Annotated in this window: 57 protein-coding genes (1 of these 57 running past the window's edge); 14 read left to right on the top strand and 43 right to left on the bottom strand. The window is 43.1% G+C overall.

Going from position 1 to position 57,671, the window contains the following annotated elements:
* Together gor and BMX84_RS06835 are read right to left on the bottom strand one after the other, a co-directional pair.
* Positions 1 to 435, bottom strand: the beginning of a protein-coding gene (gene gor, locus BMX84_RS06840; RefSeq protein WP_091488336.1) for a glutathione-disulfide reductase. It extends 927 nt beyond the left edge of the window; 435 of the gene's 1,362 nt are visible here — the first part of the coding sequence; the start codon lies at positions 433 to 435; its stop codon lies off the left edge, out of view.
* Complete coding sequence (locus tag BMX84_RS06835) at positions 432 to 1,304, bottom strand: glycosyltransferase family 8 protein (RefSeq protein ID WP_177165495.1); 873 nt, start codon at positions 1,302 to 1,304, stop codon at positions 432 to 434. Before BMX84_RS06835 ends, gor begins: the two co-directional genes overlap by 4 nt.
* Before the next feature lie 148 nt (positions 1,305 to 1,452).
* Between BMX84_RS06835 and BMX84_RS06830 the strand changes: the two genes are divergently transcribed.
* From BMX84_RS06830 to BMX84_RS06820, 3 genes are all read left to right on the top strand, one after another.
* The gene (locus tag BMX84_RS06830) at positions 1,453 to 2,040 is read left to right on the top strand and encodes a chromate transporter (protein WP_091488332.1); all 588 of its coding nucleotides are present in this window, start codon (positions 1,453 to 1,455) and stop codon (positions 2,038 to 2,040) included.
* Positions 2,037 to 2,600 (top strand): chromate transporter, encoded by a 564-nt coding sequence (locus BMX84_RS06825; protein WP_091488331.1) that lies wholly within the window; start codon positions 2,037 to 2,039, stop codon positions 2,598 to 2,600. The genes BMX84_RS06830 and BMX84_RS06825 overlap by 4 nt, the downstream gene beginning before the upstream one ends.
* Before the next feature lie 355 nt (positions 2,601 to 2,955).
* Positions 2,956 to 3,669, top strand: coding sequence for an MgtC/SapB family protein (locus tag BMX84_RS06820; protein WP_091488329.1), 714 nt, complete (start codon positions 2,956 to 2,958; stop codon positions 3,667 to 3,669).
* 35 nt (positions 3,670 to 3,704) lie between these two features.
* Here the strand turns inward: BMX84_RS06820 and BMX84_RS06815 are convergent, their stop codons facing one another.
* The 25 genes from BMX84_RS06815 to secA all read right to left on the bottom strand — a co-directional run bounded on the left by BMX84_RS06815 (position 3,705) and on the right by secA (position 31,810).
* Positions 3,705 to 4,031: an immunoglobulin-like domain-containing protein gene (locus tag BMX84_RS06815; protein WP_143058687.1), complete on the bottom strand. Its 327-nt coding sequence runs from the start codon at positions 4,029 to 4,031 to the stop codon at positions 3,705 to 3,707.
* Positions 4,032 to 4,636: 605 nt separating this feature from the next.
* Positions 4,637 to 5,575, bottom strand: coding sequence for a DNA-binding protein WhiA (gene whiA, locus BMX84_RS06810; RefSeq protein ID WP_091488326.1), 939 nt, complete (start codon positions 5,573 to 5,575; stop codon positions 4,637 to 4,639).
* Positions 5,576 to 5,623: 48 nt separating this feature from the next.
* Entirely contained in the window at positions 5,624 to 6,640 is a 1,017-nt protein-coding gene (locus tag BMX84_RS06805; RefSeq protein ID WP_091488324.1) for a gluconeogenesis factor YvcK family protein, read from the bottom strand.
* On the bottom strand, positions 6,637 to 7,524 hold the full coding sequence (gene rapZ, locus BMX84_RS06800; RefSeq protein ID WP_091488323.1) for an RNase adapter RapZ: 888 nt from the start codon (positions 7,522 to 7,524) through the stop codon (positions 6,637 to 6,639). The genes BMX84_RS06805 and rapZ overlap by 4 nt, the downstream gene beginning before the upstream one ends.
* Positions 7,525 to 7,808: 284 nt before the next feature.
* Positions 7,809 to 8,003, bottom strand: a complete 195-nt coding sequence (locus BMX84_RS06795) for a YgaP family membrane protein (protein WP_091488321.1) — start codon at positions 8,001 to 8,003, stop codon at positions 7,809 to 7,811.
* Positions 8,004 to 8,038: 35 nt separating this feature from the next.
* Positions 8,039 to 9,763 carry a phospho-sugar mutase gene (locus BMX84_RS06790; protein WP_091488320.1) on the bottom strand — a complete coding sequence of 575 codons (1,725 nt, stop codon included), beginning with the start codon at positions 9,761 to 9,763 and terminating at the stop codon, positions 8,039 to 8,041.
* Positions 9,764 to 10,056: 293 nt separating this feature from the next.
* Positions 10,057 to 11,010 (bottom strand): thioredoxin-disulfide reductase, encoded by a 954-nt coding sequence (gene trxB / locus BMX84_RS06785; protein ID WP_091488318.1) that lies wholly within the window; start codon positions 11,008 to 11,010, stop codon positions 10,057 to 10,059.
* 231 nt (positions 11,011 to 11,241) lie between these two features.
* Positions 11,242 to 12,186 carry a UTP--glucose-1-phosphate uridylyltransferase GalU gene (gene galU / locus BMX84_RS06780; protein WP_091488316.1) on the bottom strand — a complete coding sequence of 315 codons (945 nt, stop codon included), beginning with the start codon at positions 12,184 to 12,186 and terminating at the stop codon, positions 11,242 to 11,244.
* 41 nt (positions 12,187 to 12,227) lie between these two features.
* Positions 12,228 to 13,229: an NAD(P)H-dependent glycerol-3-phosphate dehydrogenase gene (locus BMX84_RS06775; RefSeq protein WP_091488315.1), complete on the bottom strand. Its 1,002-nt coding sequence runs from the start codon at positions 13,227 to 13,229 to the stop codon at positions 12,228 to 12,230.
* Positions 13,230 to 13,269: 40 nt separating this feature from the next.
* The gene (lgt, locus tag BMX84_RS06770) at positions 13,270 to 14,145 is read right to left on the bottom strand and encodes a prolipoprotein diacylglyceryl transferase (protein WP_091488313.1); all 876 of its coding nucleotides are present in this window, start codon (positions 14,143 to 14,145) and stop codon (positions 13,270 to 13,272) included.
* A 14-nt stretch (positions 14,146 to 14,159) separates the two neighbouring features.
* Positions 14,160 to 15,098 (bottom strand): HPr(Ser) kinase/phosphatase, encoded by a 939-nt coding sequence (gene hprK / locus BMX84_RS06765; protein ID WP_091488311.1) that lies wholly within the window; start codon positions 15,096 to 15,098, stop codon positions 14,160 to 14,162.
* Positions 15,099 to 15,229: 131 nt separating this feature from the next.
* The gene (locus BMX84_RS06760) at positions 15,230 to 15,559 is read right to left on the bottom strand and encodes a phage holin family protein (RefSeq protein ID WP_091488310.1); all 330 of its coding nucleotides are present in this window, start codon (positions 15,557 to 15,559) and stop codon (positions 15,230 to 15,232) included.
* 3 nt (positions 15,560 to 15,562) lie between these two features.
* The gene (locus BMX84_RS06755) at positions 15,563 to 15,862 is read right to left on the bottom strand and encodes a PspC domain-containing protein (RefSeq protein WP_091488308.1); all 300 of its coding nucleotides are present in this window, start codon (positions 15,860 to 15,862) and stop codon (positions 15,563 to 15,565) included.
* A 23-nt stretch (positions 15,863 to 15,885) separates the two neighbouring features.
* Positions 15,886 to 17,598 carry a daptomycin-sensing surface protein LiaX gene (gene liaX / locus BMX84_RS06750; RefSeq protein ID WP_091488307.1) on the bottom strand — a complete coding sequence of 571 codons (1,713 nt, stop codon included), beginning with the start codon at positions 17,596 to 17,598 and terminating at the stop codon, positions 15,886 to 15,888.
* 158 nt (positions 17,599 to 17,756) lie between these two features.
* A complete protein-coding gene (gene uvrA, locus BMX84_RS06745) occupies positions 17,757 to 20,591 on the bottom strand; it encodes an excinuclease ABC subunit UvrA (protein WP_091488305.1) in 2,835 nt (944 codons plus the stop codon).
* Between the two features lie 162 nt (positions 20,592 to 20,753).
* Positions 20,754 to 21,419 (bottom strand): HD domain-containing protein, encoded by a 666-nt coding sequence (locus tag BMX84_RS06740; RefSeq protein ID WP_091488303.1) that lies wholly within the window; start codon positions 21,417 to 21,419, stop codon positions 20,754 to 20,756.
* A 59-nt stretch (positions 21,420 to 21,478) separates the two neighbouring features.
* Positions 21,479 to 22,174, bottom strand: a complete 696-nt coding sequence (locus tag BMX84_RS06735) for a cation diffusion facilitator family transporter (protein ID WP_246119133.1) — start codon at positions 22,172 to 22,174, stop codon at positions 21,479 to 21,481.
* Positions 22,114 to 22,626: a heavy-metal-associated domain-containing protein gene (locus tag BMX84_RS12720; protein WP_246119132.1), complete on the bottom strand. Its 513-nt coding sequence runs from the start codon at positions 22,624 to 22,626 to the stop codon at positions 22,114 to 22,116. The genes BMX84_RS06735 and BMX84_RS12720 overlap by 61 nt, the downstream gene beginning before the upstream one ends.
* 1 nt (position 22,627) lies before the next feature.
* Positions 22,628 to 22,921, bottom strand: a complete 294-nt coding sequence (locus tag BMX84_RS06725; protein ID WP_091488302.1) for an ArsR/SmtB family transcription factor — start codon at positions 22,919 to 22,921, stop codon at positions 22,628 to 22,630.
* 145 nt (positions 22,922 to 23,066) lie between these two features.
* Complete coding sequence (locus BMX84_RS06720; RefSeq protein WP_143058686.1) at positions 23,067 to 24,263, bottom strand: PDZ domain-containing protein; 1,197 nt, start codon at positions 24,261 to 24,263, stop codon at positions 23,067 to 23,069.
* Between the two features lie 125 nt (positions 24,264 to 24,388).
* Positions 24,389 to 25,540 carry a C40 family peptidase gene (locus tag BMX84_RS06715; protein ID WP_091488299.1) on the bottom strand — a complete coding sequence of 384 codons (1,152 nt, stop codon included), beginning with the start codon at positions 25,538 to 25,540 and terminating at the stop codon, positions 24,389 to 24,391.
* Positions 25,541 to 25,608: 68 nt separating this feature from the next.
* The gene (gene ftsX, locus BMX84_RS06710; protein WP_091488297.1) at positions 25,609 to 26,499 is read right to left on the bottom strand and encodes a permease-like cell division protein FtsX; all 891 of its coding nucleotides are present in this window, start codon (positions 26,497 to 26,499) and stop codon (positions 25,609 to 25,611) included.
* Positions 26,489 to 27,175, bottom strand: coding sequence for a cell division ATP-binding protein FtsE (gene ftsE / locus BMX84_RS06705; protein WP_091488296.1), 687 nt, complete (start codon positions 27,173 to 27,175; stop codon positions 26,489 to 26,491). The genes ftsX and ftsE overlap by 11 nt, the downstream gene beginning before the upstream one ends.
* 1,000 nt (positions 27,176 to 28,175) lie before the next feature.
* Positions 28,176 to 29,280, bottom strand: a protein-coding gene (gene prfB / locus BMX84_RS06700) for a peptide chain release factor 2 (protein WP_177165494.1) whose coding sequence is annotated in 2 segments (ribosomal slippage) — positions 28,176 to 29,216 and positions 29,218 to 29,280 — 1,104 coding nt in all. Because the reading frame shifts where the segments join, the coding sequence is not laid out codon by codon here.
* Between the two features lie 67 nt (positions 29,281 to 29,347).
* Positions 29,348 to 31,810, bottom strand: a complete 2,463-nt coding sequence (gene secA, locus BMX84_RS06695) for a preprotein translocase subunit SecA (protein WP_091488293.1) — start codon at positions 31,808 to 31,810, stop codon at positions 29,348 to 29,350.
* A 224-nt stretch (positions 31,811 to 32,034) separates the two neighbouring features.
* On the opposite strand from secA, the gene BMX84_RS06690 reads away from it, so the two are divergent.
* The gene (locus BMX84_RS06690; RefSeq protein ID WP_091488292.1) at positions 32,035 to 32,670 is read left to right on the top strand and encodes a histidine phosphatase family protein; all 636 of its coding nucleotides are present in this window, start codon (positions 32,035 to 32,037) and stop codon (positions 32,668 to 32,670) included.
* 302 nt (positions 32,671 to 32,972) lie between these two features.
* Here BMX84_RS06690 and hpf read toward each other — a convergent pair whose 3' ends face one another.
* From hpf to BMX84_RS06670, 4 genes are all read right to left on the bottom strand, one after another.
* Positions 32,973 to 33,539: a ribosome hibernation-promoting factor, HPF/YfiA family gene (hpf, locus tag BMX84_RS06685; protein WP_091488290.1), complete on the bottom strand. Its 567-nt coding sequence runs from the start codon at positions 33,537 to 33,539 to the stop codon at positions 32,973 to 32,975.
* A 150-nt stretch (positions 33,540 to 33,689) separates the two neighbouring features.
* Positions 33,690 to 34,178: a ComF family protein gene (locus BMX84_RS06680; protein ID WP_091488288.1), complete on the bottom strand. Its 489-nt coding sequence runs from the start codon at positions 34,176 to 34,178 to the stop codon at positions 33,690 to 33,692.
* A 200-nt stretch (positions 34,179 to 34,378) separates the two neighbouring features.
* On the bottom strand, positions 34,379 to 35,728 hold the full coding sequence (locus BMX84_RS06675) for an ATP-dependent helicase ComFA (protein ID WP_143058684.1): 1,350 nt from the start codon (positions 35,726 to 35,728) through the stop codon (positions 34,379 to 34,381).
* Between the two features lie 127 nt (positions 35,729 to 35,855).
* Complete coding sequence (locus BMX84_RS06670; RefSeq protein ID WP_091488286.1) at positions 35,856 to 36,713, bottom strand: DegV family protein; 858 nt, start codon at positions 36,711 to 36,713, stop codon at positions 35,856 to 35,858.
* A gap of 104 nt (positions 36,714 to 36,817) precedes the next feature.
* On the opposite strand from BMX84_RS06670, the gene BMX84_RS06665 reads away from it, so the two are divergent.
* On the top strand, positions 36,818 to 37,453 hold the full coding sequence (locus BMX84_RS06665) for a YigZ family protein (protein WP_091488285.1): 636 nt from the start codon (positions 36,818 to 36,820) through the stop codon (positions 37,451 to 37,453).
* Between the two features lie 166 nt (positions 37,454 to 37,619).
* Positions 37,620 to 38,648, top strand: coding sequence for an LCP family protein (locus BMX84_RS06660; RefSeq protein WP_091488283.1), 1,029 nt, complete (start codon positions 37,620 to 37,622; stop codon positions 38,646 to 38,648).
* 75 nt (positions 38,649 to 38,723) lie between these two features.
* On the opposite strand, the gene BMX84_RS06655 is transcribed toward BMX84_RS06660, so the two are convergent.
* Entirely contained in the window at positions 38,724 to 39,803 is a 1,080-nt protein-coding gene (locus tag BMX84_RS06655) for a glycosyltransferase family 4 protein (RefSeq protein WP_091488343.1), read from the bottom strand.
* Positions 39,804 to 39,948: 145 nt separating this feature from the next.
* Between BMX84_RS06655 and BMX84_RS06650 the strand changes: the two genes are divergently transcribed.
* Positions 39,949 to 40,986 carry an LCP family protein gene (locus BMX84_RS06650; protein ID WP_091488281.1) on the top strand — a complete coding sequence of 346 codons (1,038 nt, stop codon included), beginning with the start codon at positions 39,949 to 39,951 and terminating at the stop codon, positions 40,984 to 40,986.
* A 79-nt stretch (positions 40,987 to 41,065) separates the two neighbouring features.
* Here BMX84_RS06650 and BMX84_RS06645 read toward each other — a convergent pair whose 3' ends face one another.
* The 10 genes from BMX84_RS06645 to coaA form a co-directional block, all read right to left on the bottom strand.
* Complete coding sequence (locus BMX84_RS06645) at positions 41,066 to 41,779, bottom strand: GntR family transcriptional regulator (RefSeq protein WP_091488280.1); 714 nt, start codon at positions 41,777 to 41,779, stop codon at positions 41,066 to 41,068.
* A 35-nt stretch (positions 41,780 to 41,814) separates the two neighbouring features.
* Complete coding sequence (locus BMX84_RS06640) at positions 41,815 to 42,513, bottom strand: glucosamine-6-phosphate deaminase (RefSeq protein WP_091488341.1); 699 nt, start codon at positions 42,511 to 42,513, stop codon at positions 41,815 to 41,817.
* A gap of 10 nt (positions 42,514 to 42,523) precedes the next feature.
* Positions 42,524 to 43,660, bottom strand: a complete 1,137-nt coding sequence (gene nagA, locus BMX84_RS06635) for an N-acetylglucosamine-6-phosphate deacetylase (protein ID WP_091488278.1) — start codon at positions 43,658 to 43,660, stop codon at positions 42,524 to 42,526.
* Between the two features lie 92 nt (positions 43,661 to 43,752).
* Positions 43,753 to 44,580 (bottom strand): ammonia-dependent NAD(+) synthetase, encoded by an 828-nt coding sequence (gene nadE / locus BMX84_RS06630; protein ID WP_091488340.1) that lies wholly within the window; start codon positions 44,578 to 44,580, stop codon positions 43,753 to 43,755.
* A 46-nt stretch (positions 44,581 to 44,626) separates the two neighbouring features.
* Positions 44,627 to 46,108: a nicotinate phosphoribosyltransferase gene (locus tag BMX84_RS06625; RefSeq protein WP_091488277.1), complete on the bottom strand. Its 1,482-nt coding sequence runs from the start codon at positions 46,106 to 46,108 to the stop codon at positions 44,627 to 44,629.
* Positions 46,109 to 46,242: 134 nt separating this feature from the next.
* Positions 46,243 to 47,340 (bottom strand): glycosyltransferase family 4 protein, encoded by a 1,098-nt coding sequence (locus BMX84_RS06620; protein ID WP_091488275.1) that lies wholly within the window; start codon positions 47,338 to 47,340, stop codon positions 46,243 to 46,245.
* Positions 47,337 to 48,074, bottom strand: coding sequence for a WecB/TagA/CpsF family glycosyltransferase (locus BMX84_RS06615; protein ID WP_091488274.1), 738 nt, complete (start codon positions 48,072 to 48,074; stop codon positions 47,337 to 47,339). Before BMX84_RS06615 ends, BMX84_RS06620 begins: the two co-directional genes overlap by 4 nt.
* 83 nt (positions 48,075 to 48,157) lie before the next feature.
* Positions 48,158 to 49,141 carry a sensor domain-containing diguanylate cyclase gene (locus BMX84_RS06610; protein WP_177165492.1) on the bottom strand — a complete coding sequence of 328 codons (984 nt, stop codon included), beginning with the start codon at positions 49,139 to 49,141 and terminating at the stop codon, positions 48,158 to 48,160.
* Positions 49,142 to 49,289: 148 nt separating this feature from the next.
* Entirely contained in the window at positions 49,290 to 49,577 is a 288-nt protein-coding gene (locus BMX84_RS06605) for a DUF3221 domain-containing protein (protein ID WP_091488271.1), read from the bottom strand.
* A gap of 20 nt (positions 49,578 to 49,597) precedes the next feature.
* On the bottom strand, positions 49,598 to 50,521 hold the full coding sequence (gene coaA, locus BMX84_RS06600; RefSeq protein WP_091488269.1) for a type I pantothenate kinase: 924 nt from the start codon (positions 50,519 to 50,521) through the stop codon (positions 49,598 to 49,600).
* Positions 50,522 to 50,747: 226 nt separating this feature from the next.
* Between coaA and mvk the strand changes: the two genes are divergently transcribed.
* The 5 genes from mvk to BMX84_RS06575 are packed head-to-tail and all read left to right on the top strand — an operon-like array spanning position 50,748 to position 55,402.
* Complete coding sequence (gene mvk, locus BMX84_RS06595) at positions 50,748 to 51,701, top strand: mevalonate kinase (protein ID WP_091488267.1); 954 nt, start codon at positions 50,748 to 50,750, stop codon at positions 51,699 to 51,701.
* A complete protein-coding gene (mvaD, locus tag BMX84_RS06590; RefSeq protein ID WP_091488266.1) occupies positions 51,694 to 52,674 on the top strand; it encodes a diphosphomevalonate decarboxylase in 981 nt (326 codons plus the stop codon). Before mvk ends, mvaD begins: the two co-directional genes overlap by 8 nt.
* Positions 52,675 to 52,695: 21 nt before the next feature.
* A complete protein-coding gene (locus BMX84_RS06585) occupies positions 52,696 to 53,772 on the top strand; it encodes a phosphomevalonate kinase (RefSeq protein WP_091488264.1) in 1,077 nt (358 codons plus the stop codon).
* Between the two features lie 20 nt (positions 53,773 to 53,792).
* A complete protein-coding gene (gene fni, locus BMX84_RS06580) occupies positions 53,793 to 54,854 on the top strand; it encodes a type 2 isopentenyl-diphosphate Delta-isomerase (RefSeq protein WP_091488262.1) in 1,062 nt (353 codons plus the stop codon).
* Between the two features lie 44 nt (positions 54,855 to 54,898).
* A complete protein-coding gene (locus BMX84_RS06575) occupies positions 54,899 to 55,402 on the top strand; it encodes a hypothetical protein (RefSeq protein WP_091488260.1) in 504 nt (167 codons plus the stop codon).
* Between the two features lie 800 nt (positions 55,403 to 56,202).
* Here BMX84_RS06575 and BMX84_RS06565 read toward each other — a convergent pair.
* Complete coding sequence (locus BMX84_RS06565) at positions 56,203 to 56,397, bottom strand: VanZ family protein (protein ID WP_281282308.1); 195 nt, start codon at positions 56,395 to 56,397, stop codon at positions 56,203 to 56,205.
* A gap of 69 nt (positions 56,398 to 56,466) precedes the next feature.
* Here BMX84_RS06565 and BMX84_RS06560 point away from each other — a divergent pair, with 69 nt between their 5' ends.
* Together BMX84_RS06560 and BMX84_RS06555 are read left to right on the top strand one after the other, a co-directional pair.
* On the top strand, positions 56,467 to 57,171 hold the full coding sequence (locus BMX84_RS06560) for a helix-turn-helix domain-containing protein (protein ID WP_091488257.1): 705 nt from the start codon (positions 56,467 to 56,469) through the stop codon (positions 57,169 to 57,171).
* A gap of 53 nt (positions 57,172 to 57,224) precedes the next feature.
* Positions 57,225 to 57,671: IS3 family transposase (locus BMX84_RS06555; RefSeq protein ID WP_143058682.1), on the top strand; the 447-nt coding region annotated here is incomplete at its 3' end.

Genomic DNA, 57,671 nt, shown 5'->3' with positions numbered 1-57,671 from the left:
TTTGCCGCCTGTAGCGATCAGGATATGTTCTGCCGTAATTTTCTGGCCATTGACTTCCACCGCAGAGTCATCTATAAAGGAGGCCTTTCCTTTGATATGTTTAACATTGTTGGAATCCAGTCCCTTTTTATAGGCGGTATGTAGAAAGGAGATATATTTATCTCTGTTCTCCATCATCTGCTTATAATGAAAGACCGGTTCCTGTTTGAATTCGATTCCATAGTCCTCTCCGTATAAATGTAAAGACTCCATCATTTCAGCAACATACCACATGACTTTCTTCGGTACACAGCCTAAATTGACGCAGGTCCCTCCGAGCTGATCTTCCTCGATCAAAGCCACCCGTGCACCATGCATCCCTGCACGATTAGCGGAGGCTATTCCCCCGCTTCCTCCGCCAATAACCAGATAATCAAAATCATATTTCTTATTCATATTCTACTCCCCTTATTCATTAATGGCTGCTGTTCAACCAAATTATATGTTCTTTTTTCAGCATCGAAGTAATAGTCTCCGAGTGTGTATTTATATTTATCACGTTCATTCCATGGTTTGTGTTTACCTGAATAATGAATAAATACGACGTCGTTTTCAATCATCTTAAGATTATACTTGTTAGGAAAGATGACTTTAAGCTTCTCGTATACCTTCGGATTCATATTGTAAATACGCCAGTCTTCTTCCTTAATATCGTTCACGTAAAGCATATTAAAAATATCCTGGTCTGGAAGAATGAGAATGGATTTATTCTCTCTTATCGCTTCCACCAGCCGATCCGGGTCTCCCACACGTCTCAACTTTTCCAGATCCATCAAAACCACACCAGAGTTGAAATAATTTTCCGATTCAAAATTTCTCAGGCGCAGATTGTTGAATGGCTGGACCCATTTAGTTTTGTATTTATAATTTGTTGCGATAAAAGAATGACCGCTAAATGATTTGTTGTAAAACGGTCGAATGTCACCGACATTGACAATGTCCGGATCTAAATACAGGATTCGGCCGACATCCTCAGGCAGGATATACGGTGCAAACATCCATAAATACATTTCTAATGCATAGTACCGGGTGATAGCCAGCTTATCAGATGATTTGAAGAAGTCTTTACTGTAAATAGCGATCAGCTCATGATCTCCTTCGCGGTCCACAAACTCCTGCAATTCTTTCAATTTCCGCTCATTTATTCCAGCATGCAACAGGTACATGCGAAATGATTCATCCGGATGATTTTCAACAAGTGATTGAATCAGCACTTTTAAAGGATAAATATAATTTTCATCTAAGGAAAACAATAAATTAATCATACTAACGCCTCCAAGCATGTACATTGTTAATGACATTATACCGATTATTTGATCAAAACACACACAAATGGCATTTTTTTATTCTTTCTCTTTGAAACAACTTTGAATTCTACTATAATTAAAGTTAGATTGCAAAGGAGAGAAAACGATGGAGAAGATGGATAATAAGACATTGTATATAAAACTTTTTAAATCGACATTCTTTTTAAGTATGTTTACGTTTGGTGGAGGATATGTCATTGTTCCGCTTATGGAAAAAAAATTCGTCAATGAGTTAGGCTGGATCAATGAAGATGAAATGCTGGATCTTATTGCATTGGGACAATCTTCCCCAGGACCTATTGCGGTCAACACCTCGATTCTTATCGGTTATCGAATGGCTGGCGTCCCGGGTGCCATGGTCACTGTTTTAGGAACTATTCTGCCTCCATTATTTATTATGACAGCTTTAGCATACATCTACATAGCTGTGAGAGATAATGCCATCGTCAATAACGTATTACTCGGTATGCAGGCCGGTGTGGCAGCCATTATCGTGAATGTCGTTTACAATATGGGGAAACGTATCGTCGTACAGAAGAAAATCATTCCCATCCTCGTTATGATAGCTGCTTTGGTAGCAGGCATCGTCTATCAAGTCAATATCCTTTGGCTACTTCTGTTTTCAGGGATCATCGGCGCATTGACTACGATCTGGAAACTGACACATGAAGACAATGAGGTGGAGAGAAAATGATTTATTGGGAATTATTCCTCAGTTTTTTTCAAATAGGCATGTTTAGTTTCGGTGGTGGATATGCTGCCTTACCTCTGATCGAACAGGAACTTATTTCTGTTCAAGGGTGGATAACCAATCAGCAGTTTATTGATATTCTGACTCTCTCAGAAATGACGCCTGGGCCTATCGCCATCAATGCCGCTACCTTTTCCGGAAACCAGATAACGGGTGTGTTCGGTGGAGTCGTGGCAACGATCGGTGTCACACTTCCCTCCGTCATCATCGTTCAGTTGCTGGCTTATTTCTATTTCAAATATAAAAACATCACAATGGTTCAGGGAATCATTCAAGGCTTGAGACCTGCCGTCGTTGCCTTGATCGCTTCTGCCGGACTGACCATCTTTCTCACTGCCATGTTCGGACACAGTGACTGGCCGCTCGATCTGGGCGAACTCAATTATGTTTCCATCGTTTTCTTTGCCATAGCTATCTTTTTAATGAGAAAATTTAAAGCCAGTCCCATTCATGTTATGATTATTACAGGTACTCTTGGCGGCATCGTCTATTCACTAATATAAAACAAAAAAGAGTGGTGCAACGTTTATTTGAACGTTGCACCACTCTTTTTTACTAACTAAGTTCTTTATTACAACCTTTATCTTAACTTTTAGTCCTATTATTTTCTTGTGATGTTCGATATAACCTCATCATGCATCCTTCTCCTAAAACAAACAACTTGGAGTCTGCCTCCTCTTTTGATCCCGTACGTATAAATCAATACGTATATTAACGCAATGGCTGCTTGATCGCATAAGGTTACATAAACACACACAGAAAAAGATGAGATTTACTCTTGTACTAATCTAACAAATCTGACTTGAAATTTATGCATTAATTTATCATAATAGTATAAAGATCACAGAGGAGGATACTATGGCTATAGATCAACGCGAAATGCTTATACGTTTATTACTGGCGGCACTGGTGGGAGGAATTATCGGATTCGAAAGAGAATTAAAAGGTCGGGATGCCGGTATACGTACGCATATGCTGGTGAGTTTAGGCGCGGCCATCATCACCATGATTCAACTGGAAACCAGCAGCTGGCTGCTGGATTTTTCTAAAGACAATCCAGACTTAGCCAATATCTTGACCTCTGATATTACACGGCTCACTGCTCAAATCGTCAACGGTATTGGTTTCCTGGGCGCTGGAACCATCATCGTTAGTAAACGCACTGTCACTGGGTTAACAACGGCTGCTTCCATATGGGCTGTTGCAAGTTTAGGCATCGCAGTCGGAATGGGATATTACTTTATGGCCCTCTCAGGCGCGTTTATCATGCTGGTCGTTCTGCGTCTTTTAAAAACAATATTCAAAATAGACCGGACCAAGCAGTTGGGGATAACGTATAAATACCGTGAAGAAACATTGAAGTATCTGGAAAACAGTTTCACAGAAAATAATATTTCCGTTGTTTCAACTGACCATACCATTACGTATATGGAAGACGGAACGACCTTCTGCGAAGATCTATATACCTTACACTTGCCGAACAATTTTGATACTATGGACTATATTTCAAGAGTAGGATCGAATCCCAATGTCCTGAAAATAAACACGATAAAAACAAATTTTGATAATTAAATAAAAGACGAATCATTGCTCAAATGATTCGTCTTTTATTTCTGCACTTCGAATTCAGCAGCAAGCACTTCTCCTTCGATTTCTCTAACTATGCGGTAGTTACCCGTTTTCAGAGGTTCATAATACTCCATAGACAGTTCTTCCTGAGCCTTTTTACCAGGATCCAGAGAATATACGATCATAATAAATGCCATCTCTTCGTTCGGTTCGACAACATACCATTCACCAGCCTTCTCTTTTTCCAGACTGAAGGCTGCCCCATAGGAGATCTCATCTTCAGAATCATTGATGGTATTTAAGATAAAGGTCTCACCTTCAGGATCATACACATCTTTCTCGAGTTCGATCTTCACATTTTCCATAGTATTCACCTCTTCATAAGGAGAAGGTTCCGCTTCATTTTCGGTGCATGCCCCTAATAAAAACATACATATAATGAATGTAAGATTCAGGATATACTTTCTTTTCAGTATCAAAACGTTCACCCCCTCTACTATATATGTATACTATACTAAAAATTAGAAGGAAAAAATATATTCACGGCCTGACATCTCAAGGATAACTAAAAAAACCAATTCTCATAAAACGAGAACTGATTTTTTTAGTAAGTGATGATTAGCTAGACATCCGTGGATCCTGGCGCCCCTGTTTAACTACCGACATCTTAAGTTCACACGCGCTTCTTATTATAGAAAAGATTAAACACTCTATCGGCTCAGTGATCCTGTAGAAAGAAAACTAATCGTCGACGAGTTGCGAAGTTCCTGCCATAGAAAATTGCAGTCCATTTAAATCATAGTCGGACAGAGCTTCTTATATATACGAGGGGGTTATATTTGCAATGGAATCCAAAAGTGCAAATCTAATATCGTTAGATATTCAGTAAATTGTACACTTCGAGCATTTATAAATACGGAAGTCCCCCGTTTTTTATTTTATATGCGCCAAGCTATGCACCACTAATTTATTAAGCGGGATTTTTCTGCCTTATTTCTTCGGCGATTTGGTTTATCTTTCTCAAACGATGGTTGACACCTGATTTAGAAACCCCGCCATTAGGAAGCAGCTCACCCAGCTCCTTCAGGCTGATATCCGGATTATCCACCCTCACCACGGCAATTTCTTTAAGTTTTTCAGGCAAAGTATCCAATCCCCTTGCTCTTTCGATCAGGCGGATATTTTCGATTTGCTTGGATGCTGCATCGATCGTTTTATTCAGATTTGCATTTTCGCAATTCACTAAACGGTTAACTGAATTCCGCATGTCTCTTACAATACGTACATCTTCAAATCTGAACATACTTCCGGTAGCACCTATTAAAGCCAGAAAATCGGCGATCTTTTCAGATTCTTTCAGATAGACGATATAACCATTTCTTCGTTCATGTACACGTGCATTCAGCTCAAATACCTGCATCATTTCACAGATATCATTATTATGTTCTTCATAGCTTGAATGGATCTCCAGATGATAACGGCTCGTGTCTGGGCTATTCACTGATCCACCGGCCAGAAAAGCGCCTCTTAGATAAGATTTGATTTTCTGTTTATTGGTCTTGATTTCTTCCTGAACATGACCGTGATACAACATGCCATCCATTATCCCCAATTCTTTAAGGATGACTTTACAGCCGCTTTTCAGCCTGACGATATACACATTATTTTTTTTCAGTTTCATCTTTTTTCTGACAAGCAGTTCTGACTCCACATCAAAATTATCTTTGATCAAGGAATAGATCCTTCTAGCGATAGCGGCATTTTCAGTTTGTACATTTAATAAAAAATCATGATCCTGGATGCTTAACGTACCGTTCATTCTTATCAAGGCAGCCAGTTCAGCCTTGGCATGTTCCGGATGCACTTCAAGCAGTGTTAATTCTTTTTTTACATCAAACGCAAATGACATTGCTTTCACTTCCTTTTAACTGCAAGACTGATGATTCAGTACTCACTTCTATAGGTATTCTTTCATTTTTCTCTGGCTGTTGAATGCCGTTCTAAATATTTCTTCAGCAACCTTTTCACCATTGTGATAGACGCTTCTACCTGTCAGCAGTAAAAAGTCATCGGATATGATCATCGGAACTTCTTCTTTCAGACTCTTGAAATCATGTTCGACTTGAAGAAGATAGTCTTCATTTTTTTCCTGTTCGATGTATTCGGCAGGTACATCTCCAATATTCGTCAGGGCAATATCTATGAATTTTGTTCCGAGATGCTTGTGCAGTACTTTGATATGGTCCGCATCATTCAGGCCTTCGGTTTCACCTAACTGTGTCATGATATTGGAAATGTAAACGACTTTCCCTTCTGTTTCGACCAAGGCTTTACCGATATCAGGAATCATGATATTTGGCAAAATACTGGTGAAGAGACTCCCTGGTCCGAGCACCACCATATCAGCATTCATGATCGCTGATATGACTTTTCTGCTCGCCTGCACAGGACGTTCCTCTTCAACACAGGTTACAGATACTCTATCGATCATTTTTCCTTTTTTGGGGATCTGAGATTCTCCGCTTTGAGTCGTGCCATCCATATACCTTGCATGCAAGTTCAATGGCTCTTCAGCTGCTGGATATACATGTCCTTTGACATGCATCATTTTGGCAAGCAGCTGGATGGCCTCATAGATATTTCCCCGCATATCTGCCATGGCTGATATGATCAGGTTACCGATAGTATGGCCCGACAAACTCTGATCATCCGTACGGAAGCGGTATTGGAATATCTCCCGCTGCAGTTCCGGGACTTCAGAGAGGGCCGTGAGCACATTCCTTAAATCGCCAGGCGGGACCGCATTGAAGCTTCTGCGTAAAACGCCGCTGCTTCCACCGTCATCTGCAACCGTCACGATGGCAGTGATGTCGGCATCCTTTTCTTTTAGACTTTTCAAAATGACAGGCAAACCTGTGCCGCCACCGATCACTACTATTTTGGGTTTTCTCTTTTTAAACGTCTCCAGTCTCATGATCGCACAACAGACTCCTTTACTTTATCTTTGTCGCGATGAGACACGTTGACATGATACCCATCTGCTTTGATTTGTTTTGCAATGCGCTCAACTAATGCAACGGACCGGTGTTTTCCGCCGGTACAACCTATAGCAATAGTAACATTGCTCTTTCCTTCTTTTTTGTAACCCGGTAAGGTGAAATCGATCAAGTCAGTGAACTTCTTATAGAACATTTCAGTTTCTGTCTGCTGCATCACATAGTCATAGACGGGTTTATCCAGTCCTGTCTGCGGTCTGAGTTCTTCGATATAATGTGGATTCGGCAGAAAACGGACATCCATGACGATATCTGCATCGATAGGGAGACCATATTTGAAACCGAACGAAACGATTTCTACTCGGAACATCTGTCTTTCTTTTTCTTTAAATTCCTTGATCAGCTGTTCTCTTAATTCCCGTGGAGTCAGAGATGTGGTATCTATGACCAGCTGTGCACGCATTTTTATGTCATTTAATAATTGCCGTTCTTTTTTTATACCTTCTATTGTCCGCTCGTTTTTGGCCAACGGATGAGCTCGTCGTGTTTCTTTATATCGTGTGACCAGCTCTTCGTTTGTCGCTTCCAGGAACACAATACGCGTAGTGATATGAGGAGTATTATCCATGGTCACTAGGACCTGATTAACTTCTTCAAAAAAGTCTTTCATTCTTAGATCCATAACAAGAGCAATTTTGCTGAATTGCCCCGATTCCCGGACCAGTTTCCAGAATGTCGGCAGAAGGTTCGGAGGCATATTATCGATACAATAGTATCCCATGTCTTCAAAACTCTGCATGGCGACCGTTTTCCCGGCTCCGCTCATACCGGTTATTATGACAAGTTCAAGTTTTTCATTCAATGTTCTCACTCCTGTTCACTCTTTCAGTCTTGTGTTTCATCTTTCCTGTCTCATTCTATTTATTATAACATCCCTGGTGTGTCATTACTACCACATTAACAAAAAGTCACATCTTGGTCATAGTGCTGCGGACAGATTTTCACTGGAATGTATCTGGTAAAATAGGAATGAAAAGAAAAAACCGTCAAATCGAGGAAATGTGATCCTTGATTCGACGGTGTTTTTCTAATTACTAAGTCCAGTATCCTTACTAAGGACACCTATTGTTCGCGTTTCGTTTTTGCTTAGTCTCTTTCGCATGTGTCCATTCCCATCAATGCGTAAGCACCGCACCTTTGAGTCAGGCCAGTCACAATCAGTGGAATGGAAGCTATTCCGATCAGCTTGTACAAAGTTGATCGCAGAAATAAAAGCGGGAAAAGAATAATCCCCAAAGTGATGCGAATGATTCTATCTGTACGTCCGACATTCTTTTTCATATTTGCTGCCTCCTGCTTGTGAACTTCGAGTAAAATTAAAAATCGATTCGTGAACGGATATCTGCTTCGAATGCTTCTATTTTTTCTTTGACTGCCACACCCGAGTCATCGCATGCTGAGATATAGAACTTGATTTTCGGTTCTGTACCTGACGGACGCACGGCGATCCAGCTTGAATCAGCCAGTGTATACTTCAGTACATTAGCTGGCGGCAGTTCGATACCTTCTTCAGAAGACCCTTTTTGTCGTGTCTGCGTCTTGAAATCTTCTACCATGATGACCTGGATATCCCCAAACTTTTCAGGTGTCTGTGAACGGAGGCTACTCATGATTTCATTGATTTTCTCTGTGCCTTCCATGCCATCCATTTTGACTGAGATCGTTTTTTCCTCGTAGTGACCATGTTCATGATAGAGCTCATGAATGGCATCAAACAAGCTGTATCCTTGTTCTTTAAAGTAGGCTGTCATTTCAGCAACCATTACTAATGCTTGAATCGCATCTTTATCTCTTACAAAAGGCTGAATGAGGTAGCCATAGCTTTCCTCAAATCCATACATGAATATTTTAGAATGATCTGTTTCAAATTCTTTTATTTTCTCAGCAATGAATTTGAATCCTGTCAGGACATCGATCGTTTCTACACCATATTTGTCCCCGATCACACTCGGCAGATTGCTTGATACGATAGATTTTAACATCACACTATTTTTAGGCAAAGACTCCTTTAATGAATGAGCTTTAAAGATATACTCGACCATCAGCGCAGCGATCTGATTACCTGAGAGCACTTCATAATGCCCTTTAGCCGTTCTCACTGCCAGTCCCAGACGGTCAGCGTCCGGGTCAGTAGCGATCAGAACATCCGCATCGATTTCTTTGCCTTTATCAATAGCCAGCTTGAAGGCTGCAGGATCTTCAGGGTTTGGTGACTTCACTGTTGAAAAATCAGGATCCGGTTCGGACTGTTTATCTACAAATGATACATTTTTGAAGCCGATTTGCTTCAATGCTTTTTCCCCAAGCATCTGTCCTGTGCCGTGAAGCGGAGTGAATACTATTTTTAAAGATCTTCCTTGTCTGTCGATCAGGTCCTGATCGATCGTTACTGTTCGAAGAGCTTCTAAATATTTTCTGTCAATATCATTACCGACGAATGTTAAAAGACCTTCTTTTTCTGCTTTTTCTCTATCCAAAGCATCGATCGAAAGGATATCCGTTACACTTCTGACATAAGTAGTTAAATCATCTGCTTCTTTTGGCGGCAATTGCCCCCCGTCTTCGCCATAAACTTTGTATCCATTGTACTCCGGCGGATTATGGCTGGCAGTGATCATGATCCCTGCGGCTGCCTTCAGGTGTCTCACAGCAAAAGATAATTCAGGTGTCGGTCTCAATTCTTCAAAGACATAAGCTTTGATGCCGTGGGCAGCCAATGTCAGAGCTGATTCCACTGCAAATTCTTTAGACATATGACGTGAATCGTAAGCAATGGCGACGCCACGCTCTTTCATTTTTTCGCCTTGCTCTTCTATAAACAGAGCCAGTCCTTCGGTAGCCTGGCGAACAGTATAAATATTCATACGATTCGTTCCAGCTCCTATGATCCCACGCATACCTGCAGTGCCAAACTCAAGCGATGTATAAAAAGCATCTTCGAGCCTCGATTCATCCTCTTTATGTTTTTCCAAGTCTTTCTTCAGTGATTTATCCAATTTTGAATAGTTCAACCAAGTCTGATATGTTTCTTTCCAATCCATATTAATCCCTCGTCTCTATATGATTTCTTTCAGGTGACCCTTATAAATTAATTGTATCATGTTTATCACTATCTTGCATAAGAAAAGAGTACATGTTAACAATTTAACAGGAGAAGCTATGATCATTATTAAAATCAAAGCTATAAAATAAAGAAACGTTTGCTTCACCTGCTTTGCCCTTTCCTGTTATTTCATTTGGGGAGTCTTCCAAAAGGATCAGCCTCATTTCAGAACGTATACGCAAAAAAAGAAGAGCAGGAGATTCACCTCTCCTGCTCTTCTTCATCATTCTTTCATACGTTCTGCTTTTCCATTTTTTCTTTCAATTCTTCTACATACTGGTATGCCGCGTTTCCGGCAACGGATCCGTCTCCAACAGCTGTGGCAACCTGTCTCAAGACAGTGTCTCTGACATCTCCGATAGCGAAAATCCCAGGCACCTGTGTCATCATGTTGGCATCCGTTTCGATCCAGCCTTCTTCATTGGTGATCGGCAGTGACTGGAATGCTTCGGAGTTCGGAAGCAGACCGATATAAATGAATGCACCATCAGCTTCAAGGAGAGACGTTTCTCCGTTTTGCACGTTTTTCACTGCGACTCCGGTGACACTCTGATCGCCGACGATCTCTTCAACAACAGAATCCCAGATAAAGTCGATTTTGTCATTTTTAAACGCGCGATCCTGCAGGATTTTCTGTGCTCTCAGTTCGTCTCTACGGTGGATGATCGTTACTTTATCAGCAAATTGTGTCAGGTAAGCTCCTTCTTCAACAGCTGAGTCTCCTCCGCCCACAACAACAACGTGTTTGTTTCTGAAAAATGCTCCATCACATACAGCACAATATGATACGCCGCGGCCATTAAATTCTGATTCGCCTTTGACGCCAAGCTTTTTGTGTTCAGCTCCAGTTGAAATAATGACAGCTTTCGCCTGATACGTTTTATCAGATGTAATAACTTCTTTTACCGTTTCTTTATCAACGATTTCCCGAACATCTCCATAGACATGTTCCGCACCAAACTGTGTTGCACCTTCAAGCATCTTCATCGATAGATCAGGTCCCATAATACTCTTGAAACCAGAATAGTTTTCGATTTCAGCAGTGTTATTCATCTGTCCACCGGGGATCCCTTTTTCAAGCATCAGTGTTTTTAAATTTGAACGTGAAGCATATAAAGCCGCTGTCAGTCCGCCGGGGCCTGCCCCGATCACGATGACATCATAAACAGTATTTACCTTTTCCATTCAGACATGCTCCTCTCACTAAGCATTAAATTAGTTGATTTATAGTAGTTAGTTTATCATAATAAGTTTTCAGAATCATGTACTTACTTTTTGTAAGTGATTCACCTTATATAGTTTACCAGATTCTATGTATTTGTCAAGCGAAAAAAGCTCCTTCCATAATGAACAGCATGAACTCATCCTGTTCATTATAAATGGAGCTTAACTGAGCGTTCATTCAGTATTCAGTGTTTATTCTTCGTCTGTCTTCGCTGACTCGAGTTCATGGGCTTCAGGATCCATATTGTTTACGATCGATCCAGATTCCAGTTCTTTACTTAAATCCAGGATATACTTTTTCAGATCATCCTTTACCTGAGGATGCTTGAGTCCGTATTGGATCGTTGTTTTTAAGAATCCGAATTTATCTCCAACGTCATAACGCTCACCTTTAAACTCTTTGGCAAAAACACGTTGAGTCTTGTTCAGCTCATCTATTGCATCGGTAAGCTGGATTTCTCCCCCGACACCCGGTTCAAGCTTTTCCAGAATACCGAAAATTTCAGGCATCAGGAGGTAACGGCCAATGATTGCCAGATCACTTGGCGCATCTTCGGGAGCCGGTTTTTCAACGAATTTGCGTACATTATACAATCCGTCTTCCGCTTCCGCTTCTGGATCGATGATCCCGTAACTTGATGTCTCCTCATGCGGCACACGCATAACTGCAATATTAGAAGCGTGGGTCTTTTCATACCCTTCAATCAATTGTTTTGTCAATGGCTCTTCATCGGCCATCACATCGTCTCCAAGCATAACAACGAAGGGTTCATCTCCCACAAATGCTTTAGCCTGCAGGACAGCGTGACCCAAGCCTAAAGGATACGGTTGTCTGACGAAATATAGATTGAGTCCTGTCGTCTCTTCCACTAGTTCCAGCAGCTCTTCTTTGCCTTTTTTACGCAGATTTTCTTCCAGTTCCGGATTAGAGTCAAAGTGATCTTCGATCGGTCTTTTCAGCTTCCCTGTTATGATAAGGATGTCCTCGATACCGGAGGCAATCGCCTCTTCTACAATAAACTGAATCGTCGGCTTATCCACAATGGGGATCATTTCCTTAGGCATTGCTTTTGTTGCAGGTAAAAAACGAGTCCCATATCCTGCGGCAGGAATGATCGCTTTTCTTACTTTCTTCATTTTCGCTCTACTCCTTTATATAGATTTTCAGGCAAAACCTATTACTCTGCCTTGCCTTCACGTTGCATCAGATTCAGTATAACATATTTAACTTCAGCATCCTTGTATAACACATCATATATAGCTTCAGTAATCGGCATTTCTATCTCATGCTCTCTGGCCAGTTCGAAGGCAGCCTGTGTCGTTGATACACCCTCAACGACCATCCCCATGTTATCCAGAACAGTTTGGATAGCTTCTCCTTTACCTAACTGGTAACCTGCCCGCCAGTTACGTGAATGTGGACTGGTACAGGTGACGATCAAATCTCCTACACCGCTGAGCCCCATAAATGTCAGCGGATCGGCCCCCATCTCTACACCGAGACGGCTGATTTCAGCTAAGCCGCGGGTTACCAGGCCGGCTTTAGCATTATCTCCATACCCAAGTCCTGCAATTATGCCCGCTCCGATGGCAATGATATTTTTCAAAGCTGCACCGATCTCCACGCCAATAATATCAGTGTTTGTGTAGACTCTGAAGTAATCATTGATGAACAGTTTCTGAACATATCGGGCACTTTCAGTATCAACAGATGCCGCAGTGATAGTCGTCAAGTCACGATTGATCACTTCTTCGGCATGACTGGGGCCCGACAAGGCTACGATCCCTGTGACGCTTTCAGAAGACAGTTCTTCTTCAAGGATAGTGGAGATGCGCTTGTGTGTTTCTCGTTCAAGTCCTTTTGATGCATGGACGATCGTTACTTTTCTGTCCAGGATCGTATTTAACCGCTGGGCCAGTTCTCGGATTCCACTTGTAGGTATCACTATGACAATGGCCTCAACATCTTCAATCGCCTTTTTCAAATCTGTTGTTGCAACGATTTCATTCGGAAATATAAATTCAGGCAAATAATGTTTGTTTGTATGACTGGAATTGATTTCGTTCTTTTGAGCCTGATCTCTGGTCCAGATACTGACATGATGACCATTTTCAGTTAACACGTTCGCTAAAGCGCTGCCCCAGGAGCCAGCGCCTAAAACAGCCAGTTTTCTTCCCATTCTATCCCATCCTTTGATTGTTGACGTTCGTGTCATTTATTCATCTTTTTTTCTGATGATACTTTTTCTGGTTCTCTTCAAACACTTTTTCAGGTTCTATGCCCTCTGAATAATAAGGCGGTCTTGGGTAAACATAAAAGCGTCGATAGATGATCAAGCCAATACTTGAAACCAGCAGCAGTAGAGAAAGCAGTTGTGAAACACGGAAAGCTCCAATATAAAGACTGTCCGTTCTCATGCCTTCAATGAAAAATCGGCCTAGACCATACCAGGCAAGATAACCTAAAAAGACCTCTCCTCTAAGCAGCAGCCTGTCTTTTGCTCTCAAGAGCATTAGAAGGATAAAGCCGACGATATTCCATACTGATTCATATAAAAAGGTTGGATGGTAATACGTTCCCTTGATATTCATCTGTTCGATGATGAAGTCGGGGAGCTGAAGTCCCTCAAGGAACTGACGACTGACTGCTTCACCATGGGCTTCCTGATTGACAAAGTTTCCCCATCGACCAATGGCCTGGGCGATCATAACATGGGGAGCAAGGATATCGACTAAAAGCCAGACGGGGACATCATTCTTCCGGCTATACCAGTACATCGTGATAAACCCAAGGATCAAGCCTCCATAAATCGCTATCCCCCCTTCCCAAATATAAAAAACACTGAGTGGATCAGCTAAATATGTCGGCAGTTCAAATAAGACATAATATATTCGTGCACCGATCAGCCCCATCGGGATAAGCCAAAACGCCAGATCAATGATGAAGTCTTCGCCTATTCCCTGCTTATTTGCTTCACGCATACTTAACCAGATAGCAAGAAACATCCCTATAACAATAATGATCCCATACCAGGCTACTTCTAAAGGACCTAACCTGAAAGCAACCGGATCTATATTACCTATAACATTATACATTTATGAGCCTCCATCTATTCTTCCCGCGTATTCTTTTCTATCAGTTTATTCAGATTATTCTCGAATGTTTTAGTCGCATCATATCCCATTTCCTTGGCACGTATATTCATTGTAGCAATTTCAATAATGATCGACAGATTACGTCCGACTCGTACTGGAATAGAGAGTTTCGGAATATCGACATTGAATATGCGCATTTTGTCCAGATTATGCCCTAAACGGTCATACTGTCTGTTACGATCCCAGTGCTCAAGATTAATGACAAGGTCTACGCGTTTTTTCGTACGAATCGAACCGACACCAAACAGATTGACGACATCGATCACACCGATCCCTCTGATTTCGATCAGATTTCTCAAAATTTCCGGTGGTTCCCCAATGATACGTCTTTCATCCATCATGTAAAGCTCCACTCTGTCATCCGCGACCAGACGGTGTCCGCGCTGGATCAGTTCAAGGGCCGTTTCAGATTTACCGATCCCTGAATCCCCTATGATCAGTACTCCCATACCGTATATATCTATAAGGACACCATGTTGAGATATACGTTCAGCTAAGCGTTCTTCCAAAAAATTTGTCACATTTGAAGACAAACGAGTCGTTGAGCGTTTTGAGAGAAGGACGGGAATGCCTTTTTCCTCTGCCGCTTTTAACAGTTCTTTCGGTGGTTCCTGATTCCTCGAAATCAGAAAAGCTGGTGTTTCCGCCTGACACATACGCTTCATGACAATATAGCGTTCATCGCTAGTCATTTTTTCCGCAAATGAAAGTTCGGTTTTACCTAACAGTTGAATTCTATCTTGAGGATAAAAACTGAAGTATCCGGTAAGCTCCAACGCAGGTCTTGATAAATCACTGATCATAATTTTTCTATCCAGATTCTCTTCGCCGACAATGACAAGCAAATCATCCATTGAATCTACAAGCTCATGTACTTTTACTGAAGCAGTCATTGATTATCTCCTTTATTCATTGATATAAACATACCTTCATCATATCATATTTGGCTAGGTCATAATAGAAAAACCGGAGGCACGGCATACAAAAAAGGCTTAATGCGAATACCTGCATTAAGCCTTTTTTACTATGCGTTATTGAAGTAAGCATTTAAAGCTGATACGATCAAAGCCACCAGTAGTGCCAGTCCAAATGAACTGAATCCGAAGCCACCGACTAAAGCGGCGGTCAGCCATAGCATCAGGCCATTGATGATCAAATAGAACAATCCTAATGTCATGATCGTTATCGGAAATGACAGGATAACCAGAATCGGTTTGACCAGTACATTCAATATCCCGAAAACGACAGCAGCCACTAAGGCGGTCAGCCAGGAGGCGATCATAAAACCATCGAGAAAACCGGCTAATGCCAGAAAAATCAATGTATTAGCTAAGATACGCTGCCACCATTTCATTGATTAAAAGTCACTCCAATCCTCTTCTTCTACTTTTTCTGCCTCTTTCCTTTTTGGTTTTTCATTATATGGACCAAATGGTGAGGATGAACGCGGTTTGTCCCCGCTCTGTGAAGTCTGATTACCATCCGGCATCACCAGTGCCAGCAGGAGATAAATCGGAACAGTTGATCCGACACCTACAAACGTTGCAACGACGACGATGACACGCAGCAGGACAGGATCGATATTGAAATACTCTCCGATCCCTCCCAGAACTCCAAATATGACTGCATTGTTTTTTGATTTAGTTAGTTTACTCATTTTTGACCTCATTCCCTTTCAAATTATTTGTCAGTATCTTTTAGTAAGACATTTCCAGTTGTGGTTGATACATTGAAATCAAAAGACGTTTCATCTACAACTCTTTTAAAACGTTTCGTATTTTCAGAATCATCATTGACTTCAACATTACTTAAGCGGCTTTTGATCTTGCCGAACGTTGTTTTTGCCTTCCCTTCAAGGGTGACATTATCTGGAACGGCCAGTTTCACGTTACCATTAACGGTCGCCGCTTTAAGTCTGGCGATCGACTCATTTTTAACCGTCACTTTCACTTCGCCATTGGTTGTGGACAGATCGCCGCTTTCCAGCTCTCCATCATATGCCAGAGAACCATTGACAGTACTGGCGAGCAGATCTTTCAGCTGGCTGTTATTTACGGTTACCGACCCATTTGAGCCTTTTGCTTCAAGCATCGTGCCGCTCAGTTTATCAAATGTAATGGAACCGTTCGTCGATTTAGCATAAACATCTTTGACATCAAGTTCATTCACCATCACTTTTCCATTCAACGTATTGATCGAAAGATAATCATACGTTCTTTCTGGCAAGGTCAAGGTCAAGTCCGCATAAACGCGTTTATTCGGTACATGTACGATCAGTTTATCTTCATCCGCATTGACGGTACTGCGTGCAGCGAATGATTCCTCCGGGGTAGCCTCGTCCATACGACCATAAAGTTTTCCTTTAGCTGATAGAGAGATCGTCTCGGTATTCCCTTTGTTGATCGTGATCTTTCCGTTAGCTACTTTGATGTCTATGATCGTTGCTGTCGAATCATCAAACGCCCACTCTTTGCTGTACTCTTTGGATGCCAGTGTAGGAAATTTCAAACTGACATTCTTCCAGTCGAAATTCTCAAACACATTATCCAAAGATGTACGGATCGTCTGCTTCACATCTTTATCAGAAGCCTGGTTCACTTTCTTTTTAAAAAGAGAAGACATTTCTTTGCTTGCCTCTTCGATTCGTTTTCCGGCTTTTGTCAGTTCTTCACTGGCTTCTTTCTTCCAGTCTTCTGGAATTTCAAAGCTTGACGTGGCTTGTTTTGCTTTCAGCGTCCACTGTCTGACTTTTGAACGATTTAGCTGTTTGACACATTCCTCTTTTTCACGACTGAGTTCTGCTTTTTTCTCTTCCAGTCGATCGACCGCAGCACTCAGTTCTTTAATATGGCTGTCATCTTCAAAGTCCTGTTCAGTCATTTCAACCTGTTCAAGTTCTTTTGACAGCTTGTCTATTTTATTGCGAAGCGAAACGATTTCCTCTGTATTATCCACTTCATCCAACTGCTTGATCAATTCCAGTTCTTTTTGAACGAGTCGGATCTCTTCTGAGATAGCTTCTTTTCTTTCTGTAATGTCAGACTGGCTGTCTTTGGTCAGCTGATTCAATTCCGTGTTCTTTGCATTCAATTCAGCATCCACGTCACTGAGTTGCTGATTCAAGGTGTCAAGTTTCACAGAACAGGCATTGATTTCTTTGACCAATGCTTCAAGTTCAGCTTCCGCTTCGTTTTGATCCTGTACCGGTTCCTTGTCCTCTGCTTTTTCGCTGGCCTTCGCTGTGTCAGTATTGTCGACAGTTTCGTCAGTAAACTCTTCTGCTTCGACTTTTTTGCCTTCTTTACTGATCGTATTTTCCAGCAGGTCCAGTCCTTCTTCAGTTGATAATATGCCTTTTTTCATCAGGTCTATAATACGTTCTCTTTCGTTCATTCAAAGCCCTCCTATATAGGTTCCTTTAATCGATACATCATAGTTATTTTCGTTCTATACTTATTATGCATCAACTTTTTTAAAATGTCATAGGACTTACGACTGATTTTTACGTATTAACAGCTTACATCATTCATCTTGTTGGAGGAAACCGCACCTCACCCGCTCTTATGCTTAGTCAGGATCTTCTTCAGGTAGTGACCGGTATAGCTCTCTTTACATTCAGCAACCTCTTCAGGTGTGCCAGTCGTAATGATGGTTCCTCCACCTTCACCACCTTCGGGACCAAGGTCTATGACATGATCGGCCACCTTGATGACATCCAGGTTGTGTTCGATGACGAGCACTGTATTCCCTGCTTCCACTAACCGGTCAAGGACCTGCAGCAGTCTAGCGATATCATCTGCATGGAGTCCGGTCGTCGGTTCATCCAGAATATAAAAGTTATGACCATTCTGTCTCTTGTGCAGTTCGCTTGCCAGTTTCATTCGCTGGGCTTCACCACCGGAAAGCGTCGTTGCCGGCTGACCAAGTGTCATATAACCGAGACCCACATCAATGATCGTCTGCAGCTTGCGCTCGATTTTAGGAACGTTGGAAAAGAAGTCGACAGCTTCTTCTATCGTCATTGCCAGTACGTCAGCGATATTCTTGCCTTTATATTTCACTTCCAGCGTCTCGGAATTGTAGCGTGTCCCGTGACACACTTCACACGGGACGTACACATCCGGAAGGAAATGCATTTCTATTTTCAAGATACCGTCACCCTTACAGGCTTCACATCTTCCACCTTTGACGTTGAAACTGAATCGCCCTTTCTTGTAACCGCGCATTTTGGCTTCATTCGTCTTGGCGAACAAATCTCGTACATCATCGAACACACTGGTATATGTCGCCGGGTTACTTCTTGGTGTACGTCCAATCGGGCTCTGGTCGATATCGATCACTTTTTCCAGCTGTTCATAACCTTCAATAGACTTGAATTTGCCGGGACGTTTCTTCGACCGTCCCACTTCGCGGGCAAGTGCCTTGTGGAGGATCTCGTTGATCAGTGAACTCTTACCTGAGCCTGAAACACCTGTGACAGCGATAAAGCGACCAAGTGGAAAGTCAACATCGATATTCTTCAGATTATTTTCTTCTGCACCTTTGATGCTAATGATCCCGTCATCATTCGTGCGTCTGGTTTTTGGTACAGGTATCTCTTTTTTTCCAGATAGATAGGCACCCGTGATCGAGTCAGGATTCGATTCGATGTCAGCTGGAGAGCCGGCAGCTACGACTTGTCCGCCTTTTTCTCCAGCACCCGGACCTATGTCGACAATATAATCTGCCGCACGCATCGTGTCTTCATCATGCTCCACAACGATAAGGGTATTACCCAGATCACGCATTTTTTTCAATGAATCGATCAGACGATTGTTGTCTCTCTGATGCAGACCTATGGAAGGTTCATCCAGAATATACAATACGCCGGAAAGATTTGATCCGATCTGAGTTGCCAGTCGGATCCGCTGAGCTTCTCCTCCTGACAGTGTCCCCGCTTTACGGTTCAGCGTCAGATAATCCAGCCCGACGTTTCTCAGGAAAGAAAGCCGGTCATTGATTTCTTTTCTGATCGGTTTAGCTATAGCTGTATCATTGGCTGAAAGGTCAAGGGATTCGAAAAATACCTTCGCATTCTCAATGGAGAGCTGACTGACTTCTCCCAGGTCCTGTCCTTCGATCTTCACAGCCAGAGCTTCTCTGTTCAGTCGTTTGCCGTGACAGACGTGACATTCCAGTTCAGTCATATACTGCTGCATCACTCGGCGGGTATAGTCACTGTTTGTTTCATGATAGCGTCTGTTGACATTCGGGATGACACCTTCAAAAGGAATCATCGTGTCTCTGACACTGCCGAAATCATTTTTATAGTGGAAATGGAATTTTTTCTTTTTCGATCCGTACAGGACGATATCCCTGTGTTTTTTTGGCAGATCCTTGAAAGGAATGGTCGTATCGATATCAAAGGTCTCACAAGCCTGTGAGAGCATTTGCGGATAGTAGTTCGAACTGATCGGCTGCCAGGGAAGCAGCGCCCCATCATCTAGTGAGAGCGTTTTGTCAGGAACCACTAAATCGATATCCACTTCCAGCTTTGTACCCAGCCCGTCACATTCCGGGCAGGCCCCAAAGGGTGCATTAAAGGAAAACAGACGCGGTTCCAGGGGCGGCAATGTAAATCCGCACACCGGGCAGGCATAGTGCTCACTGAACAGCACCTCTTCTTCCCCGATGATATCTGCGATCACATAGCCTTCTCCCAGTTGCAGGGCGGCTTCTAAAGAATCGAACAGCCGTGTTCGGATACCTTCTTTAATAGCGATGCGGTCTATTATGACGTCGATAGAATGGTTGAGGTTTTTATCCAGCTCGATCTCCTCATCGATATCGACGAGTTCTCCGTCGATCCTCATTCTTACGTACCCTTCGCTCTTGATCTTTTCGAGCACTTTTTTATGCTGCCCTTTTTTCTCTTTCACCACGGGGGCAAGAATCTGGAGTCGGGTCTTTTCCGGATATTCCAAAAGCCGGTTGACCATCTGTTCGATGGACTGACTAGAAATGACTGTCCCGTCATTCGGACAGATCGGTGTCCCGATCCTGGCGTACATGAGTCGTAAAAAGTCATTTATTTCGGTCACGGTTCCGACAGTGGAACGCGGGTTATTGCTCGTTGTTTTCTGATCGATGGAAATGGCCGGGCTGAGCCCTTCGATACTATCGACATCCGGTTTATCCATCTGACCCAGAAACTGCCTCGCATAAGAAGACAAGGATTCGACATACCGACGCTGTCCTTCAGCATAAAGCGTGTCAAATGCGAGTGAACTTTTTCCAGAACCGGATAATCCCGTCATGACGACCAGTTTGTCTCTTGGAATTGTTATATCAATATTTTTCAGGTTATGGGACCGTGCCCCACGCACCTCGATTTTATCATTAGCCATGCTTTCATCCTACCTTTGTTATTCGTCTTTTCCGTTCATGAACTCTTACTCATATTGTAAAGTTTTTGTCTACGTTATGCGACTATTACACTTTCATTGACTGTCAAAAGAGAGGAAAGAGTCGTGACTCTTCCCTCTCTTTCATCCTATATTCTACCATATTCATTCGTCTATTGCGAATGTCTGTTCTACTTTGTGAGTCTTTAATATTCCCTGCGTGATTTTTTCCAGTTCCGACTGATTGGTAAATTCTCCTCTTAATAGATCCGGCAGAATCTCTGCCAGAAAATACTGGACACTTTTCATTTCTTTAAAATTCAGGATAGTATCTAATGATTCCCGGTAAATTTCATTGAACAAAGGCTCTGGATTCCCTTTTTGGATTTCCCCGAAAGATTCGTAAAGAAGATCGACCTTATCAGCGACTGACAGGATCTTGCCCTCCAGCGATTCATCTTTGCCTTCTTTCAGACGTTCATGATAGATGGCTTGGAATTCTTCCGGAAATTCCTGCTGTATGAAATGATGAGTCATTGATTCTTCCACATGTGCCAGTCGGTCACGCAGATCGGGATCGGCATACTTAACAGGCGTCTTGATGTCTCCAATAAAAATTTCTGCATAATCATGATTCAATGCTTTTTCATACAAGGCTTGCCAGTTCACCTCGCTGCCTCTGTTTTCTTCCACAGTCCCTAGAAATTGAGCAACTTTTGTCACTTTAAATGAATGCTCTGCGACAGAATGTTCTTCATACTTGAACTTCCCCGGACAGCGGTAAATTTTCTCCAGATCACTCAAACTTTTGAAGTATTCATGAATCCCCATCTTGATCTCCCCTTTTTTATTTAAAGTTACCTTATACTATCAGACTTCACTTCCTGTTTTCAACTTTTACTTTTCATCAGTGTCTTTCCAGGATCATAGACGACCTCTATAGTGGAATGATGCACAGCATAATCTGAAAGATTGTCTCTGATCTTATCCTTGATCGTTTCTATATCTTCCATTCCTTCCAGGGAAGTACTCACCGTCACAGTCATCGCATGTTCTTTGCCGTCTATGGACCAGACATGCAGATGCGAGACATTCGTTACACCTTTGATGGAAAGGATCGCCTCCTCGATTTTTTCTCTTGATAATTCTTTTGGCGTGGCTTCCAGAAAAATTTCAATCGTTTCTCTGAACAGCGGCCAGGTTTTATAGATGATAAATGAGGCGATCGCGATAGACAGGATTGGATCCAAAATATACCAGTCTGTATAGTACAAAACAATACTCACTGCTAATACCCCTATCCAGCCTAGTACATCTTCCATCATATGAAGGTTGAGGAGAGATTCGTTATGTGAGTCGCCCCGGCTCATCAACCAGGCAGAGAACCCGTTAGCAGCGATAGCGAAAAGCGAGAGCCAGAACATGCCTTCATGATTCACTTCTACGGGATCGAGAAGTCTCGGCACCGCTGTAACGAGGATAACAGCCGAGCCGCCGAGCAGGGTGACCGCCGTCACTAAAGCGCCTAATAGGGAAAAACGCTGATGGCCGAAACTGTACTGGTCATTTGTTTCTTTGGTAGATATTCTTTCAAAGTACGTGGCCAGTCCGATAGATAGAGCATCCCCCAGTCATGAACTGCATCAGTCATGATGGCGATACTATTGAAAAGAAAACCGAAAATGAACTCGAGAGCCGAAAAAGCCAGATTCACTCCAAAGACGATCAGCATTTTCTTTGATGATTCCTGATTCATCATCGATCCCATACCATGCTGATGTCCGTGATGGTGACCATGATGATTGGAATGTTCACTATGACTTTCCTCATCCCCCTTCTCCAAAGGTTTCAGGGTGATTTTCTCAAATTCCAGCACTTTCTTTATCTGCTCCATATCAGCATCTGTTTCATCTACAGTCAACCTGCTCGTGTCGTAATCGATCGTCACTTCTGAACTCCCCGCGAACTGATTCAGTTTCTTTTCCAGGTCATCTGAGCAGTTACTGCAATGGAGACCATTCAATGTGTATTCTGTCATTCTAATCCCTCTTTTCCTGAACATGAGACGTTACTTGACTGATCAGTTCCTGCACATGTTCGTCACTGATAGAATAAATACGTGTTTTGCCTTCTCGGCGAGATTTCACCAGTCGCGCCGATTTTAATATCTTCAGTTGATGGGAAACAGTCGACTGCTCCATATGAAGTGTCCGGGCTATCGTATTCACATTCATCTCTGATAGTGAAAGCTGATAAATGATCGTTAAGCGCGTCGAATCACTTAATGCTTTAAATAAAAGCGATGCATTCTCCAGAGTTTCTTTATCGATCATACGGTTCCTCTCCTTTTATATGTACTTATGTTCATATGTTGATGTGTCGATAATACCACACCTTTGTCTATAATAAAAGCCTCAGGCGAAATCAGCAGGAAAGAATAGTTCTTCCAGTGATTGTACCTGAGGCACCTCTTGTATATTAGTACTGAATGTCTTCAAGTGTAACAAGCCCCAAGTCATGAGAATCTTCCTCGTAAATAGGCGTTTCGGTGATGACTAGTTCACCATCGAGGCGTTTCACTTTGAGTTTGCTATAGGAGCGGTTATTGAATAAAGACTCCGTAAAATCCTCAACTGTTGACAAGGACATCTGATTGGATTCTACCAGTACATCGCCGATTTCCAGCGACATTCTTTCTGCTGGACTGTTCGGTCTTACTGCAACGACTCTGAGACCGGCCGGATCAGGACCGAATTTAAAGGCCCATTTCCTTTCACGCTGTCTGTGTCTGTACAGCACGTATATCCCCCCGACCAAAAGGATGCTCAATCCTACAGCGCTCAGTTCTTCAATCCAGAAGGTCAAAGCAAAAAGAACAGCACTCAGTACACTGAGTATGGCAAAATCTTTTATCAAGGCCTGTTTCGCTTCAGATGGAAGCTGTGCCTGAACGGTGTACCTGAACCCTAGGAGCACCGGTATAAGTAGAAATGAATAGGTCTGACTTCCAATAGAAAAAACTGGCCACCATTCGAAAAGAGCGGTAAAGGTATCGCCTGGGACAACCACGGCTAAAGGCATCAGCCATAACGGTGTCATACGGTAGCGGGCAACCAGTTTCCCTCTTTTCGTTTTCAAGAATCTTGGAACGAACTGCTTCATATTTCCTTTATAGAGCACTCCGATCGTACTGATAAGAATTAAGACAGCAAACAGATAAATAATCTGAACACTCCCGTAACTCATGGCAGTCTGGCTTACGATTGGGCTGTTCCATCGGTCCAATATCTGCCCGAACAATGAGGCATCAGTAACAAACATATTTAAAATCAGGACAGTTAATCCTGAGGCACTGAATGTGAAAATAGGATGGATGAACCGGTAGCCCAGCCCTAGAAAGAGGATGGTCACGATCTGGTAAATAATCATCCAGTCGATCGTTACCGGCATGCCGATGAAAATGGAAAACAGGGAAAGTATGACTCCGGGAACGAGTCCCCAGGTAAGGAATCGTTTGATTTCAAAATTGTCTTTATATATCGTTGTTCGCAGCTTGCTTCTGGAATATTTAAATCGTCTGGTTTTGGCTAAAATGGCTAATACAACACCGATTATAAACGTCGGCTGCAGTACAAATACTAAAAGTGCAAGTAAACTATTTTGAAACAGTGTCATAACTTTCATCCCTTCGACTCATTATTAATCTTATTTTATCATATTAAGAGGCAACTTACTGTGCTTATAGAAAAAAACTCCTTATGTGAGAACGGTCGCTTCACGTAAGGAGTTACTCTTTTAATTTAAGGACGTCCAAACCCGGCCACATAGCGTGACCAGTATCCTGACGTGAATGAAGCAACAGCTACACCCGTTGATGTCTGTGCCCCAATGAATTTGCCGCCACCTAAATAGATACCGACATGATCGATGGATCCTGACTGATTGAAAAAGATCAAGTCGCCGGGTCTGGCCTCTGACTGGGCTAGGCGTCGGCTCGCGCCAAACTGAGCAGCTGCCGTTCGCGGAATACTTTTACCGGCTTGACGAAGGGCAAACTGAGTAAAGCCGGAACAGTCAAAACCGGAAGTTGAAGAGCCGCCATAAGAATAACGTACACCAGTCAGACTATGCGCAGCAGTCACTATAGAACCTGATGCAGGCGTACTGTTCTGGCTTGACGAGGGTGACACTGTTTCATCTTTCCCACCTGAAACGGAAACAGTCACGGGTTCAGCCGAGCGTGCTGACGTACGGGCTGTCTGAATATCCTGTAAACGACGCTCACTTCTTCGCTGCTGTGCAAGATAAGCGGCTCGTTCTTCTTCGACCTCTGACTTCTCAGCGGCAATAGCAGCCACTAGACTTTCCTGTTCCAGTCGTTTCTCATCTAGTTCTGCTTTTTTTGTTTCCAGTTCTGCAGCCAGCAGTGTCTGTTTCTCCTGATTCTCAATCATTTGCTGTTCTTTTTTTCTGACTTCTTCCTGATCTTCGATCTGGCTGGTCATTACCTCATGGTTAGCAGAAAACAAGGTATTGACCACACCTAGTCGTGCCAGTATATCTGACAGGGATTCCGCTTCGATTAGAAAGTTCAATATTTCTGATGACCGGCCTGATACTTGTACCGACCTTACTTGAGCATCTAACTTACTTTCTCTCTGATTGATTTGATTGGTCAGGACCGAAATCTCTTCTTGTGTCTTTTCGAGTTCCCGGCTCGTTTCTTCCATAACATCAACTAGCTTTTCAGCCTCTGCTTCTGTTTCTTCAATGACTGAAATGATGGATACCAGCTCGTCCTGTGCATCTTCTTCACGGGCTTTCAGTTCCGTTATTTTTTCTGAATGATCCGCTTCAGAAGGTGTTGCTTCAATCGACTCTGGAGATACCCCTAATATAATCAAACCTGTGATACTTATCATGACCCACTTCAATACTGTTTTCTTTCCCACGACTGCGTTCCTCTTCTCTGCTAATGTCTTTTATATGTATGAAAGAGGGAATATGTCCCTCTTTTTTGTTAAACTTTCAAAAATTTTCGTATAGATAATGATGAACCGATACTTCCTATGACCACGCCGATAGTTAAAAGCAAGGCGACAATCTGAATCAGGAATGGGTTAGGTGGAAGCAGACCGAAGTAAGTCCCGGATAGATAACCCATCAATGTATCAAATCCGCTTAAATATAGATATGAAATGATCGATACCGGAATCAAGGCTCCTACGAATCCGATAAGCGCACCTTCAATAAGGAACGGCCATCTGATAAACCAGTTTGTTGCACCCACAAGTTTCATGATCTCGATTTCTGTTCTTCTAGAAAAGATCGTGATGCGGATCGTGTTTGAGATCAGGAATATGGCGGTAAAGATCAGTGCGATAATGATAACTGCTCCAATATTTCTCACGGTTTCCATAATTTCAAAAAGTCGATCGGCTTCTGCGCCGCCATAGTTGACATCGTCTACAACTGGACCGATCGCTGCAGCTTCTTCCGCAACTTCTGACGTTAATTCCGGTTCTGTCGTATTCAGGATGAAGACATCGTGCAGTGGGTTGTCGTCTCCTTCAAAAAGGCCGAACTCCTCACCATAACTGCCCATAACATTATCCAGCTCATCTTCCCTGCTGGAATACTCGATCGTATCAACATTGTCGATTCCTTCGAGTTCGCTTCTTAGAGCTTCACGTTCTTCTTCTTCTGTTCCTGTTGCCACATAAACTCTGACGCTTACGTCTTCTTCTACATCTGAAGCTAATTTATTCACGTTCATCAAGAGTGCGATCAGGCTGCCTACAAGCAATAATGTGATCGCTACGGCACTGACAGCGGCAAACGTCATCCATCCATTACGAATGATACTTTTAAATGATTCTTTTATATGTCTTCCTGCGGTTCTAATTTTCATAACCGTACTCCCCTCTTTCCTGGTCACGGGCTATGCGTCCATTTTCAACAGCCAAGACACGGTGTCTCACGCGGTTAACGATTTCGCTGTTGTGTGTGGCCATAATGATCGTTGTTCCCTGATTATTGATTTCTTCAAGCAGGTCCATGATGCCCCAAGCCGTTTCCGGATCCAGGTTACCTGTCGGTTCATCAGCAATGAGGACACGCGGCATATTGGCGATCGCTCGGGCTATAGCTACACGCTGCTGTTCCCCGCCGGAAAGTTCATTAGGAAACATGCGGGCTTTATGCTTCAAGCCGACTAAGTCCAGAACTTCAAGTGATCTTTTCTGGATCTGCTTTGGATTTCTGTTCACGACCTGCATGGCATATGCCACGTTTTCATATACCGTCAAACGCGGCAGCAGTTTGAAATCCTGGAAAACCACGCCGACGTGTCTTCTCAGGAAAGGGATTTTTTTATTCTTTAAATTCATCAAATCAAATTCGCCGACTTTAACTGTTCCTTTAGTTGGCAGTTCTTCACGGTAGATCATTTTAATAAAGGTCGATTTCCCTGCACCACTTGGACCAACGACATAAACAAATTCGCCCTGGTCGATCGTGACGTCCAACCCATTAATAGCTGTAATGCCATTAGGATATTTTTTATAGACATTTTTCATCTCTATCATTAAATATATCACCTATCTATTTTTTATTTTATTTCATTCTGGTAAGCAATCTATAATGCGTTTCACTTGCTTTTTATAACCTTACTTAGTATATCATCATTTTGCCGTGTGTCTGTTTTAATAAAATTACAATTCTATTTCAATGCAAGAGACATAAAATCATTCGAGTCGTTGAAATCAATATATGGTCAATTTGCTGATAAACTTCTATCTGATGCTCAAATTGTTATAAGAACAGGCTGTATGGCCTATACATATTTTGATGATTACAGCAAAGTCACGATATAGAGGCTTTTTTTGAATATTACAAGACCCCGCACAGACCCTTTGTCTATGTCTGAAATGTGACAGAATGTGATTTGTTTCTCAAAAAGATGAGGAGCTATAGTTTTATTTTTCCCTGAACGGTTCAAAGACCCCAGTAACCACCGGTCGACTTATACTGTTTATGATGTGGTTCAGGTGATTTGCTCTCATGCGAGTTTAGTGACATGTTTCTGTCTCATTGCATTCAAAAACATGTTCTAATCCCGGTTTAGTGACATGTTTCTTCTACTTTGCATTCAAATACTTGTTCTAATCCCCGTTTAGTGACACGTTTCTGCCACTTTGCATTCAAATACTTGTTCTAATACCCGTTTAGTGACACGTTTCTGCTACTTTGCATTCAAATACTTGTTCTAATACCCGTTTAGTGACATGTTTCTGCTACTTTGCATTCAAAAACTTGTTCTAATCCCGGTTTAGTGACATGTTTCTATCTCCTTACACTCAATAACTTGTGCCATCCCTGTTCTGTCTGTGAAATACTTACATTTATCCAGTACCAGTGACGGATAAAGAAAATGGCATGACCCGCTTCACTTTAATTTAGTGATTTTAATCTCTACATGGGAAAGAGGCTGGGGCTTTTTGTCCCAACCTCTTTCGACATTTTATAAAAGCATATAGTACTAAGCTTATTTCTTTCCTTGAAGTTCACTCTAAACTAGTTCAGCTACTATCGGTTCATCGTGAGTCTTAAATAGGCATCGATGAATGGATCGATATCCCCGTCCATGACTGCATCCACATTCCCTGTCTCTTCATCTGTCCGATGGTCCTTGACCATAGAATAAGGATGAAAGACATAAGATCTGATTTGAGAACCCCAGCCGATTTCTTTCTGTTCGCCTCTGATCTCAGCCATTTCCTGTTCTTTCTCTTCCATTTCCTTTTGATAAAGCTTGGCTTTCATCATGTTCATTGCCTGCTCTTTATTCGCAGTTTGTGAACGGCCAGCCTGACTGGAAGTGACGAATCCCGTCTCTTTGTGTGTGATACGTACGGCGGAGTCTGTCTTGTTGACATGCTGTCCACCGGCGCCACTTGCACGGAATGTGTCGACACGGATATCGTCAGGATTTATTTCAATGTCGATCTCATCGTTGATTTCAGGGATCACATCGATGGAGACAAATGAGGTGTGGCGTCTTCCACTTGAATCAAAAGGCGAGATACGAACCAGACGGTGAACACCTTTTTCTGCCTTCAATAATCCATAGGCATTCATCCCTTTGACCAGTATCGTCACACTCTTGATGCCCGCTTCGTCTCCGCTCTGATAATCCAAAACTTCATATGAGAAGCCTCTCTTTTCTATCCAGCGTGTATACATACGGTAGAGCATTTCACCCCAGTCCTGCGATTCCGTCCCGCCGGCTCCCGGATGCAGTTCTACGATCGCATTATTTTTATCATAGGGTTCACTCAAGAGTAAGTCCAATTCAAACTGATTGATCGTCTGGTCAAGCTCTGTTAAATTCGATTCGATCTCAGAGCGGACGTCTTCATCATCTTCATCCCGCAGCATATCCAACAGAATAGACGTCTCTTCAATGATTTCTTCCATCTTATTGAACGTCTGATAGACATCTTTTTTTTCGTTGGCTTCTTGAATGATTTTCTGAGCCTTTTCCTGATTGTCCCAGAAAGTGGGGTCAGCCATCATATGATCGAATTCAGCTATGTCTGTTTCCAGTTTTTCTAAGTCAAAGAGACCCCCTAAAGTCTTCAACTTTTGTTCTGGCTTCATTTAATTTATTTGTCATTTCACTTATTTCCATATTGACCCTCCATTTTACATAGCGGAAAAGGAACAGATAAGCTATCCGTTCCTTTTCCAGGTTTTTATTATCCCATGCGTGTATGTGTCTTTTCGTCATGAGAAAATGTTGGTTTTTCCGACTTGCGTTTCACTTGTTTTTTATCCGAGCTTGGTGTAGCTTGTTCGCGCTGAAGGTTTTGTCTGATCTGAGATTTCATCAGCAGACGGGTAACATCGTGTTCGATTTCCCCGATCATTTCCTCAAACAGTGTGAAGCCTTCCTGCTGGTATTCAGTCAGCGGGTTGAACTGGCCATACGAACGCAGGCCGATCCCCTGTCTCAACTGATCCATCTGGTCGATATGATCTGTCCATTTTCTGTCAACGACACGCAGAACGACAACTTTTTCAAATTCAAGAACCTGTTCTTTCCCATTTAACTGAGATGTTTTTTCCTCGTAATTGGCCAGTGATAGATCAACGAGCAGTTTTTCGATCTGGTCAGCAGACTTGCCTTTCAGATCTTCCACGCTCAAGTCTTCCGGATGCACAAGTGTCGTGTGCGCAAAGTCTTCGATATGGTCCAGATTCCATTTAGACGAATCTTCCTGCTGTGTATTCAGCTGAACATAACGCTGGATTGTACGCTTGATCATAGGCACGGTCACGTAGTTCAGTGATTCTGTCTCCATGATAACTTCCTGACGCTGAGAATAAATCACTTCACGCTGTTCACGCATGACGTCATCATATTTCAGAACGTTACGACGGGTATCATAGTTGTTACCCTCAACACGTTTCTGGGCAGATTCCACTTGGCGACTGATCATACGGCTTTGGATGACAGCATCATCTTCAGCGATTTTCAGCTGCTCAAGAACCATTCGGATACGTTCGGAACCAAAACGTTTCATCAGATCATCTTCAAGTGATAGATAGAACTGAGAAACACCAGGATCTCCCTGTCGACCGGATCGTCCCCTCAACTGATTATCGATACGACGGGATTCGTGACGTTCTGTACCGATAACTGCCAGACCACCCAGTTCTTTCACACCAGGGCCCAATTTAATATCTGTACCACGTCCGGCCATGTTGGTAGCGATCGTTACAGCTCCAGGCTGCCCGGCGTTAACGACGATTTCTGCTTCACGGAAATTATTTTTCGCATTCAGCACTTCATGAGGAATGCCTTCTTTTTTCAACAAATCACTGATCAGTTCAGAAGTCTCGACAGCTACTGTACCTACAAGAATAGGCTGGCCTTTGGCATGACGTTCTTTGATGTCCGATACCACAGCGTTGAACTTGCTTTCAAGCGTTGGATAAAGCAGATCATCACGGTCATCACGGATCAGTGGACGGTTCGTTGGAATAGCAATAACGTTCATGTTGTAGATTTCTCTAAATTCTTCTTCTTCCGTTTTAGCTGTACCCGTCATCCCGGACAGTTTTTTATACATACGGAAATAGTTCTGGAAGGTGATCGTTGCCATCGTCTTGGATTCTTTCTGGATCTCGACGTTTTCTTTCGCTTCGATCGCCTGATGCAGTCCATCTGAATAGCGGCGGCCTTCCATGATACGACCGGTAAACTGGTCAACGATTTTAACTGCATTATCGTCGACAACATAATCGATATCGCGCAGCATAATGTAGTTGGCACGCAGCGACTGGTCCAGGTGATGCACAAGAGCCTGGTTGCCGATATCATACAAGTTCGGTACGTGGAAAGTACGCTCAGCCTTTTCGATACCTTCTTCTGTCAAGGAGATCGATTTAGATGACAGATCGATCGTATAGTCTTCTTCTTCTTTCAGTCCTTTGACAAAGAAATCACAGCGTGTATAGAAAGACGTGGATTTATTGGCTTGTCCTGAGATGATCAGCGGTGTACGGGCTTCATCGATCAGGATAGAGTCGACCTCATCCAGGATCGCAAAGTTCAAGGGACGCTGAACCATTTGTTCTTTATATACAACCATGTTGTCTCTTAGATAATCAAACCCAAGTTCATTATTCGTTGAATAGGTAATGTCACACAGGTAAGCTTCTCTTTTCTCGGCAGACGTCTTGGCGTTAAGGTTCAGACCAACAGTCAGTCCCATCCATCTGTAAAGTTCGCCCATCTCTTCCGCGTCACGTGTGGCCAGGTAATCATTGACCGTGACGACGTGTGCACCTTCACCGGCGATGGCATTCAGGTAAACAGGCATCGTGGCTGTCAGGGTCTTTCCCTCACCTGTTTTCATCTCGGAAATATTGCCTTCATGTAAGGAGATGCCACCCATAAGCTGTACTCTGAATGGATAAAGTCCCAGCACACGGCGTGCAGCTTCTCTCACTGTAGCAAAGGCTTCAACAAGCAGGTCGTCAAGTGTTTCCCCTTCAGCATAGCGCTTTTTAAATGCTTCTGTTTTAGCTTTCAACTCATCGTCCGTCAAAGCTTCCATTTCACTGCCTAATGCTTCGATTTTATCGGCGATTCTACCATATCTTTTCAATACTTTTTTATCGTTTTCAAATATCCTCTTTAATAAGTGAGCCATGAATGTAAATCTCCTCTATTGTTTCATTTCTACTACTATACTTCTCGAATTTCTCATACTGTATTATCATACCATTATTAAAGGGCAAATAAAAGACCTCTTAATACATATATACCCGAAGTTAATAGAACTCCTGTGTCCTGCAGACAATAGAGGGAAAGGGTTTTCAAATGATGGCTTATCTATGTTAAAATTGACCTATAATAATACTAAGGAGACGAGTTATGCAGCGCTTATTTTTTGTCAGACATGGAAAAACAGAGTTGAATCAGGGGAATTATGTTCAAGGAGGAGGCATCGATTCTCCTTTACTGGAAGAAAGCCGGAAAGATGCTGGAAAGACAGGTGAATTCTTGAATACTGAAGGCATCAGACATGTCATTGTCAGTCCCCAGGAGCGTACTGTACAAACAGCTGAACTGATCACAAAAGAATTCACATTATCTTATACCATAGATTTCGTTGAGGACTTTAAAGAAATGAAGTATGGCGACTGGGAAGGCTTACTGATTCCAGACATTGAGAAACAGTATCCTACACTTTTCCATCACTTGAGGAAACAGCCGGAATTATATGATCCAAAAACGATCAGTGGTGAGACCTATGAACAGCTGACAGCTAGAGGTAGAAAAACGATACAGGACGCTATTGCTGAGTATCCCGAAGAAGATATCCTCTTTGTGGGGCACAGTATCCTGATCATGTGCACAGTGCTTTCTCTACTGGGAAAAGGTGTGGAAAATTACCGGTCATTTCCACCGCTCAATAACACCAGCATCACCATACTGAACCGCGAAGACGGTCATTTCACCCTGGAAAAGTGGAACGGCACCGAACACTTGGAAAAAACAAATGAATGAATACAGACCAAAATAGAGGCCGGCTCAAAGTTCCCGGCCTTTTTTTGAAATTGTTAGAAAGTGAGAACATTCTGATGATCGATTTCGTTGCATAACAACTACTTCCTAGCAGCAGATCATTGTATCAACTGGTCACTAAACGGCTTTTGTGACTACTTTAAGTGAATGGACATCATTGAACTAGTCACAATTCCGATGGACGGAGATTTTACTATAGCTAAACGCAGGAAAGAGGGTGGGACTTTTTGTCCCACCCTCTTTCCATTCATATATCAGTATAAATACCACAGGTTCTTGACGATCTAATCTGTTTCGATCAATCCATATTTGCCGTCATTACGCTTGTAGACGATGCTTGTTCCATTTGTATCTGCATCTTCAAAGATAAAGAAGTTATGTCCAAGCATATCCATCTGCAGGACGGCTTCTTCAGCATCCATCGGTTTCAGGCTCAAACGTTTCGTACGGACGATCGCAGCGCTTAGGTCCTCTTCATCACCTTCGATATTAAGGTCAGCCCACAAGTCATTATCGACAGGCTGTGGTGCGTCGACGCCTTGTGAACGACGGTTCTTACGGTTGATTTTTGTTTTATATTTTCTCATTTGACGTTCCAGTTTGTCGACGACCAAGTCGACGCTTCCATATAAATCTGGGGAAGTTTCCTCTGCACGTAAAACCACATAAGGCAGTGGGATAGTGACTTCAACTTTTGCCGTTTTATCAGAGTATGTTTTCAGATTAACATGTGCATTGGCTTCCGGCACATCGTTAAAGTATTTCTCTATCTTTCCGACTTTCTTCTCTACGTACTCTCTTATGGCTTGAGTCACCTCAATGTTTTCTCCTCTAACATTGTATCTAAGCATAATACTTCACCCTTCCAAATCTAGTATAGTCTTGATCATAACACACTGACCAGGACCATCTCTAAGCAAAACTACTATGTTTGCTTAAATTAATTATACATGATAGCGTTTGCTTTCTCAATCAAAGTACACTTATAAAAATGATTAAGATCATCTGAACAAAGAGAACGTTTGAATGCTTCCGGGAGAACAACTTCTCAGAGCATCAGCCGCATGAAATACTGTCCGCCCCGTTGTATAGAGATCATCCACCAGTATGACAGAGTAACCTTCAAGTTCTGGTATCTCCTTGCTATTCAAAGAGAACGGCTGAGTCATTTCCATCCGTTCGCCCCTATTTTTCCTGGCCTGTTTTTCGCCTTTACCAATGTGACTCAATGCTTTTATATACGGTAGTCCGGCACTCTCCAGCAGCAGTTCCACCTGATTGAATCCTCTTGCTGTCCGGCTCTTTTCACTGGTAGGGATCGGCACGATAACCGATCGCTTCAGCTTAGATTTGAAATATGCTTGCAGCTCACAGGCAAAGAGCAGGGAAAGCTCACAATCTCCCATGATTTTATATTTTTCCATGTATTCTTTTGCAAAGCTGTTATAGTAAAACAAACTTTCGTGCTTGAACGGATAGTCGGGGTACATCTTTTTCCACCTCAGACAATCAAGACACTGTTCTTTTTCCGCCGGTTTGCAGCAGCTGATACATTTATTCCCTGAATCAGCCACAACATTCAGAAGCTGACGGCATCCACTGCAAAGATGGGTATGAAGTGGCTTTTCATAAAATATCTGTGAAAAAGTCACGGATGTCTCGATTGCTCCCTGGCACCACAGACACCTGTTCACTGAATCAGCCCACGACAGCGCGCCAGATCATTCATCCTTCTGATTTGTTTGAGTGCCCGTTTCATCGCCTTCGTCCAGCCCTGATGATACAAAGTGACGTGTCCATCCGGGTATTCTTTTGAACGACCGGCTCTCCCTGAAATCTGCACTAAAGCAGCTTCAGTATAAACTGTGTGATCTGCACACCACACGATCACATCTATATCATCAAATGTCACACCCCGTTCAAGAATGGTCGTGGTGGCGAGAAAATCAAGTTTCCCCTTACGCATATTCAGCACTTTTTCTTTGCGCTGGTCATCTTTTGAGTGAACGCATTCAAAGGACACATCTTTGAATACATTCTGAAAGATCAGTCTCATCTTTTCCATCATAGCTATGGTGGGAATAAAAAGGAGGAATCTCTTTTTCTGTCCGATAAGCACTAGCATATGCCGGATGAGTATCGTATTTTCAGCATACCTGTTACCAAGGATATCGTTCTTGTGATATATAGCCTTGGGTACCGGTAAGGCAAACCCATGATAGCGTGCCGGCAGGATCACTGCCTCTATCTGTTTGTTTTTGATCCGCTTTTGCATGAGCTTATCTGGAGTGGCCGTTAAATAGATCTGACACGATGGGTTTCGGCGGGCTTTTTCTGCTGCAAAGAGCAGAGCCTTGTTCATATAAAAAGGAAAGGCATCCACTTCATCTATGATCAGGATATCGAAAGCCGCTTCGAACCGATACAGCTGATGTGCCGTGGCAATGACAAGCTGTGTATACACGTAGCTCTCTTCTGCTCCACCGTATAAAACAGCTAAAGGGACATCAGGAAAGGCCTCTTGGATACGCGGAGCCAGCTCAAGACAGACATCGACTCGGGGAGAGGCTATACAGACACGCTTGTTGGATTCAAGAGCTTCCTGGATGCCGCGAAAGAGCATTTCCGTTTTACCGGCTCCCGCGACGGCCCAGAGGATCGTTTCTTTACTGCTGCGTATACTTTCTATGACCTTATCTGATGCGTCACTTTGCTGGGCTGACAGCTGACCTTCCCATTTGAGACAGGGCTTATCAAAGGATACAAACTGACGGGGATCGATCATGCTGTATAATTTGGCGCATTCTCTCACTTTCCCCATACCTATGCACTCCCGGCAATATAGACAGACGCCCCCGCAGGTGCAGGGATAGCCTCTGGTCAAGGTCGACACAGTGGAGCATCTGGCACACACACGTTCACCTTTTACAGTCATGAAGGCCGGCTTTGTAATCAATTTCCCCATATTCTCATCTGTCAGTGAAAACGGCAGCTCTTCTTTCAGCAGACTTCTGCCGTAAACCAATGATTCTTTCGTCATTCTTTTCCACTCCTTAATACATTCGTTACTCTATATATTTACAAACGCGAGGAAAAATGACTTTTTTCATAAAAAAAAAGCACCAGATAACTGGCACTTTTAATAATCGATATAAAATAATAGCGTGTTATAGTCTGTTGATATCCATAGTCCATGACATCCCTACAGCACCTTCCCCAGTGTGTACACCGACGACGGGTCCCAGAAAGCTTGATGTAAACCGGACATCAGGAAACTTGTCTTCCATCTGTTCTTTAAAAGCCTCGGCTTCATTTTCACAATAGGCATGAACGATCGTGGCAACGATCGGATAATCCTTTTCTCTAACTGATTCTTCAAGCAGCGATTCGATTTTTTTCAATGCTTTCTTTTTTGTTCTGATCTTATCGTAGGCGATGATTTCTCCGCCTCTGAATGTCAGAACAGGCTTGATTTTCAAAGCTGTTGCTACACCCCCTGCCACTCGGGACAATCGCCCGCCTTTGATCAGGTTGGTCAAATCATCGACAACAAAGTAGATGGCTGTTTCTTTTTTGATTTTATCCAGCTGTTCAATGATCTCATTCACTGAGTGGTTCTCTCTTGCCAGTTTTGCAGCTGCTTTGACTAGAAAAGCCTGACCTGCACCGGCCATTTCCGAATCATAAGGATAAACATTCAGACCTTCCATTGTTTTAGCCACACTGTAAGCGTTCTGGAACGTACCTGAAATCCGGCTGGAAAGATGGATACTGATCACTGCATCATACTCTTTTTCCAGTTCCTGATAAAGCGTAGTCAGTTCCCCTACGGTCGGTTGAGAACTAGTCGGAAGCTGTTCTGATTCTCTCACCATTTTAAAGAAATCATCCGATGTGATATCCACTTCTTCTTTATAGACTTCATTTTTGAAAATAACTGATAAAGGGACCATATAAACGTTGTCCTGTTCATATTCTTCCCTGTTTAAGTAAGCTGTACTATCTGTTACAATAGCTATACGCATTTTTTCACCTCGCTTCCAAAAGAGTTAACCTGGTAATCACCTTTACACTATAGCATGTTTCTTATTATACACCAACATAAAGACGATTTGAAAGGGACTATAAAATGAAAAATTATCGAACAATTAAAGAATACGGTTCTCATGAACTGATCATAAAAAAATCCCGATTCATCTGCACCCTTAGACGAACTGAATCTGAAGATGAAGCACAGGCCTTTATCGAAGAAATGAAAAAAGAACATTGGAAAGCCAATCATAACTGTTCAGCCTACTTGATCGGTGAAAACAACCATATTCAGCGTGCCTCCGATGATGGAGAACCCAGTGGCACTGCCGGTGTACCGATGCTGGAAGTGCTGAAAAAAAGGCGCCTTCAGAATGTGACAGCTGTCGTGACTCGCTATTTCGGCGGTACGAAACTGGGGGCCGGGGGACTGATCCGGGCATACGGACAGGTGACAAGTGAGGCCCTGAACCATATCGGCATCGTCGAGAAGCAGCTTCAGCAGTTTGTAGCAGTGACTGTTTCTTATCCTGTCAGTGGAAAGCTTCAAAACAGACTGGAAGAATCAGCTTATACCATACACTCAACCGACTACACTGCGGAGGTTACCTTTCATTGTCTGATTCCTGCTGATAAAACAGATATTTTCAAAAGAGAAATCATCGAATGGACAAGCGCACAGGCAGCCTTTCAAGTTGGTGCAAAAGCCTGGATCGAAGTCCCTGTTGAAAAATGAGCCTGAGTCAAAGTGGCAGAAGACTCGGGTCCCTTGATCAGGATTTGGCTCCTGAGAGCGGGATCGTTCACTCAGTATGTCTTCATGCATTGACAAGTGTCCGATTTACCATAATAATAGTAATGAATAACAAGGTGTTTCAACTTATCTTAAAGGAGTAACTCACGTGTCTAAATATAAAAAGCAGTCTGATCCGTCCCGTACAAACAATTATAAGAAAAAAAGAAAAGAGCGTATTATTTTAAGTATCCTGATCCCGCTTTTCACCCTGATCCTCATTGGTGCTGTCTATCTTGCCAGACTTTTTGCTACAGTGGAGAATGAAATCGACGCCTCTTTTGCAGAAATCGAGCGCCAGCAACCCGTTGAAAAAGTCAATCCGATAGACGAACCTGTTTCGTTCCTGTTTCTTGGAGTAGACAATAATGAAGACCGGCAGCTTGGCTCGACCCGTGCCGATTCGATCATTTATGCGACGCTTAATCCGACAACACACGAAATGAATATGGTTTCCATTCCTAGAGATACTTTCGTTCCCATCATCAACAAAGGAACGACCCTCCGTTATGACCGGATAAATTCCGCTTATGCTGTCGGGGAAGAGAGCGCCATGGTACAGACTGTTGAAGAATGGCTGGATGTTCCTATACATTATTATGCGACTTTCAATTTTGCCGCTTTTCTTGATATCATAGATGAACTTGGTGGTATCGAAATGAATGTTCCGGTAGCTATCAATGAGATGAATTCTGATGATCAGACGGGGTCCATTAAACTTGAGCCCGGCTATCAGACATTGAACGGAGAAGAAGCACTTGCCCTTGCGAGAACTCGTAAAATCGACAATGACGTCAAGCGTGGAGAACGTCAGCAGCTGATCATTGAGGCCATCATCAGAAAAGCACTGAATTTTGAATCGATTACGAAGTACACAGGCATCGCTGAAACTGTCGGAAGTAATATGCAGACGAATATGCGCTTGAAGGATATGACTGCTATTGCTCAGACGGGATTGAACGATTCTTTTTCCATCTCGACCCACATCTTTGAATGGTCGAGTTTTACTGAACGGGGAATGGATCTTGTCCGTATCCAGCCAGACAGCTTTGAGGCCATTCAAACCGAATTGAAAAATGCTTTAAATAAGACTAATGATTCAACCGGTTCAGCTCGATCTGATGATACCGCCTCATAAGTACACACAGCATCGGCAAATATAAAAGACCTCTCGTATCGTCTGGATAACGATACGAGAGGTCTTTAACTATGTTCACTTATTGAGCTTCTTGGTAAACCGTTTTAATGTATTGAGGATCGGCCGCTTGTCCTCACCTACCAGACCGATGATTTCCACAAACAGAAGGATGCCGACGATGACGAAGATCGTAAGTAGAACAGAACCAAGCAGCGTGGAGAAATTATATAGCAGCGCTATGATCGAAAAGATAACAGACACACTGTAAATGGCCAGCACTGTCTGTCTGTGTGACATACCGAGGGTCATAAGACGATGATGGATATGACTTTTATCAGCCACGACAATAGATTGTTTATTCACTTTTCTTCGAATCATGGCAAACAGAGTGTCCGTAATAGGAATCCCCATAATGATAATGGGCAGGACCAGCGAGATCAATGTGGCATTTTTCAAACCCTGGAGTGAGAACACGCCTATCATGAAACCTAAAAACAAGGCTCCCGTATCTCCTAGAAAAACACTGGCCGGATAAAAGTTATAGGGCCAGAAACCAGCAATAGCCGCCACTAAAATAAAAATCATGACTGAAACAGAAACTTCTTCAATAGTCAGGAAGAAAAAACCAATGATCCCCATAGTAGTCAAAGCGATCACAGATATCCCGCTGGCCAGACCGTCCAGTCCATCGATCAAATTGATGGCATTCGTAAAACTGATGATCCACAGAATAGTTAAAGGAAGCTGTAATATACCGAATGACAAGGTCCCAAAGTAAGGAAAAGTCATAGTCTGCAAGGCCACATCCCCCAGAAAATACATTAATGCTGCTGCCGAAACAATACCAAGTAATTTAAGGACGGGAGACAATTCAAATATGTCGTCGATGACACCAGTAATGACAATAATCGTAGATGCAATAAATAAGGGGATCAATTGACTGTCCGGGATGGGCAGCAGAAAAAAAGCCGCCAGATAAAAGGACAGGTAAATGATTATCCCACCCATTGTCGGCATTCTTTTTTCATGGATTCTTCGTTCTTTAGGTTCAGGATCGTCTATGATACCCCACTTATGTGCCAGCCAAGTAAAGACTGGAGTAAGGATCAGGGACGTGATCATAGCAAAAATACTTACGAGGAGTACAACGAACATATCAAACATAATCATTCTCTTTTCATGCTGTTTTGCACTCATTATAGCATTCTAAACTTTCAAAATACAATTGCATTTACCCTGTAACTAGATTAAACTTATAAAAGATAAATCCTATCAGTCACCCTTTAGAAAAGAGGTCCATATGAGATCAGACAAACACATAAATAAAACAGAAAAAGTAAAGCGTTTAAAAGGCGTAGCCTTGGGCTTAGGCCTACTCATCTTTCTGGTTATCGGCGTCATCGCCGGCTACTACGCAAATGAAGTCAGAGTGTTCTTAAACGACGTCAATGAAGAGACACCTGACGAGTTGAGAGATACAAGTGAACAAGATGAATCTCTGCGTGAACTCCACCCGATCTCCTTCCTGATTTTAGGTCTGGATGCAGAAGGTGCAGGAGAATCGAGACGTTCAGATTCCATTATGGTCGCCACTGTCAATCCTGATAAAGAATCGACAAAAATCATCTCGATTCCCAGAGATACCTTGATCACTCTACCAGATAGCACGACTCAGGAAAAATTCAATGCTGTTTATCCTGAAGTGGGCATTAAAGGGCTGATTGATTTTGTAGAAGATTACCTGACGATCCCTATTTCGTTTTATGCCACATTGAATTTTGAAGGTCTTGTTGATCTGGTGGATGCTGTTGGCGGCATCACTGTAGATGCTCCCTTCTCGTTCACGGTCCAGGACAGTGAAGAGACCGCGGATGCTATCGTTATCGAAGAAGGTATACAGGAACTGGATGGCGAAGAAGCCCTCGGCTATGCACGGATGAGAAAACAGGATCCCAGAGGTGATTTCGGCAGACAAGAGCGACAGCGTGAGGTGATCGCTGCGGTCGTCGATGAATTAGCCTCGATCAATTCAGTCACGAATTTCACAGACATCCTTGATGCCATCGGACAAAACCTTCAGACAAACATGTCCGGTCAGCAGATGATGACAGTCGCAACAAACTACAGACCGGCTGCAAATACGATCGAATCAGTCGTTCTTTCAGGTGAAGCTTCTTATGAGTATATCGAACGATACAATCAGGAGCTTTACGTCTGGAATCCCTACGATGAATCTCTGGAAGAGGCACGCAGCACTCTGCGTGAACATCTGGAACTGGATGAAGGAACCGATCCGGAAGATATAGAAAATCCGGAAGATTTGCTGGACGAAGACTAGATAAAAAAGAATGTCACTTCTCTAAAAATCTGACTGGAGCAAAACAGCCCAGCCAGCTTGGATAGAAAAGTGACATTTTTTAGTTGCTTTTTGCTTCTATAAAAAACTCATAGCGTGACCCGACGTACTGGGCCCTGACATATTCGAACGGGTTTTCCTCTTGAGTATAGCTGACTTGTTTCAGTCTGAGGATCGGAGCCTCACGTTTCACATTCAGCATATCGGCAACCTGTTCTGATGCCCATGTAGCCGATATGATCTGCTCCGCTCGGGCAACATGGTAGCCTCTATCGGAAAGAGACTGATAGAGGTGCTGTTTCAGTTCATCTTTATTGATATCACTCACGATATGATAAGGGATCGTTGCCACTTCAAAACATATCGGTTGGTCATCCGCAAAGCGTATGCGTTCCATAACAAGCACTTCTTCATTCTGACCTATTTTAAGTTTCTCCGATTCACTCTCGCTTGCATACTTAGTGTAGAAAGAAACCAGCTTACTTGATGGCGTTTTCCCCAGTCTTTCGATCGTTTCGGTAAAACTTGGGATACCACTCAGCTTTTCACGGACTTTGTCAGAGGCTACAAATGTCCCGGCCCCCTGTTTCCTTTCAAGCAGTCCTTCTTCCACCAGGGAACTCACTGCTTGCCTCGCTGTCATGCGGCTGACATTGAAATCAGCTGCAAGTGCCCGTTCAGAAGGGATCTTCTGCCCTTTGCTCCATTCATTTGACATTACTTTCTGTCTCAGCTTATTATGCATTGCAATGTATACAGGTACTTTTTTTGACATGGTCTGTCCTTCCTAAAAATGAATTAGCAGGCTGCTTATAACTGGCTGGCAGCTTCTTCATCCACAATAATAACAACATCCGGATGCTTCTGGAGGATACTGGCAGGAACGTCTTCTGATACAGGACCGTTCACGGTCTTTTCGATAGCTTCTGCTTTATTCTTTCCATAGGCCATCAGAATGATTTTTTTAGCGGCCATGATCGATGCTATCCCCATGGAGTATGCATAGTCAGGAACCTCGTCTTCAGATTCAAAGTAGCGTTTGTTTGCCTGGATGGTATCTTCAGTCAGTTTTATTTTATGTGTTTTTGTATCGAATGGCGTGCCCGGCTCGTTGAAACCGATGTGCGCATTCGTTCCGATACCTAAAATTTGTACATCGATCGGATTTTTTTCAAGGATCTCATCGTAACGTTCATTTTCATCTTCTTCAGTAGCCAGTCCGTCGGGAATATGCGTTTCTTTAAAAGGCTTGTCATTGAAGAGCTGTTCCTTCATAAAGTGTTCGTAGCTTTGCGGATGATCCGCTTCTAAACCGATATATTCATCCAAATTTACAGCTATTTTATCTGAAAAATCCAGATCGCTTTCCCTCAGTTCTTTATAAAGCATTTCCGGCGTGCTGCCGGTTGCCAGTCCGAAAACTTCAGCCCCTTCTTCCATGGCCTCTTTTATCAGTCGGTAGGCTACTTTGCCGCCTTCTTCTTTATTTTTCACCACTTCGATTTTGATGTTGGATGAATTAGTTGAATGCATGGATATTTCCTCCTAAAATGGTTTCTTGCAGTTTATGATCTTTATCCAAAATGACCATATCGGCATCAAAGTTCGGATTCAATTCTCCCTTAGTGGTCAAGTTGAATTCTTTTGCCTGATTATATGAACTCATTTTCACTGCTTCAAGCATGGAACAATCAGTAAATGCCATCATATTGTTGAAAGCATCGATAAAGGTCAAGACACTACCGGCCAGAGATCCGTTGCTTAGTCGGGCTTGTTTGTCTTTGACGATCACTTTCTGTCCGCCTAATTCGCTCTCACCTTCTGGGCTTCCTTTTGCACGCATGGAATCCGTGATCAGCTCGATACCCTCGGCACCTTTTGCTTTGTAAGCAAGTTTCACCATTTCCTTGGAAATGTGGTGACCATCAACGATCATTTCAACCTTTACATTGTCTTCCAGCAGGCCGAAACCGCTGACGCCTATTTCTCTGTGATGCAGTCCCAGTTGACCGTTAAACAGATGCGTAATGTGCGTAGCTCCTGATTCTTTCAGCTGTTCATAAGTTGCCCCGGAGTGTCCCGCAGACAATATAATATCATTTTCCTGACAATAGGTCTCGAAATCTTTCACATCACCTGTTTCAGGCGCATAAGTGATGAGACGGATACGTTCACCGCTCAGTTTCTGCCATTTTTCCAACGTGTCGAGCTGGGCGGGCCGAATAAATTCTTCCGGCTGAGCGCCTTTGAAATCTTTTGAAATGAAAGGACCTTCAACATGGATGCCCTGGATCATCGGATTCATCTGCGCTGCTTCATTGATTGCTTTCAATGACGCTTCAATATTTTCATCAGACTGGGTCATAGTCGTCGGGAAGTAGGATGTGATCCCCTCCTCCAGCATTTTATAAGTCATGTCGCTTATTTTTTTTGGATCCGCATCCATATTATCTATACCGTAGCCACCATGACTATGAACATCGATAAAGCCGGGGATGATGTAATTTCCTTTAAGATCCGACTCCTCTTCGTCTATCTTTTTTTCGTAGTGCTCCATTTTACCTACATCCAGGATCTCATTGGAGAATCGGATAAAGCCATTTTCGATTTCTCCTTCACCCGTGAATATATGTGCGTTAATGTATACTTTAATCAAAAGTGTTCCTCCTTTTTATTCTATAACTGAAAACCAGTTTCTCCGACATGAACAGTCTCCATTCTCTTTTTAAGAGCATGGAGACTGTCTTTTTATTTCCAGAACTCGTCAAAAACCGTTACTGGCAAGTGACGCTTATGCCGTGTCTGCAGATACCACTGTTCTATTTTTTTTGCTGACTCTTCTGAAATTTCTTTTCCTTCAAGGTAATCGTCGATGTCGTGGTAAGTCACACCCAAAGCGACTTCGTCTGCAATACCGGGTTTATCACTTTCCAGATCGGCTGTCGGTACTTTTTCAACTAAATGTTCCGGTGCATTCAATTCGATCAGTAACTGTTTCCCTTGTCTTTTATTCAAACGGAAAAGCGGATTGATATCCGTTCCACCATCACCGTATTTTGTATAGAAACCAGTTACAGATTCAGCAGAATGGTCAGTTCCTAACACGACCCCGCTCGTATCCCCGGCTATGGCATATTGAATGATCATCCGTTCACGCGCTTTGATATTTCCTTTATTGAAGTCGCTCAAAGTCAGCAGATTCGCTTCCACACTTTTTTCAGTGGCGTCGACTGAAGGCTTGATATCTACGCGCATCACTTTGTCCGGCTGCATCCATTCGATCGCATCCATCGCATCTGCTTCATCCGCCTGCACGCCATAAGGTAGACGAACGGCTATAAACAGATAATCCTGGTTTCCTGTTTCTTCCCGCAGTTCTTCGACTGCCATTTGAGCCAGTTTCCCAAGCAGGGTCGAATCCTGTCCGCCGGATATTCCCAGAACAAATGATTTCAGGAACGGATGTTTCTTCATATAGGCTTTCATGAAATCGATCGATCGTCGAATTTCTTTTTCAGGATCGATCGTCGGTGAAACGTGCATTTCTTCTACTATTTTTTTCTGTAAATCAGATATCATATCTTATCTACTCTCCTCTATAATTGACATTTAAAGTCAGGGCTTAAAAAATAGACTGATCATTCGGCTGGTCTTTAGCTATCTCTTTGAACAATTTGATTGTTTCCACTTTTGCATCGTAGAGTTTCTGTGACAAATCAACAGGATAAGGTTCCGGATTTAAAAGTCGTTTATGTTCTTCCCATTGTTCAGAAAGACTATCCTTGGCATACGCTTTGATTTCTTCAAGCGTAGGCATATCATAGACAAGCTGGCCGTCAACAATAATATCATGCAGCAGTGGTCGTGCCTGGAAATCATCCAGCGTTTTATTTATATACGTGTACTGGGGATGGAACATGAATAACTCATCTTGAAGATCAGGTCTTTCTTCATAAAGAGTGATGTAATCCCCTTCAGGTTTTTTGTTATCATGTGACCGGATCCGCCAGACCTGTTTTTTGCCGGGTGTCGTGATCTTTGACGCATTAGCGGTCAGCTTCAGGGTCGGGTACATTGTTTCGTTTTTACCTTCAACCGATACGATTTTGTAGACAGCACCCAGTGCGGGCTGATCAAACGCCGTGATCATCTTGGTACCCACTCCCCAGACATCGATTTTTGCCCCCTGCATTTTAAGGTTCAAAATCGTTTCTGCATCTAAATCATTAGAGACATATATCTTTGCATCAGGGAATCCTGCCTGATCCAGCTGTTGTCTCACGCGTTTTGACAAGTAAGATAAGTCACCGGAATCGAGTCTTACACCAAGAAAATTGATTTTATCTCCCATTTCTCTTGCTACCCGTATGGCATTGGGAACACCTGAGTCCAGAGTATGGTACGTGTCCACTAAAAACACACAATCCTTATGGGTTTCAGCATAGGCCTTAAATGCCTGATACTCATCTCTGTAGGCCTGGACGAGCGCATGCGCATGCGTACCTGAAGCCGGTATCCCGAATATTTTACCGGCTCTCGTGTTGCTTGTCGCATCACACCCGCCTATATAAGTCGCCCGTGCTCCCCAATGGGCTGCGTCAAATTCCTGAGCGCGTCTGGCCCCGAATTCCAGGACAGGATCATCTCCAGCTGCACTCTTGATTTGTGAAGCTTTCGTGGCAATGAGTGTCTGAAAGTTGATGATATTGAGCAAAGCTGTTTCGATCAGCTGACAGTCTGCAATGGGCCCTTCTACCTGGATAAGCGGTTCATCAGCGAAAGCAACTTCCCCTTCTCTAAATGCACGGATCGTCCCTTTAAACTTCCAATTTTCTAAGTACATTAAGAAGTCTTCAGGAAACTCTTTTACTTCTCTTAAGTATTGGATATCCGATTCACTGAAGGAGAGGTTCTTAACATAATCAACGACTCTTTCCAGTCCCGCAAAGATAGTGTAGCCGATACCGAAAGGATTATTCCGGTAATACACTTCAAAAACAGCTGTATTTAAATGGTTCCCTTTTTTCCAGTAGGTGTAGATCATATTCAGTTCATAGAAATCAGTATGCAATGCCATGCTGTCATCTGCATAGGTCTGTAACATCTTTTTTCCTCCTCATTATAAGGTGTCTCTGTATTGAAGTATATCATAATTCACGCTTCCCTGCGTCGATTCTGACAGAAGTATGCGCATAAATATCATATAAAAAAACAAAACACCGGAAATAGAAACTTTCTCTATTTCCGGTGTTCTGCCATGATTTCATTATAAAAAACAAGGACAGACTGAGACTGTTTTTCTATTGAAAAACGCGAGGCAAAGGTTCGCAGGTGATGACCCTTTATACTTAACTGATCTTTTTTCCAAAGGTCATAAGCTTCTGACAGAGCGTCCTTCAATGCATCCGCATCTCCGGGAGCAACAAGCCAGCCCATACTGGCATCTCTGATCACTTCTCTGACATCTCCCACATCCGTTGCAATGACGGGCGTCTTTTCATCCGCTGCTTCCAACAGGATCATCGGAAAGCCTTCGCTCAAAGACGGTAATATAAAAACATCCGCCTCCCGTAACGCTTCCCTTATCTCAGCACCTGACAGCCATCCTTTAAAGTTGAGATGGTCCATAAGATCGTATGCTTCACCTTTTCTCTTTAATGCATTCATCTCTTCTCCGTCTCCACAAATGTCCCACTGCCAGTTCTGTTCTGTGAACTCACTTAGAGCATCCATGAGAACGTCATACCCTTTTATTTTAGTTAACCTTCCCACCGTGACAAGGGTAAACCTTTTCTGACTGACAGATGCGGATCGTTCCTTGGAGTCAGAAAATCGGATACCATTATGTATGACTTTGATGCAGCAGGCTGGTATGCCCTGTGACTTTAAAAATGTGCTGATTTCATGCGAAACAGTGATAATGCCATCTGCTCGCTTAAATGTCTTCAAATGGATGAGTTCAAACATCTTGCCCATGGATCCACGGTCTTTGAAATCAAGCAGAGGGTGACTGTGCACAGTTATTACCCACTTGACAGTCAAAAAAGGAGAAAGGAATGCCATAAGGCTGTTGGCACGCGGTCCATGTGTATGAAGGATCGTATAGTCCTGTTTCAAGATGAACCTTCTCAATTGGTACAGGACAGACAAATCAAACCGGTTCTTCTGTTCAAAAACGTAGACGCTGACCCCCGCTTCGCGCGCCGCCTGAGCAACCGGTCCTTCTTCAAAAACGATCAAATCGATCTGTTCAGCTTTCAGCTTCTCAAGCAGCGAAACGATGTGTACGAGCCCGCCGCCAAATTCATTTCCTGCATTGATATGTGCAATTTTCATTGAACTTTATCCTTTTTCTTCTGTCTATAGATTTCCTGAAGGAATTTTGGCAGAACGGACATGCGTTTGTACCTTGATGGCTGTTTGATGAGTCTATAAAGCCACTCAACATGAAAGTACTGCACGAGTTTAGGGGCCCGTTTCGTTTTGCCCGACAGGACATCAAAACTCCCCCCTACACCCACAGCGATACCATGGTCAACTTGACTAAGATAGTTACTGATCCATTTCTCTTGCCTTGGAAACCCGAAGGCGACGAATATCATGTCAGGCTCGGTCTTCTTGACTTTTTTGATCATTTCAGGATCGGCATGATTGAAATAGCCATGGTGATAGCCGGCAATCTTAATGTCAGGCCATTTTTTCTTTACTTCTGAGATCGTCAGTTCAATGATTTCTTCTTCTGCGCCTATAAAGTAGACGTTCTTTTTTTCCAGATCAGCGATTTCCAGAAGACCCAGCATCAGTTCAAATCCCGGTACCCGCTCTTTGATCGGCGTACCCAGCGCATGAGAAGCTTTTACGATGCCAATACCGTCTGGAGCAATGAAATCTGCCTGCATCAGCAATTGATAGTAATCTGGATTGTCTCGTGCATACATCACTATCTCAGGATTGGCGGTCACTAAAAACGTTTTCTGTCCTGTGTTCAGCCGTTCATATAGTGCTTTCAGAAATTCTTTACGTGTCATATTATCAAAGGGAATACCCAGAATCGTCACTTTGCTATTCATTATTCGTTCATCCATTCTACTGGCTTTCTATTACAGGTTGATCAGTGATAAGGAATGACCTGTTATCTCATCATATGTTTCTTTTAATCGGATAACACATCATTTTTTCCATTTTGCTTGACTTTATATAATAGTCTGTCTGCACGGTTAAAGAGCTGGCTTACCGTTTCGTTCCCCATATATTCAGCTACCCCCGAACTGCTCGTCACTTCAGCAGGTTCACTGAACTCACGCTCATTAAATTTCACGCGGATCTCTTCTGCTATTTCAAGCGCTTCTCTCTTTTTGACATCCGGCAAGACGATCAGAAATTTTCCGCCCTCGAACGTCCCGGCAAACTGATCCGGTTGCAGCGTTTCTTTTATGACTCCGGCCGCTTCTTTTATGACTTCATCTCCAAATAAGGGGCCAAACAGGGCATTCTGGTGTTCAAGATTGTCGATATCCAGGATGATCATAGATACGGTCTTCTTGTTCTGCTTATTGACGTCGGATATGACTTGCCCCAGCCTCACAAGGATATTGGAACGGTTGAATAAGCCCGTCAGTTTATCCTGTTTTGACAGCTGGGCCCATTCTTTGTTTTCTTTCATCAGTTCCTGTTTTTCCGCTTCGTAATTTGTCACATCAAAGACGATACCGGCCAGAAACAAAGGTTCGCCGCTTTCAGAACGCTGTGTGACTGTCCCACGGTCATAATACGTTTTGTAAGACCCGTCTTTTGCTTGTATACGATATTTTACTTCCCAGACCGGAATTTTTCCTGCCAGATGATTCTGCATCATCTGCATGACAAAATCGTAGTCTTCCGGATGCAGACGATCGGTAAAGAACTGAAAATCCACAGATTCCGGAAGTTCTTCCTTTTTGAACCCCAGTGCTTCTGCTTTCTTTGGATTGAAGGTGACTTTGTTCTCTTTAAAATCCCAGAACCAATGCCCTAAATTTCCGATCCAGGAAAATTCCAGTGAATCCTGATCCTGCTGTAGTTTGAGGAGCTCTTTATTCAATCGCTTTACAGCTTCCAATTCATTTTTCAAGCTTTCGATTTCTCTCTGCTGATCCATATCCGCCATCTCCTCGTCTGCTCTTTCCTTTAGTATAATACAGGTGACTCGGGTTTTATATCCTGAAACCAAAGCTTTTGCATTTATGATGACATTAGTCACAAAATCGTCATACTTTCCGGGTAGACAAACTTTACTGACGGTTAAATCAGTCTATGCGTTCGATTTCGATAAGGTTTATCTGCAGCGGATAACTTTCCATAACGGGTCCTTCATGCGTGACACGTACACGATCTCCAACTTCCAGATTCAAATCTTCCTCGACAGGTATGCTCACTTCTGTTCCTGAACGTCTGATGTCTTCACCTTCGGATGGTTCAACGATCACACTATACTCGTCCAATCGAATAACAGTGCCTTCAAAGGTCTCTCCTGACTGACAGCCGGCAAGAAGGAACAGGAACAACAGGATAAAAGCAGTTAAGACTCTTTTCATTTTAATCCCCCTCAAACTGATCAATGTTTTTTCAGCAGCAGCTGATCGATAAAGTGATCGGTGGTTTTGTGCAGGATCATATCCGCCCGAAAACGGGTTGGCAGGATGAATTCTTCCAGATTCTTCAGGTTGACTTTTTTCCATACACCGCGTGCCATCTCGAAGGCTTCTTTCTTATCTCCAATGGCATATGGATAGTAATAGTTCGAAGGATCCGTGAAGGCCGTTTTCAGCAGCAGCCCGAACCGCTCAAGATACCAGTTCTCGATCTTGGCTGGTTCTGCATCCACATAAAAGCTGAAATCGAAAAAATCGCTGACAAAGATTTTTTCATTGGTCGGTAGCTGCAGCACATTGATCCCTTCAACGATCAGAATATCAGGCTGGTCGATGATTTCAAATTTATCTGGAACGATATTGTATAGACGGTGGGAATAGAGCGGCACTTCGATGTTCCTTCTGCCGCTTTTGACGTCACCCATGAAACTGATGAGACGGTGCATGTCATAACTTTCAGGAAAGCCTTTACGGTTCAGGATGCCACGTTCTTTCAAGACTTCATTGGGATAAAGGAAACCGTCCGTCGTGATGAGACTGACTTTCTGATCCGGATAGGCACGTGCCATCATTGCCTGGAGAAAACGGGCCAGAGTGCTTTTTCCCACAGCCACACTTCCGGCTATCCCGATGATGTAGGGATCTTTCTTGTGCGGCTTGCTTAAAAAGCGTTTTATTTCATCTTGTCTTTCATGGTAGTGCTTGATATATTTATTCAGGATCTCAAGGATAGGCAGATAAATTTCTTTCACATCCATAACAGAAACGTTGTCGTTTAAAGAACGCAATGCTTCCACTTCCGTGTCTGTCAGCATCATTTTTTTGTTTTTATTTAACTCTTTCCACTCTTCGCGGTTGATTATATAAAAGGAATCAGATTCTTTCATGCGGTTACCTCCGCTCTCATCGTATTTATCTTACACAGTTTACCAAATCTCTATCCGCTTTCACAATACTCATTGACAAACTTGGAGGATTAATCTTTAACGAATCTTTAAGTGCCCCTGTTATGATAAAATAGAAAACAGGATGATTCTGTCCTTATTATGAATAGCCGTTTTCTTAATTAACCGTTTGACCATACATATAAACTATACATCTCGAGGTGACTCTATGAAGACTTTAAACAAAAGCGCGACAGGAAAGGCACACGGTAAAATCATTCTCATCGGCGAACACGCCGTTGTTTATGGTGAACCGGCGATCGCTTTTCCTTTTAAAGCTGCACCTGTAATGGTGAAGATAACTAAAACAGAAACACCCGCCAGGATTGCATCGAGCTATTACTCGGGACCCTTGAACGAAGCCCCCGACGTGCTCGCAAATATAAAACTATTACTTGAAACGATCGGCCATGACTTAGATCAGCCTGTGGAAAATTTATCCATCACCATAACCAGTTGTATCCCAGCTGAGAGAGGTATGGGTTCGAGTGCAGCCGTTGCAAATGCATTCGTTCGAGCACTTTTCAATTATTTCAATACGCCACTGGATAAAGAGCGACTTCTCTATTATGTCGATATTTCCGAGAAAATCGCACATGGGAATCCCAGCGGTATAGATGCCCGAGTAACAAGCAGCGAGTTCCCCGTCTTCTATAGAAAAGGCAGCACGTTTGAAGCACTTTCTATTCATTTGACCGGTTATCTGATCGCTGCAGACACTGGGGTCAAAGGTCGGACTGGCGAATCGGTTGCTGACGTGGCGCGATGCGTTGAAAAACAACCAGAACAGACGATGGAGACGATCAGAACCATCGGTCAGCTTACCCTGCAGGCAAAAGATGCTCTTGCCCATAATGCTCTGGAACATTTAGGCAGGCTGCTGACTCAGGCACATAGCATGCTGCAGAAGTTAACAGTAAGTGACGACACACTGGATCATCTTGTCGAGACGGCCATCCAGTCTGGCGCATTAGGCGCTAAGTTGACCGGGGGAGGCCGGGGCGGCTGCATGATCGCTCTGGCTCAATCAGAACAAAAGGCAAAAATCATCGCAGACAAACTTTTGGAACAGGGAGCTGTCAATACCTGGATCCATGCGTTAGGAGAAGATAACAATGAGTAACTGGGTACGCGCACACACAAATATCGCCTTGATCAAATACTGGGGCAAGAAGGACGAGGATCTGATCATCCCAATGAACAATTCGCTTTCTTTAACACTGGACGCTTTCTATACCGATACACGCGTCACATTCGATGACGCGCTGACAGCCGATGAACTGTATCTGGATGACATGCTGCAGGATTTTACAGCGCTGAAAAAAGTAAAAACCGTTCTGGATCTAGTGAGAGAAAAAGCAGGAATCAGGTCAAAAGCGAAAGTTGAAAGCTATAATCACGTACCGACAGCTGCCGGTCTGGCCTCTTCAGCCTCAGGACTGGCCGCACTGGCCGGTGCAGCCAGTCTGGCGGCTGGTCTGGAACTGTCTTCAGTCGAACTTTCCAGACTGGCCCGCAGAGGTTCAGGATCGGCCTCACGGAGCATATACGGCGGCTTCGCTGAATGGCAGAAAGGGTCAAGCGACGAGACCTCCTTTGCTGTGCCGGTAGACGATGCGGACTGGGACATAGGCATGCTGTTCATTGTGGTGAGCGACAAGAAAAAAGACGTGTCGAGCCGCGAGGGCATGTCGCGGACTGTCCGGACGTCTCCTTTTTATCAGGGCTGGCTGGATTCCCTGGACGAAGATTTGAACGCTATGAAACAGGCTATCAAGAAACAGGACATTGATAAAGTCGGCGTCATCGCAGAACAGAATGCCTTAAAAATGCACGCCACGACACTGGGGGCAAAACCGCCCTTTACCTACTGGTCTCCTGACAGCTTGAAAGCAATGGATTCAGTTAGAGCCCTGCGGGAACAAGGTTATTCCGTATATTTCACTATGGATGCCGGGCCAAATGTCAAACTTATCTGCAGACAGTCCCAGCTTGAGGAAATAAGGACACATTTACTTAGTGACTTCACTGGATCGCAGCTTATTGCAGCGAGACCCGGCCCCGCACTTCACGTAGTGACGGGCCCGGAGCTTTGATCACAAGGGAAAGGTGACGAAATGAAGCAGACACAAAACAAAGCACCAGGAAAACTTTTTATTGCCGGTGAATATGCCGTTGTCGAGCCCGGATATCCCGCTGTCATCGTCGCTGTTGACCGGTTCATTACTGTTTCGGTCTCCCCATCCAATGGGCCCTCCGGAACAATCACTTCCCCGTCTCTTTCTGACGATATACTGCAGTGGCGGCGCAACGGTCAACGGATAATGCTTGAAGGGACGAATGAAAAAGCTGATATCCTTTTAAAAACAATGGAAATAACCGAACGCTACTTAATTGAACAAGGTTGTGCTCTCCCTTATTATGACTTGGTCATAGAAAGCACTTTGGACAGCCCGGACGGCAGGAAATACGGGCTGGGGTCCAGCGGTGCAGTGACAGTCGCCGCAGCAAAAGCTATACTGGAGTCTGATGGCATTACGCTCAGTGATGAAAAAGTATTTAAACTCGCTGCTGCCGTTCATGTCTCCTTAAAAAGCAGAGGTTCGCTGGGAGATCTAGCGGCAGCGGCTTACACAGGCTGGATCGCTTACTCCAGCCCGGACAAGCACTGGATAGAGAAGCAGCTGGATCAAGTCACCCTCTCTGCTCTGATCGGACAGCCATGGCCGGAACTTAGGATCGAGCGCTTGCCTGCCCCGTCATCTCTTCAGCTTCTCGTTGGCTGGACCGGCCATCCCGCCTCCACAGAATCCTATGTCACTTCGGTCCATCAGGAGCGTGAGAAGATAAGTTACCAGGCTTTTTTAAATGAAAGTAAGGCCTGCGTGGCAGATCTGATAAAAGGAATCAAAACGGATGAAAGTGATCAGATAAAAGATGCTGTGCGTCACAACCGTGAGCTCCTGCTTAAGATGAGCCAAGCAAAAGAGATCGTTCTGGAAACATCGCTGCTCGCCCGCCTCAATAGTATTGCAGAAAAAAATGGAGCAGCTGCTAAAACATCTGGAGCCGGTGGTGGGGACTGTGGTATCGCCTTAGTTGGGACCCCCCAGCAGAAAAAGCACATCTTTTCAGAGTGGCGGGCGAGTCATATTGAACCGCTGTCTCTTACCGTGTATGATAAACATAATTGACAAAGTCTGGAGTGTGCCTTATGCCGAAAACCAATAACCGAAAAAATGAACATGTCTCGTTATCCGAAAAATTTTATGACAAAGGAGATTCCTCTTTTAAAGATGTCTCCTTCGTTCACCATTCTTTCCCTCAATGTGATGTGAAAGATATCTCTCTGAACGTTACTTTAGAGGGTCTACATTTTTCCTCTCCCTTTTTCATCAATGCAATGTCTGGTGGCAGTGCGTGGACCGGTAAAGTCAATGAAAAGCTCGCTTTGATCGCGAGAGAAACGGACCTTGCGATGGCTACGGGATCAGTCAGTGCAGCACTCAAAGATCCGTCTCAAGCTGATACCTTCCGAATCGTCCGTCAGACAAATCCTAATGGGCTGGTATTTGCCAATCTAGGTGCCGGACACGGTCTGGAAAATGCCAAACGAGCCGTTGATCTGCTTGATGCCGATGCTCTTCAAATTCATTTAAATGCTCCGCAGGAAATCGTCATGCCTGAAGGTGACCGCGAATTTTCAGAGTGGATAGATAATGTACAGTCTATCGTTGAGGGGTTAGGGGTACCCGTTATTGTGAAAGAAGTCGGCTTTGGCATGTCCAGAGAAACGGTCGAATTGCTGGAATCGATCGGTGTAAGCCTTATCGACATCAGTGGAAAAGGCGGGACGAATTTTGCTCAGATAGAAAATTACCGTAGAAAAGATTTCAAACTGGACGACTTAGAAGCGTGGGGACAGTCGACTGCGGTATCTCTGCTTGAAGCACAGGAAAGTGTCAGTCAAGCTTCCATCATCGCATCCGGCGGGATCAGACGTCCAATGGAAATCGTCAAAGCTTTGGCACTTGGTGCATCTGTCAGTGGTCTATCCAGTCAGATCATGCACATGGCACTGGATGATGTGGATGAAGCTATAATGGCTTTGACTAACTGGAAAGAAGAAATAAAACGCATCATGACCTTGCTGGGTGCCACATCTGTCAGTGATTTAAAACAGACGGATCTGATCATTGCCGGAGAGACGGCGGAATGGTGTGACGCCCGGAATATAGATAAACGCCGTTATGCATTCAGATCAAACAGCAGATAACTGTACTCTGCGACTCCAGAACACGCATATAAAGAAGGCTGATCATGAATAATCCTAAAAACACCACGCATCTATTCACATATATCTGGCTGCCACTCTACGTCATCCTTCAGCTGACATGGGGAGGCATCCAGTCACTGGCCGGTCTTGTTCTGTTTCTTTACTATTTTCATTCGCCTCACGATTTTTTTCATGGGTGCATCCGCACAAAATGGTCCTCCTTTAACGGAATCTCTCTCGGCCTGTTTATCTTTACGCCCAATGAGGAAGACCCGGACTTGCTTAAACGCAGAAAGTACAGCAGACAGCTGCTTAAAGAACAGTGTGACCGGATATCCGTGCATGAATACGGTCATACCTATCAGTCCCTGATGCTCGGTCCATTTTACCTTCTTATCATAGGGACCGTTTCCTGGTCATGGGCCCGTACGAAACGATACAGGGATCTTCGCAAGCGTTATGGTGTGCCTTATTCTTTCTGCTGGACAGAAGCTTGGGCAAATACTCTTGGTGAGTGGATCTTAAAGGAACCGTCCATTACACATTGACAAAAAAACAGTCATGATCTTAATCTAACGGGTTCGGTTTTCGAGTAGAAAATATAAATCAACACCGTATAATGAGTACCAATTAACAATATAATTGGTACTCATTTTTTTATTGTTAAATCAATACGAAAACAAGGAAACAGGCTCGTGAAGAATTTATTGAAGCTGGTGCTGATTTAATAAACTGGGGGATTTTTCGAGGACACAACACGAAATCGTTAAGGAAGCTAGCTTATTATAAATTGAGTGAATTGTTTGAGTATCATAAGTTTCACAAGCAGGTAGGGACTAAACTAGTCTATGCAGATACCCCAATTCAACACCCGTTAGCAACGATTGATAGAGGGTTTTGTTCAGTAGATTGTAAAACTAATCTATCCTCTTTCGAATCCAAAGACATTTCGAAGCTAATCTTAAATGTCAACGACAATGCAGCAAACACATTCATTCAGCATATTCGTAGACGATTATCAATCTTAGAAAGACCATTAACAACTGCTCGTGGAGACGGGAAAAGCTATATCTACTCCAATTTCAATCCGAAATATGCTCAAATGGCTCTAACAATTCTTCGGACCTATTATAACTTCTGCTTTTCTTACACATCTGATGGGGGCAGTGGAACCGCTGCTCAGCGGTTAGGATTAACGAAGAAGAAGTTCAATATAAAAGACATTATTTATATGCAGTAATTAGTTCTTAAAAAACAAACAAAACGCTTAGAGAACTCTAAGCGTTTTGTACTTTTGTTTAGTATTTCTTCTTGAACTAACACATCCGTTAGCACAACAAGAAGAATATTACATATGACCTTTTGATGTTCCCTTTGATAATGAAATACTGGGAAATATAGAAATGAGGATTTTCCAAATTATGTAGCCTAAAAATGCTCCAATAGTGTTTAATATTAAATCATCAATGTCTGCGGAACGCCCCATTGGAATAGAAAATTGCACCACCTCAATAAATAATGAAAATAGCAACCCTGTTAGAATGATATGCTCCCCTTATAGTAGACAGAGAAATAATAAAAATTCTCTGACACTATAAGAGGAGTTTTTGTCATGTCAAAAAGAACTACATCACATAATTTAAATGAACGATATGAGATGGTCATCGCGATACTGGAAGAAAGATGTTCAATTAATTCTCTAATAAAGAATGAAGGGATAAGTAAATCGGCACTTAAAAGCTGGATTAGGAAATATAATGCCAACGGCATTGAAGGGTTAAAAGAATCCAGAGGGTGGAAAGTCTATTCGGATGAAGTGAAAACAAAAGCAGTTGAACACTACCTAAATACATCTGCGGGATTAGAATCGACTTGTGATACGTTCAACATCTCGTCCAGTTCGGTTTTAAGAAAATGGATTAAGCTTTATACTAGTGGAAAGGGATTTAAATCTACTAGTAGAGGAAGTCAGAAAATGAATACAGGGCGCAAAACAACATGGAAAGAACGAATTGAGATTGCACAATTCACCATTGCAAATGATCAGAATTATCATAAAGCCGAAGCAGAATACAATGTTTCGTATCAACAAGTCTATCAATGGGTACGCAAGTACAAAAATGGTGGACCAGAAGCACTTAAAGACCGCCGTGGGCGTTCTTTAGAATCAAAGGAAACGTTGACTGAAGAAGAAGAACTTCAGCTTGAGGTGAAAAGATTAAAACAGAGAAATGAGTATTTGGAAGCGGAGAACGGTTTGATAAAAAAGTTAAAACTTATCGAAAGGAGGAATCGGCGCGGTCAGGATCCTGCCTGAACGAGTTTCAGGCTATCTATGAATATAATAAAGAAACGGATGTTTCTATTCTTATGCTCTGTAACATCATAGACGTCTCTCGATCCGGCTACTATAAATGGTTGAACCATACTCCTTCTCGGTGGGAAGAGGAAACGGAACGATTGATGTCGTGGATAAAAGAACGTTTTTATCACTATAACGGCATCTTTGGATATCGTCGCCTCACAATCGATTTAAATCGTGCCTCGAAGACCAAGCGGTACAATAAGAAACGTGTACGTCGCCTCATGATTCAAATGGGATTAAAGTCTTATATTCGACGTTCTAACGGATACTGCACACGAACCAGCTACAAAAATATCGAAGAGAATCATCTGAACCGTGAATTTGAAGCTGATAAACCTAACGAGAAGTGGGTCACAGACATCACCCATCTCCATTATGGTGACGGCCAAAAAGCCTATCTTAGTGCCATTAAAGACCTGTATGACGGATCGATCATTGCCTATAAACTCAGA

It is taken from the genome of Alkalibacterium putridalgicola, from assembly GCF_900109825.1.
GTDB classification, from domain to species: domain Bacteria; phylum Bacillota; class Bacilli; order Lactobacillales; family Carnobacteriaceae_A; genus Alkalibacterium; species Alkalibacterium putridalgicola.
This window is presented reverse-complemented; position numbering and strand designations above follow the sequence as displayed.

Bases quoted from the DNA above. Each gene is read 5' to 3' on its own strand.
- BMX84_RS06620 (WP_091488275.1), bottom strand. From the start codon at position 47,340: ATGAAAATTGCACATATCAATGCAGGAAATGAATTTGGCGGCGGGCTC.
- BMX84_RS06815 (WP_143058687.1), bottom strand. From the start codon at position 4,031: ATGGAAAATGTGAAGATCGAACTCGAGAAAGATGTGTATGATCCTGAA.
- trxB (WP_091488318.1), bottom strand. From the start codon at position 11,010: ATGGAAAAGGTAAATACTGTTTATGATGTCATCGTGATCGGGGCAGGC.
- BMX84_RS06655 (WP_091488343.1), bottom strand. From the start codon at position 39,803: ATGTTCGTTGTACTCCTCGTAAGTATTTTTGCTATGATCACGTCCCTG.
- BMX84_RS06605 (WP_091488271.1), bottom strand. From the start codon at position 49,577: ATGAAAAGAGTCTTAACTGCTTTTATCCTGTTGTTCCTGTTCCTTCTT.
- BMX84_RS06670 (WP_091488286.1), bottom strand. From the start codon at position 36,713: ATGCGTATAGCTATTGTAACAGATAGTACAGCTTACTTAAACAGGGAA.
- BMX84_RS06665 (WP_091488285.1), top strand. From the start codon at position 36,818: ATGAAAAATTATCGAACAATTAAAGAATACGGTTCTCATGAACTGATC.
- BMX84_RS12720 (WP_246119132.1), bottom strand. From the start codon at position 22,626: ATGACAGAATACACATTGAATGGTCTCCATTGCAGTAACTGCTCAGAT.
- BMX84_RS06690 (WP_091488292.1), top strand. From the start codon at position 32,035: ATGCAGCGCTTATTTTTTGTCAGACATGGAAAAACAGAGTTGAATCAG.
- BMX84_RS06805 (WP_091488324.1), bottom strand. From the start codon at position 6,640: ATGAGACTGGAGACGTTTAAAAAGAGAAAACCCAAAATAGTAGTGATC.
- BMX84_RS06680 (WP_091488288.1), bottom strand. From the start codon at position 34,178: ATGTACCCCGACTATCCGTTCAAGCACGAAAGTTTGTTTTACTATAAC.
- BMX84_RS06615 (WP_091488274.1), bottom strand. From the start codon at position 48,074: ATGAATAGCAAAGTGACGATTCTGGGTATTCCCTTTGATAATATGACA.
- hpf (WP_091488290.1), bottom strand. From the start codon at position 33,539: ATGCTTAGATACAATGTTAGAGGAGAAAACATTGAGGTGACTCAAGCC.
- BMX84_RS06725 (WP_091488302.1), bottom strand. From the start codon at position 22,921: ATGATCGATAAAGAAACTCTGGAGAATGCATCGCTTTTATTTAAAGCA.
- BMX84_RS06575 (WP_091488260.1), top strand. From the start codon at position 54,899: ATGAATAATCCTAAAAACACCACGCATCTATTCACATATATCTGGCTG.
- hprK (WP_091488311.1), bottom strand. From the start codon at position 15,098: ATGACTGCTTCAGTAAAAGTACATGAGCTTGTAGATTCAATGGATGAT.
- BMX84_RS06830 (WP_091488332.1), top strand. From the start codon at position 1,453: ATGGAGAAGATGGATAATAAGACATTGTATATAAAACTTTTTAAATCG.
- BMX84_RS06835 (WP_177165495.1), bottom strand. From the start codon at position 1,304: ATGATTAATTTATTGTTTTCCTTAGATGAAAATTATATTTATCCTTTA.
- ftsX (WP_091488297.1), bottom strand. From the start codon at position 26,499: ATGAAAATTAGAACCGCAGGAAGACATATAAAAGAATCATTTAAAAGT.
- mvk (WP_091488267.1), top strand. From the start codon at position 50,748: ATGAAGACTTTAAACAAAAGCGCGACAGGAAAGGCACACGGTAAAATC.
- BMX84_RS06775 (WP_091488315.1), bottom strand. From the start codon at position 13,229: ATGGGAAGAAAACTGGCTGTTTTAGGCGCTGGCTCCTGGGGCAGCGCT.
- BMX84_RS06740 (WP_091488303.1), bottom strand. From the start codon at position 21,419: ATGGGGATTCATGAATACTTCAAAAGTTTGAGTGATCTGGAGAAAATT.
- BMX84_RS06675 (WP_143058684.1), bottom strand. From the start codon at position 35,728: ATGACGAAAGAATCATTGGTTTACGGCAGAAGTCTGCTGAAAGAAGAG.
- whiA (WP_091488326.1), bottom strand. From the start codon at position 5,575: ATGTCATTTGCGTTTGATGTAAAAAAAGAATTAACACTGCTTGAAGTG.
- BMX84_RS06755 (WP_091488308.1), bottom strand. From the start codon at position 15,862: ATGAGTAAACTAACTAAATCAAAAAACAATGCAGTCATATTTGGAGTT.
- BMX84_RS06560 (WP_091488257.1), top strand. From the start codon at position 56,467: ATGTCAAAAAGAACTACATCACATAATTTAAATGAACGATATGAGATG.
- uvrA (WP_091488305.1), bottom strand. From the start codon at position 20,591: ATGGCTAATGATAAAATCGAGGTGCGTGGGGCACGGTCCCATAACCTG.
- mvaD (WP_091488266.1), top strand. From the start codon at position 51,694: ATGAGTAACTGGGTACGCGCACACACAAATATCGCCTTGATCAAATAC.
- BMX84_RS06720 (WP_143058686.1), bottom strand. From the start codon at position 24,263: ATGACACTGTTTCAAAATAGTTTACTTGCACTTTTAGTATTTGTACTG.
- BMX84_RS06645 (WP_091488280.1), bottom strand. From the start codon at position 41,779: ATGTCAAAAAAAGTACCTGTATACATTGCAATGCATAATAAGCTGAGA.
- BMX84_RS06585 (WP_091488264.1), top strand. From the start codon at position 52,696: ATGAAGCAGACACAAAACAAAGCACCAGGAAAACTTTTTATTGCCGGT.
- BMX84_RS06610 (WP_177165492.1), bottom strand. From the start codon at position 49,141: ATGGATCAGCAGAGAGAAATCGAAAGCTTGAAAAATGAATTGGAAGCT.
- BMX84_RS06825 (WP_091488331.1), top strand. From the start codon at position 2,037: ATGATTTATTGGGAATTATTCCTCAGTTTTTTTCAAATAGGCATGTTT.
- fni (WP_091488262.1), top strand. From the start codon at position 53,793: ATGCCGAAAACCAATAACCGAAAAAATGAACATGTCTCGTTATCCGAA.
- BMX84_RS06790 (WP_091488320.1), bottom strand. From the start codon at position 9,763: ATGGATTGGAAAGAAACATATCAGACTTGGTTGAACTATTCAAAATTG.
- liaX (WP_091488307.1), bottom strand. From the start codon at position 17,598: ATGAACGAAAGAGAACGTATTATAGACCTGATGAAAAAAGGCATATTA.
- BMX84_RS06820 (WP_091488329.1), top strand. From the start codon at position 2,956: ATGGCTATAGATCAACGCGAAATGCTTATACGTTTATTACTGGCGGCA.
- BMX84_RS06760 (WP_091488310.1), bottom strand. From the start codon at position 15,559: ATGAAATGGTGGCAGCGTATCTTAGCTAATACATTGATTTTTCTGGCA.
- coaA (WP_091488269.1), bottom strand. From the start codon at position 50,521: ATGAAAGAATCTGATTCCTTTTATATAATCAACCGCGAAGAGTGGAAA.
- secA (WP_091488293.1), bottom strand. From the start codon at position 31,810: ATGGCTCACTTATTAAAGAGGATATTTGAAAACGATAAAAAAGTATTG.
- BMX84_RS06650 (WP_091488281.1), top strand. From the start codon at position 39,949: ATGAGATCAGACAAACACATAAATAAAACAGAAAAAGTAAAGCGTTTA.
- galU (WP_091488316.1), bottom strand. From the start codon at position 12,186: ATGAAGAAAGTAAGAAAAGCGATCATTCCTGCCGCAGGATATGGGACT.
- lgt (WP_091488313.1), bottom strand. From the start codon at position 14,145: ATGTATAATGTTATAGGTAATATAGATCCGGTTGCTTTCAGGTTAGGT.
- ftsE (WP_091488296.1), bottom strand. From the start codon at position 27,175: ATGATAGAGATGAAAAATGTCTATAAAAAATATCCTAATGGCATTACA.
- BMX84_RS06795 (WP_091488321.1), bottom strand. From the start codon at position 8,003: ATGAAAAAGAATGTCGGACGTACAGATAGAATCATTCGCATCACTTTG.
- BMX84_RS06625 (WP_091488277.1), bottom strand. From the start codon at position 46,108: ATGTTACAGACCTATGCAGATGACAGCATGGCATTGCATACTGATTTC.